The sequence below is a fragment of the Streptomyces sp. CS113 genome (genome assembly GCF_002188365.1).
In the GTDB taxonomy this organism is placed as follows: domain Bacteria; phylum Actinomycetota; class Actinomycetes; order Streptomycetales; family Streptomycetaceae; genus Streptomyces; species Streptomyces tendae.
This window is the reverse complement of sequence record NZ_KZ195574.1, coordinates 1-57,671: the sequence shown is the minus strand read 5'-3', so window position 1 is coordinate 57,671 and position 57,671 is coordinate 1. Positions and strand designations below refer to the sequence as shown.

At 71.5% G+C, this 57,671-nt stretch carries 19 protein-coding genes and 1 pseudogene (1 of these 20 running past the window's edge); 19 read left to right on the top strand and 1 reads right to left on the bottom strand.

What is annotated here, in order from left to right:
• The 9 genes from B9W62_RS00100 to B9W62_RS00060 all read left to right on the top strand — a co-directional run.
• Positions 1 to 447, top strand: the 3' portion of a protein-coding gene (locus tag B9W62_RS00100) for an LmbU family transcriptional regulator (protein ID WP_256976125.1). The gene continues 192 nt to the left of window position 1, outside the view; 447 of the gene's 639 nt are visible here — the last part of the coding sequence; its start codon lies off the left edge, out of view; the stop codon is at positions 445 to 447.
• 119 nt (positions 448 to 566) lie between these two features.
• Complete coding sequence (locus B9W62_RS00095) at positions 567 to 1,754, top strand: NAD(P)/FAD-dependent oxidoreductase (RefSeq protein WP_087803947.1); 1,188 nt, start codon at positions 567 to 569, stop codon at positions 1,752 to 1,754.
• A gap of 42 nt (positions 1,755 to 1,796) precedes the next feature.
• Positions 1,797 to 10,463 (top strand): non-ribosomal peptide synthetase, encoded by an 8,667-nt coding sequence (locus B9W62_RS00090; RefSeq protein ID WP_087803945.1) that lies wholly within the window; start codon positions 1,797 to 1,799, stop codon positions 10,461 to 10,463.
• Positions 10,464 to 10,471: 8 nt separating this feature from the next.
• Positions 10,472 to 18,181, top strand: a complete 7,710-nt coding sequence (locus B9W62_RS00085) for a non-ribosomal peptide synthetase (RefSeq protein ID WP_087803944.1) — start codon at positions 10,472 to 10,474, stop codon at positions 18,179 to 18,181.
• Between the two features lie 4 nt (positions 18,182 to 18,185).
• The gene (locus B9W62_RS00080; protein ID WP_087803941.1) at positions 18,186 to 21,986 is read left to right on the top strand and encodes a non-ribosomal peptide synthetase; all 3,801 of its coding nucleotides are present in this window, start codon (positions 18,186 to 18,188) and stop codon (positions 21,984 to 21,986) included.
• Positions 21,987 to 22,005: 19 nt separating this feature from the next.
• Positions 22,006 to 23,313 (top strand): lysine N(6)-hydroxylase/L-ornithine N(5)-oxygenase family protein, encoded by a 1,308-nt coding sequence (locus B9W62_RS00075; protein WP_087803939.1) that lies wholly within the window; start codon positions 22,006 to 22,008, stop codon positions 23,311 to 23,313.
• Between the two features lie 15 nt (positions 23,314 to 23,328).
• Positions 23,329 to 24,093, top strand: a complete 765-nt coding sequence (locus B9W62_RS00070; RefSeq protein WP_256976124.1) for a thioesterase II family protein — start codon at positions 23,329 to 23,331, stop codon at positions 24,091 to 24,093.
• A gap of 37 nt (positions 24,094 to 24,130) precedes the next feature.
• Positions 24,131 to 25,102 (top strand): ABC transporter ATP-binding protein, encoded by a 972-nt coding sequence (locus tag B9W62_RS00065; RefSeq protein WP_087803937.1) that lies wholly within the window; start codon positions 24,131 to 24,133, stop codon positions 25,100 to 25,102.
• Positions 25,099 to 26,754 (top strand): ABC transporter permease, encoded by a 1,656-nt coding sequence (locus B9W62_RS00060; RefSeq protein ID WP_218781977.1) that lies wholly within the window; start codon positions 25,099 to 25,101, stop codon positions 26,752 to 26,754. The genes B9W62_RS00065 and B9W62_RS00060 overlap by 4 nt, the downstream gene beginning before the upstream one ends.
• 14 nt (positions 26,755 to 26,768) lie before the next feature.
• On the opposite strand, the gene B9W62_RS00055 is transcribed toward B9W62_RS00060, so the two are convergent.
• Positions 26,769 to 29,912, bottom strand: a complete 3,144-nt coding sequence (locus B9W62_RS00055; RefSeq protein ID WP_087803935.1) for an ATP-binding protein — start codon at positions 29,910 to 29,912, stop codon at positions 26,769 to 26,771.
• 517 nt (positions 29,913 to 30,429) lie between these two features.
• Between B9W62_RS00055 and B9W62_RS00050 the strand changes: the two genes are divergently transcribed.
• The 10 genes and pseudogenes from B9W62_RS00050 to B9W62_RS00005 all read left to right on the top strand — a co-directional run.
• Positions 30,430 to 33,540 carry a type I polyketide synthase gene (locus tag B9W62_RS00050; protein ID WP_256976123.1) on the top strand — a complete coding sequence of 1,037 codons (3,111 nt, stop codon included), beginning with the start codon at positions 30,430 to 30,432 and terminating at the stop codon, positions 33,538 to 33,540.
• A 159-nt stretch (positions 33,541 to 33,699) separates the two neighbouring features.
• Positions 33,700 to 39,201: pseudogene (locus tag B9W62_RS00045) on the top strand (type I polyketide synthase); the annotation flags it as partial.
• 9 nt (positions 39,202 to 39,210) lie between these two features.
• Positions 39,211 to 45,780, top strand: a complete 6,570-nt coding sequence (locus B9W62_RS00040; RefSeq protein ID WP_087803931.1) for a type I polyketide synthase — start codon at positions 39,211 to 39,213, stop codon at positions 45,778 to 45,780.
• A 1-nt stretch (position 45,781) separates the two neighbouring features.
• Positions 45,782 to 48,910 carry a type I polyketide synthase gene (locus B9W62_RS00035; protein ID WP_373433656.1) on the top strand — a complete coding sequence of 1,043 codons (3,129 nt, stop codon included), beginning with the start codon at positions 45,782 to 45,784 and terminating at the stop codon, positions 48,908 to 48,910.
• Positions 48,911 to 49,090: 180 nt separating this feature from the next.
• Positions 49,091 to 50,644 carry an FAD-dependent monooxygenase gene (locus tag B9W62_RS00030; RefSeq protein WP_256976121.1) on the top strand — a complete coding sequence of 518 codons (1,554 nt, stop codon included), beginning with the start codon at positions 49,091 to 49,093 and terminating at the stop codon, positions 50,642 to 50,644.
• A gap of 40 nt (positions 50,645 to 50,684) precedes the next feature.
• Positions 50,685 to 53,945, top strand: coding sequence for a non-ribosomal peptide synthetase (locus B9W62_RS00025; protein WP_087803925.1), 3,261 nt, complete (start codon positions 50,685 to 50,687; stop codon positions 53,943 to 53,945).
• 124 nt (positions 53,946 to 54,069) lie between these two features.
• On the top strand, positions 54,070 to 54,855 hold the full coding sequence (locus tag B9W62_RS00020) for a thioesterase II family protein (protein ID WP_087803923.1): 786 nt from the start codon (positions 54,070 to 54,072) through the stop codon (positions 54,853 to 54,855).
• Between the two features lie 179 nt (positions 54,856 to 55,034).
• The gene (locus B9W62_RS00015) at positions 55,035 to 55,835 is read left to right on the top strand and encodes a dimethylarginine dimethylaminohydrolase family protein (protein ID WP_087803921.1); all 801 of its coding nucleotides are present in this window, start codon (positions 55,035 to 55,037) and stop codon (positions 55,833 to 55,835) included.
• Positions 55,836 to 55,961: 126 nt separating this feature from the next.
• A complete protein-coding gene (locus B9W62_RS00010) occupies positions 55,962 to 56,606 on the top strand; it encodes an FMN-binding negative transcriptional regulator (protein ID WP_087803920.1) in 645 nt (214 codons plus the stop codon).
• Between the two features lie 206 nt (positions 56,607 to 56,812).
• Positions 56,813 to 57,671 (top strand): AMP-binding protein (locus B9W62_RS00005; protein WP_256976120.1); only part of this gene is annotated, 859 nt, incomplete at its 3' end.

Here is a 57,671-nt window from a genome sequence, read left to right as displayed (position 1 = left end):
ATCGACCGGACCGGGCTCGACTACCAGACCCTGCGCAACTACGCCTGGGTGGCCCGACGCTTCGAGTACCACCGTCGCCGGGCCGATCTCAGCTTCGCGCACCACGCCGAGGTGGCCCGGCTGTCGCCGCCGGAGCAGGACTACTGGCTGCGGAAGGCGCAGCAGCACAAATGGTCGCGCAACGAACTCCGCAGGGCGGTCCGCGCAAGCCTGGCCGAACAACGCGAAACGCCCGATGCCGCGACGGCCCGTTCCGGCGAGCGGCGAGCCGGCCGGATGGCCGAGCCGGCGGGCGCCGACTCACGTCAGGAAAAGGTCGCCACGCTCACCATCGAGCTGTCCACCGGCCAGCTCGACAAGTACTCGAAGGTCGCCGCCGCGCACGGCCTCCCGCTGGAGAAGTGGGTCACCCAGATCCTCGACTCCGCGGACCGGCGCGTTTCCTGAAGCTCCTGCCGCCCGCGCCCATGCCACCGGTCGGCACGGTGCCGCGATCAACGCAATCACCATGACCTTCCGGCTTCGGCCGGGCTCGAGCCAACAGGTAACCGCGCAGGAGGAACGCCATGTACGACGCGATTGTCATCGGTGCCCGTTGTGCGGGTTCACCGACGGCCATGTTGCTGGCCCGGCAGGGTTATCGCGTCCTGCTCCTCGAGAAGGCGCAATTCCCACGGGACAAGCTTTCCTCGCACTACATCCATCAGCCGGGCGTGGCACTGCTCGGCCGGTGGGGGATCCTCGACGACCTCGTCGAAGCCGGCTGCCCCGGGATCAACCGGGAGAGTTACCGGGGCCCCGACGTCCGGCTGGACGGCTTCTCCCTGGCGGTCGACGGCTACCGGACGACCTATGCGCCGCGGCGGTTCGTGCTGGACCCGATCCTCGCGCGTGCCGCTGTGGCGGCCGGCGTGGAGTTCCGGGAGTCCTGCACCGTCACCGGCCTGGTCTTCGAGAACGACCGGGTCGTCGGTGTGCGGTACCGGACGCCCGCCGGCGCCGAGACGACGGACCGGGCGCGGCTGGTCGTCGGCGCGGACGGCATGCGGTCCCTGGTGGCTCGCGAGGTCGGTGCGCGCAACGTCATCGAGGACCCGCGGATGACGTGCACCTACTACAGCTACTGGTCCGGTGTCCCCGCGCACTTCGAGCTGTTCGACCGCCCGGGTCGCTGGGTCGCCGCCGTTCCCACCAACGACGACCTGACGCTGATCATGACCTACTTCCCGCAGCGCGAGTACGCGGGCGTCCGCACCGCGGTGGAACCCGCCTACTTGGAGGCCGTCCGCAGCACGGCGCCCGAGCTGTACGAACGCATGTCGGCGGGCACGCGGGAGGAGCAGCTGTACGGCACGGGGCACCAGGAGAACTTCTTCCGCGAGGCCCACGGGCCCGGTTGGGTGCTGGTCGGTGACGCGGTGCACCACAAGGACTCCATCACGGCGCGCGGCATCACCGACGCCTTCGAGCAGGCGCAGTCGCTCGTCGAGTACATCGGGGACGGACTGCACGACGAGGCCGCGCTCAGGGTGGCGCTGAAGCGTTACGAGAGTGGGCTGAACGCCGGTTTCCTCAACCTGTACAAGGGCGTGCTCAACGTGGCCGAGCTGAAACCGGAGGGGCGCACGGAGATGCTGCGGCACCTGGTCGGCCACCAGGAACTGATCGACCGGTACTTCTCGACGGTGTCCGGCGCGTGCTCCTTCGACGACTTCTACAACGCCGAACTTCTGGCCGTACTCGACCAGGTCTGAGTATCGCCGCATTCCTGATGGTTCTGCCGATTTGGAGACAGCATGATCCCGTTGTCGTTCGCGCAGCGTCGGCTCTGGTTCGTGGACCGGTTCGAGGGCCCGTCACCGACCTACAACGGCGCGCTCGGTCTGCGGCTGACCGGTGAGCTGAGCGTGAGCGCGCTGGAGTCCGCGCTGTGCGACGTCGTCGACCGGCACGAGGTACTCCGTACGGTGATCATCGAGGACGGCGACGGTGTCCCCTACCAGCAGGTGCGGTCGTCCGCCATCGAACCGTTCAGGCTGTCGGTCGTCGACACCTCGCCGCAGCGGCGGGCGGCGGAGATCGACAAGGCCGCCACCGCGGTCTTCGACCTGGCCACCGACGCGCCGATCCGCGCGACGCTGATCGGGTCCGGGCCGGGCGAGTACACCCTGGTGCTGGTCGTGCACCACATCGCCCTGGACGGCGAGTCCTTCGGGCCGCTCCTGCGCGACCTCACCACGGCCTACGCGGCGCGTCGGCAGGGCAGCGCACCGCATTGGGAGCCGCTGCCGGTGCAGTACGCGGACTACACCCTCTGGCAGCGGGACGTCCTCGGCGACGACTCCGACCCGGACAGCCTGGCGGCCAGGCAGCTGGCGTACTGGCGCGAGGCGCTGGCGGACACGGTGCAGCCGATGGCCCTGCCGACGGACCGCCCGCGGCCGAGGGCGATGAGCCCACGTGGCGGCCTGGTCGAGTTCTCCGTCGGCCGCGACCTGCTCGCCGCCGTGGAGAAGCTGGCGGCGGAGCACGACACCACGGTGTCGATGGCGATGCACGCGGCGCTGGCGGTGCTCCTGCACCACCTCGGGTGCGGCGACGACGTGCCGATCGGCGCACCGATCGCGGGCCGCACCGACGAGGGACTGCGCGACCTCGTCGGCTTCTTCGTCAACACCTGGGTGCTGCGCGTCGACCTGTCCGGCAACCCCACCTACGCCGAGTTGCTCGGGCGTGTACGGGAACGCGCGCTCGGCGCCTACGACAACCAGGACATTCCCTTCGAGCGTCTGGTCGAACTGCTCAATCCGGACCGGTCCACCGCCTACCACCCGTTCTTCCAGGTCATGTTCGCCTGGCAGGAGGCCCCGGGCCGGCTGGACTTCGCCGGGGTCGAGGTGGAGTACCTGACGCTGGAGACCGGGACGGCCAAGTTCGACCTGTTCTTCAACATGGTCCCGGACGGCGCCGGCGGGGCGGGTTGCCGGGTGGAGTACAGCACCGACCTGTTCGACCGGGAGACGGTCGAGGGCATCGCGAGCCGGTTCGTCCGGGTGCTGGCACAGCTCGTGGCCGGCCCGGGCCGCCGGATCGGCGGCGTCGACGTTCTCGATGCGGCCGAACGGGCGCGCCTGCTCGCTCCGTTGGACATCACCGCCACAACGGTGTCCGAGCTGACCATCCCGGAGATGTTCGAGAACCAGGTGGCCAGGACCCCGGACGCGCCGGCGGTCGTGTGCGACGACCGGACCCTGACCTACCGGGAACTCGCCGACCGGGCCGACGGCATCGCCCGGGAGCTGATCCGGCGCGGTGCGGGACCGGAGGACCTGGTGGCCCTGGCGTTGCCCCGCACCGAGGACCTGGTCGCCGCACTGCTCGGAATCCTGAAGTCGGGTGCCGCCTATCTGCCGCTGGACCCGCAGTACCTCGGTGCTCGGGCGGAACGGGTGCTGTCGCAGGCGACCGTGCGGTTCGCGGTCACCGACGGGGCGACCCGGCGGGTCCTGGCGGGGCACGACGAGATCACGGTCGTCGACCTCGACGACCGCGCCGAATGGGGCTCGCCCGACGGGGCGCCGGGCGCCACGGACCCGATCCCTCGCCCGGCCCCGGACAACCTGGCGTACGTGATGTACACCTCCGGTTCCACCGGCGCGCCGAAGGGCGCGGCGATCACCCACCGCAACGTCGTCAACGGGGTGCTCGAACTGGTGCGTGGCATCGACGCTCCGCCCGGCTGGAAGATGCTGGCCGGCACCTCCGTCAACTTCGACGTCTCGGTCTTCGAGCTGCTGTCCACCCTGTTCAACGGCGGCACCGTCGAGCTGGTGCCGAACGCGCTGGCGCTCGCCGAGCGCGGCGCCTGGGACGGCCACGTGATCAGCGGCGTCCCGTCGGTGCTCGGCGAACTCGTCGATCACCTGGACACGTCGCCCCACGTGCACACGGTGGTCTTCGCGGGTGACGTGCTGTCGGCCGGGCAGGTGCGCCAGACGCGGCAGTGCCTGCCCGCGGCGCGGATCGTCAACTCCTACGGACAGAGCGAGAGCTTCTACGCCACCATGTTCTCCCTGCCGGCGACCGAGGAGTGGGGCGAGGGAGACGTCGCGCCGATCGGCACCCCCCTGGGGAACATGCGTGCCTACGTGCTGGGCCCCGAGCTGGCCCCGGTGCCGCGGGGCGTGGTGGGCGAGCTTTACGTGGTGGGCACCTGCCTGGGGCGCGGATACCACGACCGTGCGGCGATGACCGCCCAGCGGTACGTCGCGAGCCCGTTCGGTCCGCCCGGCGAGCGGATGTACCGCACCGGTGACCTGGCCCGGTGGAACAAGCAGGGTCAGCTGGAGTGCGTCGGCCGGGCCGACGCGCAGACCAAGATCCGCGGCTTCCGCATCGAACCGGCCGAGGTCGAGGCGGTGTGCGAGCTGCATCCCGGGATCTCCCAGGCCGTGGTGGTCGCCAGGCAGGAGCCGAACGGAGTGCGGCGGCTCGTCGCGTACGTGGTGCAGATCGGCGAGGGAGCCGTCGGTGACGACGGCGCCGGCGGCATCGGCGCCGTGGACCTGCAATTCGGTGTGTCGGCCGCCGAGCTGCGCACGTTCGTCGCGGCGCGACTGCCCGACTACATGGTGCCGTCCGCGTTCGTCGTCCTCGGCCGACTGCCGCTGGGACCGACCGGCAAGGTGGACCGCTCCGCGCTGCCGGAACCGGAGTTCGTGGGCGAGGCATACCGGGCGCCGTCCACGGAGAACGAGACGATCGTCGCGACGGCGTACGCCGACGTCCTCGGGGTGGAACGGGTCGGCGTCGACGACGACTTCTTCGCGGTTGGCGGAGACAGCCTCCGGTCGATTCAGGTGGTGGCCCGGGCGCGGGCCCGTGGCCTGGTCGTCACCACACGGGAGATATTCGAGCACCGGACGGCGGCCCGGCTGGCCGAGGTGGCCGCGGCCCGCGGTGACCAGCCGCCCGCGCTCGCGGAGGACGAGGCCGGCGGCATCGGCCCGATGCCGCTTCCGCCGGTGGCACGACAGGTGTTCGAGCGCGGCGGCGTGACCAGTCGCTACGCCATGTCGATGGTGCTGGAGCTACCGTCCGGCATCCACAGCGGCACACTGGCCGCCACGCTGGACGCGGTGCTCGACCGGCACGACCTCCTGCGGGCGCGGCTGGCCGGCGGCGACGAGCCGTCCCTCGTGGTGTCCGCGCCGGGCAGCGTCCGCGCCGAGGAACTGATCCGTCGGGTGCCCTGCGACGGGCGGTGGGAGGAGCCGGCCACCCTGGCCGCGGCGAAGGCGGCGCTCGACGACGCGACCGGACGGCTCGACCCGGAAGCCGGGATCATGGCCGCCTTCGTCTGGTTCGCGCCGAAGGCGGGTGCCGGCCGCCTGCTTGTGGTGCTGCACCACCTGGTCGTGGACGGTGTCTCCTGGCGCATCCTCATGTCCGACCTCGCCGAGGCATGGCAGCAGGTCGGCTCCGGCCGGACGCCGGAACTGCCCGCGGTGGGCACTTCGGCCCGCCGATGGGCGTCGGCGCTGCGCAGCAGAGCCCTCGGCCCCGAGGCGGCGGCGGAGCTGCCGTTCTGGCACGGCCTGCTCGCCGAGCCGGAACCCGCGCTGGGCGCCCGGGCGTTCGACCCGGAGGTGGACCTGATGTCCACGGTCGACAGCATCCCGGTGGAACTGCCCGCCGAGGTCACGGAAGCGGTGCTGACCAAGCTCCCCGCGGCCTTCCACGGCACCGGGACCGATGTGCTGCTCGCGGCTCTCGCCGTGGCCCTGGAGCGCTGGCACGGCCGGGACCGCCCGACCCTGGTCCGGTTGGAGGGCCACGGACGTGAGGAGGACAGCGTCCCCGGGGCGGACCTCTCACGGACCGTCGGGTGGTTCACCAGCATGTATCCGGCCCGGGTCGACGTGCGCGGGGTGGACCTGGCCGACGCGTTCGCCGGCGGCCCCTCGGCCGGGAAGGCGATCAAGCTCGTCAAGGAGCAACTGCGCGCCATCCCCGACAAGGGCATGGGGTTCGGGCTGCTGCGCTACCTGAACCCCGAGACGGCGGCCCCGCTCGCGGAGCACCGGCCGCCCCAGCTCGGCTTCAACTACCTCGGCCGGATCTCGGACACCGACGTGCCGGAACACCTGCGAGCCGCGGGATGGGGGCCGTCGCCGGCATGGTCCGCGGCGCTGGTCCCGCAACCGGACCCGGACCTGCCCGTGCTGTCCGCGCTCGAAGTCAACGCCGTCGCCACGGACGGTCCCGACGGCACCCGGCTCCAGGCGGTTTTCGCCTTCCCCACCGGGGTGCTGACCCGTGAGCGGACCGCGGAGCTGGCCGAGCTGTGGGTCCGGGCGCTGTCCGGGATGGCGGCCTACGCCGCCGGCCCTGACATCGGCGGGCTGACCCCGTCGGACACCCCGCTGGTCACGGTGGGGCAGGACGAGATCGAGAGCTGGGAAACCCGGTACGGAAAGCTGACCGAGGTCTGGCCGGTCACCCCGGCACAAGCCGGAATCCAGTTCCAGGCGGCGGTTGCCGAGGGCAGCTTCGACGTCTACCACATGCAGTTCGTCATGCAACTGTCCGGGCCCGTGGAACCGGCGCGGATGCGCAGGGCGGGGCAGGCACTGCTCGACCGGTACCCGAACCTGCGCTCGGCGTTCGTCACCGCCGCGAGCGGCGATCCCGTGCAGGTCGTCGCCGAACACGTCGACCTGCCGTGGCGGCACATCGACGCGTCCGGCCACGGCGGGGCCGAACGGGAGGAACTGCTGCGTCGGCTGCTCGCCGAGGACCGCACCGACCAGTTCGACCCCGCCCGGCCGCCGCTGATGCGCCTGGCACTGATCACCCAGGGGCCCGAGCGTTCCACACTCGTCGTCACGGCGCACCACACGCTGTTCGATGGCTGGTCGTCTCCGCTGGTCATCGCGGAACTGAGCCGGCTGTACACCGGGTCGAGCGGTCTGCGCCCCGTCCCCAGCTACGCCGGATACCTGAGCTGGCTGCGCGCACAGGACCGGGAGGCGACGGCCGCCCGGTGGACGGCGGAGCTGGCCGGCTTCGACGAACCGACCCTGGTCGCCCCGACAACACCGGCCGAGGGCACTACGGCCGGCCTCGGCCGGGTCGCGGTACCGCTCTCCATCGACAAGGGACGCGGGCTCGCCGCACGCGCCGCGGAGCTGGGCGTCACGCTGAACACGCTGCTGCAAGGCGCGTGGGCGGTGGTCCTCTCGACGCTTACCGGGCAGCAGGACGTGGCATTCGGCGCGGCCGTCAACGGCCGTCCCGCGGACGTGCCGGGCTCGGACGAGATGATCGGCCTGTTCATCAACAGCCTGCCGATCAGGGTGTCCTGCCGACCGGAGCAGAGCGTCGCCGACATGATCACCGAGTTGCAGGCCCGGCAGACCGCGCTGCTCGACCACCACTACTACGGTCTGGCCGACATCCAGCGCGACACCGGGATGCCCGCCCTGTTCGACACGATCATCGCGTTCGAGAACTACCCGATCGACCACGCGGGCATCACGGAGGCGAACTCCGCGGCGGGCTTCACCATCGACAGCATCCAGCCGTTCGCGGGCTCGCACTATCCGCTCAGCCTCAACGCGGCGGACCCCTACCTGCGCCTGTCCATCGACCATCAGAAGAACCTGTACGACCGCGAGGCGGCCGAGGCCGTCGCCACCCGGCTGAGCCGCGTGCTCGAGCAACTGCTCGCCGACCCGACGACACCCGTCGGCGCCATCGACGTCCTCGCGGACCACGAGCGCGCATGGCTGACGCGGCGGGGCGAGGGCAGAGTCACGGCGGTCACGGCCGACGCCTCGCCGGCCACCCTGTCCGACGCGTTCGCGGCCCAGGCCGGGCGGACCCCCGACCGCCCGGCGGTGGTCGGGGAGACCGAGACCCTGACCTACCGGGAGCTGGACCGGCGGGCCAATCGGCTGGCGCACTGGCTGATCGAACACGGCGCGGGGCCCGAGGCGGTGGTCGCGGTACGGGTTCCCCGCTCCGTCGACCTGGTGGTGGCACTTCACGCGGTGGTCAAGGCGGGCGCGGCGTACCTGCCGGTCGGCACCGACCTGCCCGAGGACCGGGTGCGGCACATGTACGAAGCAGCGCCACCCCTGCTGGTGATCGACCGGACACTCCCGGACGTGTCCGGCTACTCGGAGGCGGACCCGGGTCGCGCGCTGTCGCCGGACAACGCCGCCTACGTGATTCACACCTCAGGATCGACCGGCGGCCCCAAGGGCGTGCGGACATCACATCGGTCGATCATGAACCGGCTGCGCTGGATGCAGGACGAGTACGGGCTCACCGGCGACGACCGGGTGCTGCAGAAGACACCGGCGTCCTTCGACGTCTCGGTGTGGGAGTTCTTCTGGCCGTTGCAGCAGGGCGCGGCGCTGGTGGTCGCGGCCCCCGACGGACACCGGGACCCGGCCTACCTGGCGCGGCTGATCAGCGAACAGCACGTGACCACCTGCCACTTCGTACCGTCGATGCTGCAGGCGTTCCTGGCCGAGCCTGCGGCCGCACAGTGCGCCGGCGAGCTGCGCCGGGTGTTCGCCAGCGGTGAGGCCCTGCCGCGGGAGACGGCGAACGCCTTCGCCCGCACGCTGCCTGGCGTCGAGCTGCACAACCTGTACGGGCCGACGGAGGCGGCCGTGGACGTCACCCACCACGCATGCGTCCCCGACGCCCCCGGTCCGGTGCCGATCGGGGAGCCGATCCACAACACCGCGGTGTATGTGCTCGACCCGGCGCTGCGCATGGTCCCGCCGGGAGTGGCGGGCGAGCTGTACCTCGCGGGCGCCGGGCTCGCCCGGGACTACGCAGGCCGGACCGCGTTGACCGCGAGCCGGTTCGTGGCGTGTCCGCACGGCGCGCCGGGCGCCCGGATGTACCGCACGGGTGACCTCGTGCGGTGGAACCGGGACGGCGCGCTCGAATACCTGGGCCGCAACGACCTCCAGGTGAAGATCCGCGGCTTCCGCATCGAGCTGGGCGAGATCGAGAACACCCTGTCCCGCCATCCCGCCGTCTCCCAGGCCGTGGTGGCCGCCCGCCAGGACACCACCGGTGACCAGCAGTTGGTCGGCTACGTGGTGGTGGACCCGGAGGCGGCGCCTGCGGTGGTGCGGCTGCGCGAGCTGGCCGCCACCGGACGGCTGACCGGGGTGGAGCTGCACGAGCTGCCGAACGGGATGACGGTGGGAGGCCGCAACAAGTCGAACATCTCCTACCTGTACGACGAGATCTTCGAGCACCGCGAGTACGCGCGCGGTGGCGTGAGCGTCGACGACGGCGCGTGCATCGTCGATGTCGGCGGGCACGTGGGGATGTTCGGTCTGTGGGCCGGATCCGTGGCGCGTGACGTGAAGCTGTACGCGTGTGAGCCGATCCCGGAGACGGCCGACTTCTACCGCCTCAACGCCGACCTGCACGGCCTTGCGGCCGTCGTGACGACGTGCGGGATCTCGGATGCCCCGGGCCACGCCCGGTTCACGTACTACCCCGAGATGTCCATGATGTCCGGGCGCTACGCGGACGAGGCGGCGGAGCAGGAGACGCTGCGCCGGGTACTCGCCAACGACGGCACCACACCGGCCGTCGAGGACGACCAGCTGACCGACATGCTGTCCGACCGGCTGGCGAGCACCCAGGTCGACGTGGAACTGCGCACCGTGTCGCAGGTGATCCGGGACAACGGGCTCACCCGCGTGGACCTGCTGAAGATCGACGCGGAGAAGAGCGAGCTGGCGGTCCTGCACGGCATCGAGCCCGGACACTGGCCGATCATCCGTCAGGTCGTGGCGGAAGTGCACGACGTCGAGGACCGGGTCGCGGTCATCAGGCAGATGCTGGAGACCAGGGGCTTCAGGGTCGTCGTGGAGACCCCCGAGGGACTCGAAGGCACCGGGATGAGCCAGGTGTACGCCACCCGGCCGGACGATACCGAGCGGTCGGCCGGGGCGTCGCCGGCCCGCACGGGCGCCCGGTGGCACAGCCCGGACCAGCTCGTCCGCGACCTGCGCGCGGACCTGGAACAGCGGCTGCCCGAGTACATGGTCCCCGGGCACCTGGTGATCCTCGACGAGCTTCCGCTGACCTCGAGCGGCAAGGCCGACCGCAAGGCGCTGCCCGCGCCCGACCGGGCCGGCGCGGCGACCGGGCAGACGCCGCGCAATCACAACGAGGAAGTCCTGTGCGGGCTGTTCGCCGAGCTGCTCGGGATGGAGGAGATCGGCACCGACGTCGACTTCTTCGAAAGCGGCGGGCATTCGCTGCTCGCCACCCGGCTGATCGGCCGCATCCGTCGGGAGTTCAACGTCGACATGAAGGTCACGACGGTGTTCCGCTGCCCGACCGTGGCCCAGTTGGCGGTCCTGATCGATGAGATGGCCACCTCGAAGCGCCCTCAGCTGCGACCGATGAACGCGTAGGAGCGTCGATGATCCCGTTGTCCTTCGCCCAGCGCCGGCTGTGGTTCCTCAACCACCTGGAGGGCTCTTCCGCTACCTACAACGTCCCGTTCGTGCTGCGGCTGGAGGGGCCGCTGGACACCGCGGCCCTCGACGCGGCGGTGCGCGACGTCGTCACCCGGCACGAGAGTCTGCGGACCCTGATCGTGGAGGACTCGGGCGGCACACCCGCGCAGCGGGTCCTCGGCCCGCAGGAGGCGGCCGTCCCCTTCCGGGTGATCGACATCGCCGCGTCCGCGGTGGACGCCGCGATGCACGAGGCCGCGTGCGCGGGATTCGACCTGAGCGCGGAGCTTCCGCTGCGGACGACGGTCTTCCGCACCGCCCCGCAGGAGCACGTGCTGATGTTCGTGTTCCATCACATCGCCGCCGACGGATCGTCCATAGCCCCCTTCCTCGACAACCTGGCGTCCGCCTACGCGGCCCGCTGCGAGGGGGTCGCGCCGGTGTGGGAACCGCTGCCGGTGCAGTACAAGGACTACACGCTGTGGCAGCAGCAACTGCTCGGTGACGAGAACGACCCGGAGAGCGTCGCCGCACCGCAGCTCGCCTACTGGCGGCAGGAACTGGCCGGGGTGCCCCAGCCGATCGCCCTGCCGCTGGACCGGCCCCGGCCGACGCACGCCGACCACCGCGGCGGCCACGTGTCCTTCGAGCTGGCACCGGAGCTGCTCGCCCGGCTGGGCAAGGTGGCCGCCGACCGGGGCGCCACGGCACCCATGATCGCCCAGGCCGCGCTGGCGGTGTTGTTGCAGAAGCTGGGCGGCGGCGACGACGTGACCGTCGGCAGCCCGATCGAGGGGCGGACCGACGAGGCACTCGCCGACCTGATCGGGTTCTTCGTCAATACGTGGGTGCTGCGCGCGGACCTGTCGGGGACCCCGTCGTTCGACGCGCTGCTGGACCAGGTACGCGACAAATCCCTCGCCGCGTACGACAACCAGGACATCCCCTTCGAACGGCTCGTGGAACTGCTGGAGGTGGAGCGCTCGACCTCGTACCCGCCGCTGTTCCAGGTGATGCTGGCCTGGCAGTTCGTGTGGTCGCGGTTCGAGCTGCCGGGCCTGCGGGTGACTCCCGTCCCGGTCGGCACCGACACCGCGAAGCTCGACCTCTACTTCAACATCATCCCGGACGCGACCGGGCGTGCGCACGGCCGGCTCGAGTACGCGACGGAACTGTTCGACCACGCCACGGCCGTCAAGATCGTCGAGCGGTTCGTGCGCATCCTGAAGCAGGTCGCGCGGGACCCGGAAGTCTCCTTGGCGGACCTCGACGTGCTCGGCCCGCAGGAGCGGGAGCGGCTGTTGGTGGAGGTGAACGACACCGCCGAGCCGACGCTGGACGGGGGGTTGGTGGCGGCGGTGGCGCGGCAGGTGCGTGCGACGCCGGACGCGCTCGCCGTCGTCGCGGAGGAGGATTCGCTCACCTACCGGGAGCTGGACGCGCGGTCGAACCGGCTGGCCCACTGGCTGATCGACCGCGGGGCGCGGCCGGAGTCGCTGGTGGCCGTCACCCTGCCCCGGACCGTGGATCTCGTGGTCGCGCTGCTCGCGGTGCTGAAGTCGGGGGCGGCGTACGTCCCGGTCGATCCGGACCACCCGCAGGCCCGGATCGACCACATCCTCTCGGACGCCCGCCCCGTCCTCGTGCTGGACACCGCCCTCCTGGCCGAGGCGGTCACCACCGGGCACGTGGAGTCGGCGCCCGCCGTCCGCGTCGCGCCGGACAGCATCGCGTACGTCATCTACACGTCGGGTTCGACGGGCACGCCCAAGGGGGTCGCCGTCTCCCACGCCGCACTGGCGAACTTCCTGGCCGCGGCGGGCCGGCGGATTCCGCTGTCGCCGGGGGACCGGTGGCTCGCGGTCACCACGGTGTCGTTCGACATCGCCGCCCTCGAGCTGTATCTGCCGTTGGTGTGTGGTGCGGCGGTGGTGGTGGCGAGGCGGGAGGTGGTGGTTGATCCGGGGGCGGTGGTGGCGTTGTTGCGTCGTCATGGGGTGTCGGTGGTGCAGGCGACTCCGGCTTTCTGGCAGATGTTGTTGGCGTACGAGCCGGGTGCGGTGCGGGGTTTGCGGGTGGTGGTGGGGGGTGAGGCGTTGCCGGTGCGGTTGGCGGATGTGCTGGCGGGTGAGGCGTTGGAGGTGGGTAACTGGTACGGGCCGACGGAGACGACGGTGTGGTCGACGACGGCTGCGGTGGTGGTGGGGGGTGGGGTGTCGATCGGGGTTCCGATCGGGAATACGCGGGTGTTCGTGTTGGATGAGCGGTTGCGTCCTGTGCCGTGGGGTGTGCAGGGGGAGTTGTACATCGCGGGTGCGGGGTTGGCTCGGGGGTATCAGGGGCGGCCGGGGTTGACGGCTGGGCGGTTTGTGGCGTGTCCGTTCGGTGGTGGGCGGATGTATCGCACGGGTGATGTGGTGCGGTGGGGTCGGGGTGGTGGGCTGGAGTATGTGCGGCGGTCCGATTTCCAGGTGAAGGTGCGGGGTTTTCGGATCGAGCTGGGTGAGATCGAGCATGTGCTGGCGGGTCATCCGGGGGTGGCTCAGGCGGTGGTCGTCGTGCGGGAGGACGAGCCGGGGGACAAGCGTCTGGTGGGCTATGTGGTGCCCGAGGAGACCGGCGATGCGGCGACGGAGCCCCTTGTCGCGGAACTCGCCGAACACCTTGCCCGGCAGCTCCCCGACTACATGGTTCCGGCGGCGCTGGTCCCGCTGCGGGAGATCCCGCTGACCCCGAACGGGAAGGTCGACCGACGGGCACTGCCGGCGCCCGACTACGCCCGGCGGTCCACGGGGCGGGCACCGAGCAACCCGGCCGAGGAGACCTTCTGCGCGCTGTTCGCCGAAGTGCTCGGCCTGGACCGGGTCGGCGTCGACGACGACTACTTCGCTCTCGGCGGGGACAGCGTTCGCTCCGTCCAGGTCGTCGCCCGGGCGAAGACCCGCGGCCTCGCGGTCGGCGTCCGGGACATCTTCGAGCACCGCACGGTCGCCCGGCTCGCAAAGCTGGTGGCCGCCCGCGACGAGGAGGAACCGGCCCTCGGCGAGCTGCCGGGCGGCGGCACCGGCTGGGCACCGCTGCCCCCGACCGCGGCGCACACCCGCCCGCTCCACGGCGGTGCCGAGCGGGCCTGCGCCTCCCGGTTGCTGACCCTGCCCGCGGACATCGACCGCGCGGAGCTGGTCAGGGCCATACAGGCGGTGCTGGACCAACACGACGCACTGCGGGCGCGCTTCGACCGGACGCGGCCGGGACTGCTGATCGAGCCCCCGGGCAGCGTGTCGGCCGACGCGCTGTTGCGGCACGTCCGCTGGGCCGCCGACGACGACCCCCTCCCCGCCGAGCTGGACGCCGCCGCGGGCCGCCTCGCCCCGGACGCCGGCGTGACGTCGCAGTTCGTGTGGCTCGACTCGGCCACCCGCGGTCACCGGCTGTTGGCCGTCGTGCACCGGTTGGTCATGGACGACACGTCGTGGCGCATCCTGGTCGCGGACCTGGTACGTGCCGGCCGGCAGGCGCGCGGGAACGGGACCCCGGCGCCGGCCCGGGCCGGCACCTCGTTGCGACGGTGGATGCACGCGCTCGCAGACGACGCGGCCACCGCACCGCGACGGGCCGAACTGCCCGCATGGCGTGCGGTGCTGGGCGAGAAGGGGGCTGCGCTCGACGAGCCCGAGCCGGGCAACGGCGCCCCCACAGGCCCGGACAGCGTACGGGTCCGGGTGCCGGCGAACGTCACCGAGGCCGTACTGACGGTGCTGCCCGCGGTGTTCCGCGCCGGTGTCGACGACGGGCTGCTCACCGGACTCGCCCTGGCGCTGGCCCGCTGGCGCCCGGCGACCGGGCAGCAGGGTCCTTCGGCCCTGGTCCGCCTGACCGCACGGGCCCGAGACGAGCACGTCGTACCCGGCGCCGACCTGTCCCGCACGATCGGCCCGCTCACCGCGGTGTTCCCGGCCCGGCTGGACCTGACCGGGATCGACGTGGCCGATGCCTTCGCAGGCGGACCGGCCGCCGGGCGGGCGGTCAAGGCCGTCAAGGAACAGCTGCGGTCCCTGCCGCACGCGGGCTTCGGCTACGGCCTGCTGCGGCACCTGGACCCGGACACCGCCGCCGAGTTCACCGATGCCCCCGAACCGCGCATCGGCTTCACCCATCACAGTGACCCCGCCGGCCCTCCCGGCGGCGCTCGGGGCGAGGGGTGGCGGCCGGACACGGCGTACCAGGACCCGCACGGCGCGCTGGACGCGACCCGGCTGTTCCGGTCCGCGCTGGAGATCGGCACGACGACCACCGTCACCCCGGAAGGGCCCGAGCTGACCGCCTGCTTCGCCTTCCCGGCCGACGCGTTCTCCCGCGCCGAGGTGGGCGAGCTGGCCGCGCTGTGGGCCGAGGCCCTGACCGCGCTGGCCCGGCACGCCACGACACCCGACGCCGGTGGGCCGACTCCGACGGATGTGCCCCTGGTCGACGTGGAGCAGGACGAGATCGACGCCTGGCAGGACCGCTACGGCAGGCTGACGACCGTGTGGCCGGTCACCCCCGCGCAGTCCGGGATCCTGTTCCACAAAACACTCGGCGGGGCGTCGTTCGACCCGTACCACGTCCAGCTCGCGCTCCGGCTCTCCACCGCGGTCGACCCGGAACGGATGCGCCGGGCCGGCCAGGCACTGCTGGCCCGCCATCCCAGCCTGCGAGCCGCGTTCGTCGACCGGTCCGAGGGCGATGTCGTGCAGGTGGTGCCCGAGACGGTGACACTGCCGTTCCAGTACCTCGACCTGACGGGCGGCGCCGCGCCGGACCGGACCGAGGCGTTCGAACGGTTCCTCGTGCGGGACCGGGCCACCTACTTCGACGTGGCCGCCCCACCACTGATCAGGCTGGCACTGGTCATGGTCGAACCGGACCGCCCCCAATTCGTGCTGACCGCCCACCATTCGCTGATCGACGGCTGGTCCCTGCCGCTGCTGATGCGAGACCTGCTGCTCCTCTACGCCGCCGACGGCGATCCGGCCGCCCTGCCCGCGGCCCACGACTACGGTGACTTCCTCTCCTGGCTGGTAGCGCAGGACCGGGACGAGGCGGCGCGGGCCTGGGCGGCGGCGCTGGAGGGAATCGAGGGGCCGACACTCCTGGCGTCCGACCCCACGGGCGACGGCCGGCGCGCGGCCGAGCCGGGAACGGGGCGGGGGCAGCTCGACTTCGCGTTCCCGCCCGACGAGGCGCGGGCCCTCAACCGCCGGGCCGCCCAGCTGGGCGTCACGGTCAACACCGTGGTCCAGGGCGCCTGGGCACTGCTGCTCGGCCGGCTCACCGGCCGCGAGGACGTGGTCTTCGGCGCGACCGTCGCGGGCCGCCCGCCCGCGGTGACCGGCGTGGAGTCGCTGGTTGGAATGTTCATCAACACCGTTCCCGTCCGCGTCGGTTACGCGCCGGGCGACACCCTCGCCGAGGTCCTGGTCCGGCTTCAGGAGCGGCAGGTCGACCTCATGGAGCACCAGCACCACGCGCTCTCCGAGATCCAGCAGTCGGCCGGCCTGCACACCCTGTTCGACACGTTGGTCGTCTTCGAGTCCTACCCGATCGACTGGGACGGGCTCAGCGCGGCGGGCGCGGCCGCGGACGGCATCACCTTCGGAGACTTCCGCCCGTCCACCGGAACCCACTATCCGCTGACCCTGATGGCCGCCGCCGATCCCCACCTGCGCTTCACGCTCCAGTACAAGGAAGGTGAGATCGACCGGGACACGGCGCAGGCGTGCGCGGCCCGTCTGGTCCGCGTCCTGCGGCAGCTCGCTGCCGACCCCGGCATGACGGTCGCGCAGATCGAGGTGCTGGAGCCGGCCGAACGGGACCGGCTGCTCGTCGAGCTGAACGACACCGCCGCCGAGGTGCCGGCCGCCATGATCCCCGAGCTCTTCGAGACACAGGCCGCGCGGACCCCGGACGAGATCGCCGTGATCGACGGCGGCACGCGGCTCACCTACCGCCGGCTGAGCGCCAGGGCCGGCCGGCTGGCGCGTGTGCTGGCCGACCGTGGCGTGGGCGCCGAATCGCTGGTCGCGGTGTCGTTGCCGCGCTCGGCCGACCTGGTGGTGGCACTGCTCGCAGTCCTGAAGGCGGGCGGCGCCTACCTGCCGGTCGACCCCGAGTACCCCAGGAAGCGCATCGAGGCCGTCCTCGACCAGGCCGGGCCGCACCTGGTGCTGACGGACTCGGCGACCCTGGCCGCGCTGCCGGACCACGACGCCCCGAACGTCCTGCTCGACACCCTCGACCTTGGCGACGACGACACCCTCCCGCCCCCACGGCCGCCGCTCCGGCAGCAACTGGCATACGTCATGTACACCTCCGGATCAACGGGCACGCCCAAGGGCGTCGCCATCACCCACGACAATGTGGTCAACGGCGTACTGCGGCTGGCCTCCCGGGTCGGCATGGGGCCGGGCAAGCGGCTGCTGGCCGGCACCTCGGTCAACTTCGACGTGTCGGCGTTCGAGATCTTCACGACGTTGGCGACCGGCGGCATCGTCGAGGTGGTCCGGGACGTCCTGGTGCTGGGCGAGGGCGACGGCTGGAGCGGCAGCGTCGTCTCCACCGTTCCGTCCGCCTTCGCCGAACTGCTCGACCAGATCGCCGGCCGCACCAGCGTGGAGACGGTCGTCTTCGCCGGTGAGGCGCTGCCGTCGTCCCTCGCGGAGAGGATACGGGCGGCCTTCCCCGGCGTACGGGTCGTCAACGCCTACGGCCAGAGCGAGTCGTTCTACGCCACCACCCACACCGTCCGCGAAGGCACCGGGGACGGGCGGGGCAGCGTGCCGATCGGCACCCCGCTGGGCAACATGCGGGCCTACGTGCTGGGCCCGGGGCTGTCCGTGACGCCGCCGGGAACGGTCGGTGAGCTGTACGTCGGCGGCAGTGTGGGCCGCGGCTACCACGGGCGCGCCGATCTGACGGCCGAGCGCTTCGTCGCCGACCCGTTCGGTCCGGCTGGCTCCCGGATGTACCGCACCGGTGACCTGGCCCGCTGGAACGACGAGGACCAGCTCGAGTACCTGGGCCGGGCCGACGAACAGGTCAAGGTGCGCGGTTTCCGGGTCGAACCGGCCGAGACCGAGGCCGCGCTGGTCGCGCACCCCGGGCTCGCGCAGGCCGTCGTCGTCGCCCGTGCCGGGCGCGGCGGGAGAACGGACAAACACCTCGTCGCGTACGTCGTGCCGGCCGCCGGCGAAGGCCCGGTGCCCGAGCCCAAGGAGCTGCGCGCGTTCGTCTCGGCGCGGCTGCCGGAGTTCATGGTGCCGTCCGCCTTCGTGGTCCTGGAGCGGCTTCCGCTCGCGCCGAACGGCAAGTTGGACCGGGCCGCGCTGCCCGATCCCGACTACACGGGCACCACGTACCGTGCGCCGCGCACCCCCCGCGAGGAGATCCTGGCGGCGCTGTTCGCCGAGGTGCTCGGCCTGGACCGGGTCGGCGTCGACGACAGCTTCTTCGAGCTGGGCGGGCACTCCCTGCTCGCCACCCGGCTGATCGCCAGGCTCCGCGCCGAGTTGGGGGTGGAGCTGCCCATCCGCAAGATCTTCGACATGCCGACGGTGGCCGCGCTCGCACAGTGGTCGCAAGCACCGGGCTCATCCAGCCGTCCCCGCCTGCGCAAGATGACCGTAGAGGAGTAGGGCCATGATCCCGCTGTCCTTCGCGCAACGTCGCTATTGGTTCATGCACCAGCTCGAGGGCGGTGAGACGTGGAACATGTCGGCGGCCTTCCGGCTGGAAGGGTCGTTGGACCCTGCCGCGCTCACCGCGGCGTTGCGAGACGTGGTCGAGCGGCACGAGATACTGCGCACCACCTATCTTTCCGACGGCGGCGAACTCCACCAGCACATCCTGCCCCTGGAGCAGGCATGGGACCAGGTGCGGCTGCCGGTGGTCGACGCGGCGCCGCAGGACGTCGCCGGCGCGGTCGAGGGCGCGGTCGCCCACGCGTTCGACCTCGCCACCGAGATCCCCTTGCGGGCGACCCTGGTCCGCACCTCGCCCCGGGTGCACACGCTGGTCCTGGTCGTCCACCACATCGCGACGGACGGCAGTTCCGGCGCGCCGCTGGCCAAGGACCTGGCCACGGCCTACACCGCCAGGCTGGCCGGGCGGGCACCGGACTGGGATCCGCTGCCGGTGCAGTACAAGGACTTCACGCTGTGGCAGCGCGAGGTGCTGGGCGAGGTGAGCGACCCCGGCAGTCTCGCCGCCAGGCAACTCGCCTACTGGCGCGAAGAACTGACCGGGATACCTCAGCCGCTGACCCTGCCGCTCGACCGCCCGCGGTCCGCGGAGGTCCGCACGGGCGGCGGCGTGGTCGGTTTCGCCGTGTCTCCCAAGGTGACGGCCGGTCTCGAGAAGCTGTCCGCGGGGCAAGGAACGTCCATGGCGATGGTCCTGCACGCCGCGCTTGCGGTGCTGCTGGGCAAGCTCGGCAGTGGGCAGGACATCCCGATCGCCACCCCGATCGCCGGGCGGACGGACGAGGCGATGGCCGATCTCGTCGGGTGCTTCGTGAACAACCTCGTGCTGCGGGTGGATCTCTCCGGTGACCCGTCGTTCACCGATGTCCTCGCCCGGGTGCGGGACAAAGCGCTGGCGGCCTACGAGCACCAGGACCTGCCGTTCGACGTGCTGGTCGAGTCGATCAACCCGGACCGCTCCATCGCACACCGCCCCCTCTTCCAAGTGATGTGCGGCTGGCAGAACTACGAGAAGCCGCCGCTGAGCCTGCCGGGGCTGGAGGTGGAGTTCCAGCAGGCCCTCACGGCCAGGACCATGGTGGACCTGTACGTCAGCATGGCCATGGACGAGTCGGGGCGGCTGCACGGCGACATCCAGTACGGAACCGACCTCTTCGACCACGGCACTGTCGAGGCCATGGCCGAGCGGTTCAAGCGTGTCCTCGAGCAGGTGGTCGCCGATCCGGGCATCTGTGTCGGCGACTTCGACGTGCTCGACCCGGGGGAGCGGGAGCGGCTGTTGGTGGAGGTGAACGACACCGCCGAGCCGACGCTGGACGGGGGGTTGGTGGCGGCGGTGGCGCGGCAGGTGCGTGCGACGCCGGACGCGCTCGCCGTCGTCGCGGAGGAGGATTCGCTCACCTACCGGGAGCTGGACGCGCGGTCGAACCGGCTGGCCCACTGGCTGATCGACCGCGGCGTACGGCCGGAGTCGCTGGTCGCCCTGTGCCTGCCGAGGTCCGTGGACCTGATGGTGGCGCTGTGGGCGGTGCTGAAGTCGGGGGCGGCGTACGTCCCGATCGACCCGGACCATCCACAGGCCCGGATCGACTACGTACTCGGACATTCGTCCCCGGTCCTGGTGCTCGACCCCGACACGTTGGCCGGCGCCGAACTGTCAAAGTTCCCGGACACCTCGCCCGAGGTGGTTGTGCGGCCGGAGAACACGCAGTACGTGATCTACACGTCGGGTTCGACGGGCACCCCGAAGGGGGTGTCGGTCTCTCGTGGGGCGTTGGCGAACTTCGTGGCCGCGGTCCGACGGCGGTTCCCGCTGTCGCCGGGGGAGCGGATGCTCCTCGCCACCACCGTGTCGTTCGACATGGCCAACACCGAGCTGTATCTGCCGTTGGTGTGTGGTGCGGCGGTGGTGGTGGCGAGGCGGGAGGTGGTGGTTGATCCGGGGGCGGTGGTGGCGTTGTTGCGTCGTCATGGGGTGTCGGTGGTGCAGGCGACTCCGGCTTTCTGGCAGATGTTGTTGGCGTACGAGCCGGGTGCGGTGCGGGGTTTGCGGGTGGTGGTGGGGGGTGAGGCGTTGCCGGTGCGGTTGGCGGATGTGCTGGCGGGTGAGGCGTTGGAGGTGGGTAACTGGTACGGGCCGACGGAGACGACGGTGTGGTCGACGACGGCTGCGGTGGTGGTGGGGGGTGGGGTGTCGATCGGGGTTCCGATCGGGAATACGCGGGTGTTCGTGTTGGATGAGCGGTTGCGTCCTGTGCCGTGGGGTGTGCAGGGGGAGTTGTACATCGCGGGTGCGGGGTTGGCTCGGGGGTATCAGGGGCGGCCGGGGTTGACGGCTGGGCGGTTTGTGGCGTGTCCGTTCGGTGGTGGGCGGATGTATCGCACGGGTGATGTGGTGCGGTGGGGTCGGGGTGGTGGGCTGGAGTATGTGCGGCGGTCCGATTTCCAGGTGAAGGTGCGGGGTTTTCGGATCGAGCTGGGTGAGATCGAGCATGTGCTGGCGGGTCATCCGGGGGTGGCTCAGGCGGTGGTCGTCGTGCGGGAGGACGAGCCGGGGGACAAGCGTCTGGTGGGCTATGTGGTGCCCGAGGAGACCGCCGATGCGGCGACGGAGCCCCTTGTCGCGGAACTCGCCGAACACCTTGCCCGGCAGCTCCCCGACTACATGAGGCTCGCCGCGGTGATCCCGCTCCGAGAGATGCCCCTGACAGCGAACGGGAAGGTCGACCGACGGGCACTGCCGGCGGAACGCGCGGACGTCGTGGTGGTGGGTCAGGGGCCGCGCAACGCCCACGAGGAGAAGTTGTGCGCCCTCTTCGGCGAGCTGCTCCACCGGGAACAGGTCGGCATCCACGAGGACTTCTTCGCGCTCGGCGGCCACTCGCTCATGGCCACCAGGCTCAGCTCCCGCATCCGCAAGCACTTCGGTGTGCTCATGCCCATGAGTACGATCATCAAGTACCCCACGGTGGCCGAACTGGCCTCGCTGGTGCTGGTGGGCGGCATTCCCACCGACGACGCCGACCCGTTCGCGGTCGTGCTGCCGTTGAACAGCGATCCCGGCACGGACAAGCCGCCGATGTGGTTCTTCCACCCGGCGGGCGGACTGGGCTGGCCGTACTTCAGCTTCGTCTCGCACGTCCCGGACCGGCGGGCCTACGCGCTTCAGTCCCGCGGCTCCAACGGCATCGACGCGCTCGCGGGGTCGGTGGAGGAGATGGTCGACGACTACGTCACCGAGATGCTGAAGATTCAGCCGGAGGGTCCGTTCTGCCTCATCGGCTGGTCCTACGGGGGCACGATCGTGCCGGCCGTTGCGGAGGAGCTGTGCCGACGCGGGCACGAGATCGAGCTGACCGCGGTCCTGGACGCCCAGCCGGGCGGGCAGGGGTGGACGGAGATCCACGCAGGCAAGACGGTCGCCGACTACCGGGCGGAACTCGAGGACTTCTTCGGCCAGTACATCGGTACCGACAACCAGCAGAACGTCCTGGACCGCATGGCGAGAGTGCTGGCCAACAACACGACCACCATGATGGCCTTCGATTCCCCGGTCTACCGGGGGGACCTGCTGTTCTTCAACGCCACACGCAAGGACGAACGCTACGCGCACCTGTGGCGGCCGTATGTCGCCGGGTCCATCGAGGAACACGACGTGGACGCCACACATGACGAAATGGTCATGCCGGCAGCCGTGGCCGAGTTCTTCGAAGTGATCAATCGGAAGCTTTCGGAATGACGGAGGAGAAGGCGTGGGAATGACTACTGCTGGAGTGCCGGTCTACGACGTGGTCGGTATCGGTTTCGGTCCCTCGAACCTGTCGCTCGCCGTCGCGCTGGACGATTTCGAAGGCGCCGGTTCCCGCCCGCTGGAGGCCGCGTTCTTCGAGAGCCAGCCATCGTTCGGCTGGCATCGGAACATGCTGCTGCCGTCGTCCAAGATGCAGGTCTCCTTCCTCAAGGACCTGGCGACGTTCCGCAATCCCGTGTCGCGGTTCAGCTTCGTGTCGTACCTTCACTCGAACGGACGCCTGGCGCAGTTCGTCAACAACTGCGACTTCTTTCCGACGCGCGCGGAATTCCACGGCTACCTGGAGTGGGTGGCGGCGAACTTCACCGACCGCGTGGAGTACGGATCGAGGATCACCTCGGTGACACCGGTACGGGGGCCGGGCCCCGACGATCCGGTCGAGCGGCTCCGCATACACGTGTCCTCGGCCTCCGGGCCGAGGTGCGTCGAGGCGCGCAACATCGTCATGGCGACCGGACTCGTGCCCAAGATGCCCGACGGCGTCGTCAGGGACGAACATGTGTGGCACAGCTCGGAGTTCCTCGGGAAGTTCCGGCAGTCCGCGGCCTCGGAGCTGAAGCACGTGGTCGTGGTCGGGGCCGGGCAGAGCGCCGCGGAAATCGTCCGCTTCTGCCACGACGAGGCGCCGAACGCGAAGGTCACCGCGGTCGTTCCGTCGTACGGCTACAGCATCGCCGACAACACCCCCTTTGCCAACGAGGTCTTCGACCCGGGAGCGGTGGACGACTACTACCAGAGCGAGCAGTACGCGAAGGACAAGCTCTGGGGCTACCACCGCAACACCAACTACTCGGTGGTCGACGGCGATGTGATCCGCAGTCTCTACCAGCGCAAGTACGACGACGACGTGCAGGGCGTGGACCGGCTGCGGTTCATGGAGCTGTCGAGGATCAGCGCGGTCAAGCGCGACGGCGACGACACCTGGGTCACCGTCCAGTCGCTGGCGACGGGGCGGTCCGACGATCTCGACGTCGATGTCGTCGTGTGTGCCACCGGGTACGAGCCGATGGCGGTCGGGCGGCTGCTCGGCGACGTCGACCGGTTCTGCCGCCGTGACGGCCAGGGGCGCCACCTCGTCGGGCGCGACTACCGGCTGGCCACGACGGGGGACCTGCGGGCCGGCATCTACGTGCAGGGCGGCACCGAGCACACGCACGGCCTGTCGTCGTCCCTGCTGTCGAACCTGGCGGTGCGCAGTGGGGAGATCGTGGAATCGGTCTCCCGCAACCGGCTCGCCGAGCCCTCGGACCAGTGATCGGAGTTGACCGGGGTGAACCGTTCCATCGATTCCGCCGAGCACCGCGGCACACCCACGCTGCTGTGTGTGCCGTTCGCGGGCGCGGGCGCTTCGTACTTCCATCCGTGGCGGGCGCTGACCGCCGGCCGGTGGCGGCTGGTCGCGGTCGAGCTGCCCGGCAGGGAGCGACGCATCATGGAGGACCCGTTCTCCAGCGTTGTCGAGACGGCCGAGGACCTGATCGACGACGTCGCCGCGGCGGCCGGCGAGGGGGAGCGGACCGTGCTGTTCGGACACAGCCTGGGCGCGGTGGTCGCGTACGAGCTGACGCACCTGCTCACCGCCCGCGGCATTCCCGTCGAGCGGTTGGTCGTCAGCGGTGCGTCGGGGCCGTGGACCCAGCGCGAGGTGCGGGCGACAGGGCTCCCGGACGAGGAGTTCCTGGCGCGCATCGAGGACTTCTCGGGCTTCCGGCACGAGGCCCTCGACCACCCGGAGATGCGCGAGCTGATCCTGCCCGTGCTGCGGGCCGACTGCGAGATGCACGAGAACTACGTGCCGAGCACCGACGAACCGGTGCCGGTGCCGATCACCTCCGTGCGGGGCAGCTCCGACGCCCTGGTCACCGCGGACCAGGCCCGGCAGTGGCAGCGGGCCACTACGGGCGGGTTCGGCTACACCGAGCTGCCGGGCGACCACATGTACCTGGTCGACCGCGCCCCGGAGCTGCTGGACCTCATCGGGAACGCGGCCCTGCACGAGGGCGCGACAGGGCGGCGGGTCGCGTCAGAGCCGTGACAGCCGGGTGACAGAGCCGGCCGCGCATGGTGGTGCCATGGGAAGTCCTGAGAAGAGCGACACGACGGGAAACCCCGTCGAGGTCGTCGACCTGCACAAGTCCTTCGGCTCGTTCACGGCGCTGTCCGGCCTGAACCTGACTGTCCGTCGGGGCGAGGTCGCCGGTTTCCTCGGTCCCAACGGCGCCGGCAAGTCGACCACCATCCGCGTGCTGCTCGGGCTGCAGCGCTTCGACTCCGGCACCGCCCGGATCTTCGGCCGCGACGCGTGGCGGGACGCGGTGGAGCTGCACCGCAGGCTCGCCTACGTGCCCGGCGACGTGAGCCTGTGGCGCAACCTCACCGGCGGCGAGGCGATCGACTACCTCACCAGGCTGCGCGGCCCCTCCTCCCAGGGGGAGGCCCGGCAGGCCCGCAAGCGCGAACTCCTCGAACACTTCGACCTCGACCCCACGAAGAAGGCCCGCACCTACTCGAAGGGCAACCGGCAGAAGGTGGCGCTGGTCGCCGCGTTCCTGACCGATCCCGAGCTGTACATCTTCGACGAGCCGACCTCGGGCCTCGACCCCCTGATGGAGGCGGCTTTCACCGAGCGGGTCGTCCAGGCCAAGGCCGCCGGAAGGACGGTCCTGCTGTCGTCGCACATCCTCAGCGAGGTCGAGAAGGTGTGCGACACCGTCACCATCATCCGGGGCGGTCGCACGGTGGAGTCCGGCAGCATCCGGGAGCTGGGCCACCTGACCAGCACCACGGTGGACGCGGTCGTCACCCAGCCGGTCGACCTGACCATGTTTCCCGGTGTCCGCGACTTCACCACCTCCACAGACCGTGCGGGCATCCGCGTGGGGTTCTCGGTCGACAACTCCAAGATCGGCCCTGTCCTGGCCGCACTGCACGCGTTCGACGTGCGCAGCCTCACCGCCGCGCCACCCTCGCTTGAGGACCTGTTCATGCGTCACTACGGCGGCGCATCCGGCGCCGACCGGAGCGCCGCGGCGGTGACCCGGTGACCGCGCAGACCGTACGGGCCGACGTACCGGTCGCCCCGTCGTCCCCGTCGGCGCTGGCGGGCACCGGCTCCCTGCTGCGCTTCATGCTGCGCCGCGACCGGGTCAGGCTGCTGGTGCCGGTCGTGTCCCTGCTCGTGTTCTGCGTGTACTACGTGACCGCGACCGCGTCGCTCTACCCGACCGCCGCGGACCGGCTGAACCGGGCCGCGTCGATCTCGAACGCGGGCGGCGTGCTGCTCAGCGGCCCCGGCTACGGCCTCGACGACTACACCCCCGGCGCCATGTTCGCCAACGAGATGTCGCTGTGGATCATGGTGTTCCTCGCGATGTCCAACATCTTCCACATCACCCGCAACACCCGGGCGGAGGAGGAGACCGGACGCGCGGAACTCGTCCGGTCGCTGCCCGTGGGACGGCACGCGGCGACCGTGGCGGCATGGCTCGTCGTACTGATCGTCGACGCCGTGTTCGGTGTGCTCGCCTGCGTCCTCATCTCCACGGTCGGCGGCCTGGCCGTCGTCGACACGTGCGTGCTGGTGGCCGGTATGGTGCTGACGGGGCTGGTCTTCGCCGCAGTCGGGACGGTGACCTGCCAGCTGACCGTGTACGGTCGCGGCGCCTCTGGCATGGCGTGCGCCCTGGTCGGCGCGGCGGTGCTGATCCGCGGCCTCGGAGACATCCAGCAGCCCCGGGGCAGTTGGGTGTCGTGGCTGTCGCCGATCGCGTGGACCCAGCAGTCGAGGGCGTACTTCGACCTCCGGCTGTGGCCCCTGGGGCTGAGCGTGGCCGCCGTCGTCGTCCTGGCAGCCGTCGCGGCCCTGCTGGCAGGACGCCGGGACTTCGGCGAGGGCCTGGTGGGCGAACGGGCCGGCCGCGCCGACGCCGCGCCGGGGCTCGCCAAGCCGTTCCGCTTCGCCTTCCGGCAGCTTCGCACCGCGCTGCTGAGCTGGATGGCGGGATGTGTGGTGATGTTCGTCCTGTGCGGGGCCTTCCTCGGGGAGAACGTCGGTGAGATCGCCGACTCGCTGGCCTCGCAGAACTCGCTCACTGAGAAGATCTTCGCCGGTGACGCGCTGGGCGCGTTCCTGCGGATCTTCCTCCTGCACTGCGCACTGGCGGTGGCCGGTTTCTCAATCGCCGCGATCCTGCGGATGAAGGGCGAGGAGGAAGAGGGACGTCTCGGGCTTGAACTCTCCCGTCCGGCGTCCAGAACAAGCCTGCTGATGTCCCGGCTGGCGGTGGTCGTGCTCGGGATGCTCGTCCTGCTCCTGGTCGGCGGCGGAGTGGCACTGTGGGCGGGCTCCCTGCTGTCGCACGGGCAGATCGGTCTCGGCGAACTGACGGGCTGCGCCGCCACCTTCGCCCCCGGCATCGCGGTGCTGATCGCCTTCGCCACCGCGTGCTACGCGTGGTTCCCCAGGGCCACCCCACTGGCCTGGGTGCTGTTCGCGATCGTCGTCCTGGAGAGCTTCTTCGGCCGGCTGCTGGACCTGCCCCACGCCCTCAGCGCGCTGTCGCCCTTCTGGTGGGTCGGCGACTACCCGGTCAGCCCCGTCGAGCCGTCCCACATGGCCGGACTCTGCCTGGTGGCCGCGGTGCTCGTCGCGCTGGCGGTCGTGGGGTTCCGTCGCAGGGACCTCCTCACGGGCTGATCACGCCCACCGCGTCACGACGCCAGCGTGGCAGCCGCCAGGAGCGACCAACTCGTCCGCGCACCCTCCCGAGTGGCCTCGGCGAACCGTGCCTCGCCGAGGCCCCCGCGTGCCGCCTGCTCGATCCGGGCCGCGTCGGGATGCGCGCGGTCCGGCAGCCCCCGGACGGCGGCGCTCGCCGCGAGCAGCCGTGCGGCCTGCTCGTGCTCACCGCGGCGCAGCGCCAGGTCCGCGACGCCGACCAGCACATTCGCGATCGTCGAGGGGTGACCCGCCTCCGTCGCCGCCTGGTAGGCCGCGGCACGGTGGGTCCGCGCCTCGTCCAGTTCGTCGGCGAGATAGCCGAGCAGGTCCTGGGTCACGGCCCGGATGCCCGCCAGATCGGCCTCGTCGCCGAGCGTGGTCGTCGCGGCGCGCAGGTGGTGGCGGGCCGCCGCGGCATCGCCGCTCCACCGCGCCAGCTCCGCCTTCGCCAGCCCCAGCAAGGCCAACGCGTCCGGCCAGGTGACCCGTTCGGCGCACCGTTGCGCCTCCGCCATCGCCTCCGTGCTGGCCTCCTCGTCACCGGTCATCCAGTACAGCTGGGCCTGGCGTGACCGCATGCGGATGGCGTCCTCGAACGAACCGAGCTCGGTGACGACCTCGACCGCCTGCTCGTAGTACGCACAGGCGCGGGCGAGTTCGCCCCGGGTGGCGATCCGGTCCGCCAGCTCGGTCAGCGCGAACGAGATCCCGAACCGTTCGCCGAGTCCCCGGAACTCGGCGAGGGCCGTCTCCAGAAAGGCGTCGGCGTCCCGCCCGCCCTGGCCGAGGACGATCCGCATCTTGCCCAGGTGCAGGCGGGTCAGCGCGCGCACCCACGGGTCCTCGTTGTCGAGCAGCGGTTCGAACGCCGGCAGGAACGCGTCCGGTGCCTGGAGCATCTGCTCCATCGGGACGACCAGACCCAGCAGCGGGTTGCGGGACCGGCTGCGCTCGCGGAAGCGGTACGCCTTGTGAATCCACTCCGCCGCCTGGTGCTCGTCACCGAGCCCGGAACTCGCGTACAGCACGACCAGCGCGTACACGATGGCGCGGATCTCGTCGCTCACCTCGCCGGGCGTGTCAGTGGCCGCCGTGATCAGCTCGATGCCCTCGGCCTTGTGTCCGCTGAGCCACCAGTACCAGCCCGTCGCCGCCGCGAGCCGCATGGCCGGGTGCGCCTCTCCCGCGGCCAGCGCGCCGCGCAGCGCGGAGCCGATGTTGTCGTGTTCGGCCCCCAGCCTGGCGAGCCATTCCAACTGCTCGGCCCGGCGAAGGTACGGGTCCGCGGTCTCGGCGAACTCGGTGAAGTAGGCGAGATGCGCCCGACGCGCCAGATCGGCTTCCCCCGCTTCCGCCAGCCGGTGTCCGGCGTACTCCTGGATCGTGCCGAGCATCCGGTACCGCAGCGCACCGTTGTCCTCGATACGCAGCAGGGACTTCTCGACCAGCGCGGTGAGCAGCCCGAACACCTGCTCGGGCTCGACCCCGTCGCCGGTGCAGACCCGCTCGGCCGCCTCCAGGCTCGCGCCGCCCGCGAACACCGAGAGCCTGCGCAGCACCATCCGTTCGGCGCCGGTGAGCAGCTCCCAGCTCCAGTCGACCATCGCGCGCAGCGTCTTGTGGTGCGGCAGCGCGGTACGGCTGCCCGCGGTCAACAGCCGGAACCGGTCGTCGAGGCGGCGGGCCAACTGCTCGATGGGCACGGTGCGCAACCGCGCCGCGGCCAGCTCGATCGCCAGCGGAATCCCGTCCAGTGCCCGGCAGACCCGCGCCATCGTCGCCAGCGTGCCCGGGTCGACAGGGGTGTCCCCGCGTGCCGTGCCCGCTCTGTCACGCAACAACCGGACGGCCGCCGAGCCCTCGATCTCGGCCGGATCGGTGTCTCGCTCCGGCACGGCGAGGGGGTCGACGCGCCACAGCGCCTCGCCGGTGATGCCGAGCGGTTCCCTGCTCGTGGCCAGGATGCGCAGCCGCGGACACTCCCCGAGCACGCGGTGGGCGAACGCCGCCGCGGACTCGATCACGTGCTCGCAGTTGTCCAGGATCAGCAGTTCCTCCCGTTCGCGGAGCGCGGCGATGAAGCGATCCGTGGGCTCCGCGTTCGGTCTCCCGCCGAGCAGCGCGTCGCGCAGCTCGAATCCGGCGAGCGCCGCCTGCGCGACGTCACCGTCGGCGCCGACGGCGGCCAGTTCCACCAGCCGGGCCCCGGCGGGCAGTTCGTCCAGCAGCGTGCGCGTGGTCTCCTTGGCCAGCCTGGTCTTGCCCGCGCCGCCCGGTCCGATCAAGGTGGTCAGCCGATGGTTCGCGATGAGCCGGCGGACCGAGGCGACGTCGTTCTCCCTGCCGACGAAACTGGTGAGTTCGGCACGGAGGTTGGTCTTGCGCTCCTGCTTGCGCGGGGCCAGTTCCCCCCGCAGCAGCGCGACGTGCAGCGCGGAGAGTTCCGGTGCGGGGTCGACGCCCAGCACCTCGGCGAGCGCCTCTCTGGTGCGCTGGTACAGCATCACCGCCTCGTTGTCGCGCCCGGCCGCGGCCAGGGCGCGCATCAATACGGCGACGAGTCGCTCCCGCAGCGGATGCGCCGTCACCAGGTCGGTCAGCTCCGTGATCAGGCCGGCGCCGCGCCCGAGGCCGACCTCGGCGTCGTACCGCTCCTCCATGGCGGTCAGGCGCAGCTCCGCCAGCCGGGCGACCGCGGCGTCGAAGGCCGGGCCGACCTGCATACCGACGTCCTGCATGGCCGCGCCCCGCCACAGGTCGAGGGCCTCACGCAGCAGGCTCACCCGCCGGGAACGGTCCTCGGTGCAGGCCCGGCCGGCGGCGACCAGGTGCTCGAACCGTACGGCGTCGACGTCATGCGGTCCGACCGTGAGGCGGTAGCCGTCGACCTGTCCCTCGATCACCCCCGGGGGCAGCGTCTTGCGCAACCGGGAGACGAGGCGGTGCAGGGAGTTCGTCGCATCGGCCGGCGGGTGCTGCCCCCAGATCCAGTCGACGAGGGATGCCTTGGAGGCGGGGCGGCCCGCGGTGAGCGCGAGGGCGACGAGCAGCCCGCGCAGTCGCGCACCCTTCACTTCGAGGACGCCGCCGTCGTCCGTGTGGATCTCGAACGGGCCGAGGATACCGATGCGCACCGGCTGATTCTCCTACTCCGCCGACGCCTGCCACGGCGCGGCGTGCTATCACTGGACTCCGACGGAAGCCCCGACGATCCGGCCGCGGGCGTGGGTCCCGGGGCGCCCGGACGATATCTGCGCGATAGCGAACACAAATACCCCTTTACTAGTGAAGGTTGACATAAGCATCGTGCTGTGTCAAATGAACGACAGCTGGCCACCGTCCATTTGACGGGTAGTCAGCTTTCGTCGCTCTCGTCGGCACGGGCTGTGCGGAGCCGGACCGCGGCTCCCTCGGCGGGCCCCGACCCGGTCCTGTCCCGCCGGCGGGACAGGGGCGCCGGTCCTGGACGGTCGTGCCGCGGCCCGTTCCGCAACGGTGTCGGTGTGCGTCGTGCGGTGGACGCGGAGGCCTTCTGCGGGCGGCCCGGGCGTGATGTGGTCGAAGGGACGTCCGTCACCTCCGGTGACGCGAAATCCTGGGACTGATTCTTGCCAGGAAGCGATCGGCGTTGCCCCGGCCGGAAGGATTCGCATGCGTAGTGAGGACGTCGGTGTCGCCGTCATCGGCATGTCGTGCCGCTTTCCGGGCGTGGCCGACCTGGGCGCGTTCTGGCGCCTGCTGCTCGCCGGGGACTCGACGGTCGGGCGGTTTCCGGAACAGCGTGCGGTCATCCCGGACGATGCCTCGCACCCGGACGCCGACACCGTGAGGTCCGGCTCGTTCTTCGAGCGGATCGACGGGTTCGACGCGGAGTTCTTCGGCATGGGCGCGGCGGAGGCGGCCGCCACGGACCCCGTGCAGCGGTTGGGTCTCGAACTGGCCTGGGAAGCCGTCGAGGACGCCCGGATGCCGGCGAGCAAGCTGGCCGGTCGCCAGATCGACGTACTGGTCTCGGCCGCACCCTCCGGGTACGACCTGCTGCGCAGACTGTCCGGCAGCGACCGGGACGACCACTACGCCGCGCTCGGCGCGAGCGGGGGACTGATCGCGAACCGCGTCTCCGCAATGTTCGACCTGCGCGGCATGAGCCTGTGCGCGGACTCGGGCCAGTCGTCCTCGCTCGTGTCGCTGGCACTGGCCTGCGACCGGATTCGCAGCGGCGCCGTCGACATGGCGCTCGTGGGCGGCGTGAACCTGATCGTCGACCCGGAAGCGGGAATCGGTCTGGCGAACTTGGGCGCGCTCTCTCCCGACGGCCGTTGCTTCACCTTCGACGAACGGGCGAGCGGCTTCGTCCGGGGGGAGGGCGGGGCGTTCGTGCTGCTGAAGCGGCACGACCTGGCCGTCGCCGACGGGGACCGCAGCTATGCGGTGGTCCGTGGCTGGGGCGTCGGCAGCGGCGGCGCGTCCTCCCGGATGCCGGACCCCAGTCCGGCCGGGCAGGCGGCGACCGTGCTCGCCGCGCTGGCCCGGGCGGACCTGCCGTTCGACGGCGTCGACTACGTCGAGGCCCACGGCACCGGCACCCGGGTCGGGGATCCGGCCGAGATCGCCGGTCTCCGCGAGGTGTTCCTGGAGACCGGTCGGCGTCGGCCGCTGCTGATCGGTTCGGTCAAGACGAACGTCGGGCACCTGGAACCGGCCGCCGGGATCGTCGGCTTCGTGAAGACCGCGCTCTGCGTGGACCGCGCCCAACTGGTGCCGAGCCTGAACTACCGGGCACCGAATCCCGCGATCCGGGACTTCGAGGAGGACTTCGAGGTGCCCACCGCCGTACGACCCTGGCCGGGTGCCGGTCACCGGCCGCGCCGGGCCGGTGTGTCGGCGTTCGGCCTCGGCGGCACGAATGCGCACGTCATATTCGAACAGGCGGCCGAGGTGGTGGTGCCGTCGAGTGCGGCAGCCGCCGGTCCGGCCCCCGGAGGCGCCGACGGGGTGGTGCCATGGGTCCTGACGGCGCGGACGGAACCGGCGCTGCGGAACCAGGCGGCGCGGCTGCGCGCTCGCGTGGGCGCGGACGTGTCGCTCCCGAGGCGGGACGTGGGGCACTCGCTCCTGGCCACCCGGGAACCGTTCGCGCACCGCGCGGTCGTCCTGGGCGGCGATCGTGCGCAGGCGCTGGCAGGTCTGGACGCGGTTGCGGCCGGCGCGGACTCGCCGCACGTGGTTCGCGGGGTGGCCGGCCGGCAAGCGGGCCCGGTGGTCTTCGTGTTCCCGGGGCACGGGGCCCAGTGGGCGGGCATGGGGCGGCAGCTCTACGCGGAGTCCGAGGTCTTCGCACACGGGATGGAGGAGTGCGCGCGGGCGCTGGCGCCATGGGTCGACTGGTCGTTGACCGACGTGCTGACCGGGGCGGACCCCGCTGTGCCGTTGGACCGGACAGACGTGGTCCAGCCGGTGATGTTCGCGGTGATGGTGTCGTTGGCGCGGGTCTGGCGCTCGCTGGGCATCGTCCCCGATGCCGTGGTGGGGCACTCGCTGGGCGAGATCGCCGCCGCCTGTGTGGCGGGTGCGCTCCCGGTCGAGGACGCGGCGCGGATCGTTGCCCTGCGCGGCCTGGCCCTGACCGAGCTGGCCGGGCTGGGCGGGATGAGCGCGGTGGCCGCGTCGCTCGAACGGGTCCGGGCCATGCTGGAGCGGTGGCCCGGGCGGCTCTGCGTGGGAGCGGTCAACGGCCCGGCCTCCGTGGTCGTCTCCGGAGACATCGGAGCACTGGACGAGTTCGACGCACTGGCCGCGGAGGAAGGCATCCGGGTCCGGCGCGTCAGGATCGACTACGCCTCCCACTCCCACCAGATCGAGCGCGTCCGGAACGCCATGCTCAAGGCGGCGGAGGGTCTCTCGCCGAGGGAGTCCGACGTGACGTTCCATTCCACGGTCACCGCGGGCCCCCTCGGCACACACCTCCTCGGTGGCTCCTACTGGTACGACAACCTGCGCTCGACGGTGCGCTTCGGCGAGGTCGTCGAACAGCTGATGCGCTCGCCCGGGAGCGTGTTCGTGGAGGTCAGCGCGCACCCCGCGCTCGGCATGGCACTGGCCGAGACCGCCGACGCGCTCGCCGCGTCGCCCCTCGTGACCGGCACCCTGCACCGGGACGACGGAAGCATCCGGAAGGTCCTGTCGTCCCTCGCCGAACTGCATGTGGGGGGCGTCGCGGTGGACTGGAGCACCACGTTCGGCGCACGGCCGCGCCGGATCGACCTGCCGACCTACGGGTTCGACCGGCAGCCGTACTGGCTCGCGGCTTCCGACGGGGCCGAGGGCACGATCACGAGCGGTGGGCCCGCCTCGACCGCGGCCGGCCGGCAGCCGCTTCCCGCGGACACCGAAGTACCACGACCACTTTCGGAGTCCGCGGTCCTCGCGCTCGTGTGTGCCGAGACGGCGGCGGTGCTGAGCGGGGGAGGCGAGGCCACGACGAGTACCGGCCTCGCCGCGCCCCCGAACGCGCCGTTCAAGGAACTGGGGATCGACTCCTCGAAGGCTGTGCTGCTGCGCAACCGGCTCGCCGCGGCGGCCGGAGTCCGGCTCCCGGCCACCGTCGCGTTCTCCCACCCCACGCCCGAGGCCCTCGGCCGGCACATCTTCTCGCTCCTCGCGCCACCGTCGTCCGAAGCGCCTCCAACGGCAGCCGGAACCGGTCCGGACGACCGCGGCGACGACGATCTGTACGCATTGATCGACTCCGGCTACCAGTAGCCCAGCTGCTCGTCCGGCAAGTCGGGAGGCCATCGTGTTCGACAACTGGGGGACGCCATCGTGAAGGACGTCGACAAGCTCAGGTCCTATCTGCGACGCGCCGTCGGCGACGCACAGGCACTGCGTGAACGGGTCCGGGTGCTCGAGGAATCCGGACGCGACCCCGTGGCCGTGGTGGGTGTGGGGTGTCGCTTCCCGGGCGGGGTGGCCTCGCCCGAACAGCTGTGGGACCTGGTGTCGGAGGGCGTGGACGCGATCGGTGACTTCCCGCAGGATCGCGGGTGGGACGTCGAGGCCCTGTACGACCCGGACCCCGAGGCGCAGGGGAAGACCTACACGCGCAAGGGCGGGTTCCTCACCGATGTCGCGGACTTCGACGCGGAGTTCTTCGGGATCAGCCCGCGCGAGGCGTTGGCGATGGACCCGCAGCAGCGGCTGATGCTGGAGACCTCCTGGGAGGCGCTGGAACGGGCCGGGATCGACCCGGCCGGGCTGCGCGGGTCGGCGACCGGGGTGTTCACCGGGATCTACGGGGTCGACTACGGTCCCCGGCTGGGCGGCGGGGCGGCCGGGGAGGTCGAGGGGTTCGGGGTCACGGGAACCTACACCAGCGTCGCGTCGGGCCGGGTGGCGTACGTGTTGGGGCTCGAAGGCCCCGCGGTGTCGGTGGACACGGCGTGTTCGTCGTCGCTCGTGGCCGTGCACCAGGCGGTGCGCTCGCTGCGGTCCTCGGAGTGCGAACTGGCGCTGGCCGGCGGGGTGTCCGTCATGCCGACCCCTGGGATGTTCGTGGAGGTCGCCCGGCAGCGGGGTCTGTCGGCGGACGGCCGGTGCAAGTCGTTCGCGGACGCGGCGGACGGCACCGGCTGGGGCGAGGGTGTCGGGGTCCTGGTGTTGGAGCGGTTGTCGGACGCGTTGCGTCATGGGCGTCGTGTGTGGGGGGTGATCCGGGGTTCGGCGGTGAATCAGGATGGTGCGTCGAATGGGTTGACGGCGCCGAGTGGTCCGGCGCAGCAGGGGGTGATTCGGGCGGCGTTGGCGGATGCGGGGTTGGGGCCGTCGGATGTGGATGTGGTGGAGGCGCATGGGACGGGGACGAGGTTGGGTGATCCGATCGAGGCGGAGGCGTTGCTTGCGACGTATGGGCGGGAGCGGGTGGGTGGTCGTGCGTTGTGGTTGGGGTCGTTGAAGTCGAACATCGGTCATGCTCAGGCGGCTGCGGGTGTGGGTGGTGTGATCAAGATGGTGATGGCGATGCGGCACGGGTTTGTGCCGGGGTCGTTGCATGTGGATCGGCCGTCGCGGCATGTGGACTGGTCGTCGGGTGGGGTGGAGTTGTTGGTGGAGGGGCGGGAGTGGGTGCGTTCGGGGGGTCCTCGTCGGGCGGGTGTGTCGTCGTTCGGGGTGAGTGGCACGAATGCGCATGTGATTTTGGAGGAGGCGCCGGTTCACTCTCCGGCTGTGGCTTCGGGGGAGCCGGGGTCGGGGTTGGGGTCGGTGGTGGGTGGGGTGGTGCCGTGGGTGGTGTCGGGGCGGTCGCAGGCGGCGTTGCGCGCACAGGCACTGCGTCTGCGGGACGAGGTGGCCGCGAACCCGGACGTCCCCGCCGCCGCGTTCGCGAGCTCCCTGGTGGCCACCCGGTCGCTGTTCGAACACCGCTCGGTGGTCCTCGGCGCGGACCGGGACGGGCTGCTCGCCGGTCTGACCGCCGTGGCCGCAGGGGACGACGACAGTCCTGCCGCCGTCGTCCGCGGGGTCGCGACCCCGTTGAAGGGGACGGTGTTCGTGTTCCCGGGCCACGGCTCGCAGTGGCTGGGAATGGGGCGGGAACTGTACGACTCCTCCCCGGTGTTCGCCGACCGGATGCGCGAGTGCGCGGACGCGCTCGCGCCGTGGGTGACCTGGTCACTGATCGACACCATCCGCGGCGGTCCGGACGCGGCGGACCTGGACCGGGCCGATGTCACCCCGCCGGTGCTGTTCGCGATGATGGTGTCGCTGGCCGCAGTATGGCGTTCGTTCGGAGTGACGCCCGACGCGGTGATCGGCCACTCCCAGGGCGAGATCGCGGCGGCCTGCGTCGCCGGTGCCCTGACACTGGAGGACGCGGCCAAGATCGTGGCCCTGCGCTACCGGATGCTCGCCGAGGCCGGCGACACGGGCGGCGGCATGGCCGGAATCGTGGCGCCCGAGGACCGGGTCCGGGAACTGCTCGCACCGTTGGAGCCCCGCGTCGCGGTCGCCGCGGTCAACGGGCCGTACTCGACGACGGTCTCCGGTGAGGCCTCGGCGGTCGGGGAACTGCTTGCCCTCTGCGAGTCCGAGGGCGTTCGCGCCCGGTGGATTCCGTCGGAGGGGATCGCGGGACACTCGCCGATGATGGACCGGTTCGAGGACCGGGTCCGCCACGAGCTGGCCGGGACCACCCCGCTGTCCGCCCCGGTGGCGTTCTGCTCGACGGTGACCGGTGAACTGGTCGACACCGCACGGCTGGACGCCGGCTACTGGTTCCGGAACCTGCGGGAGACGGTCCGGTTCGACGCCGGCATGCGGCGTCTGCTCGACGCGGGCAACAGCGCGTTCATCGAAGTCAGCCCCCGCCCCCTGCTCACGATGAACGTCCAGCAGATGATCGACACCACCCCCGGTCCCCCCAGGGTGGTCGTGTCCACACTGCGGCGCGACGACGGGGCACCGGCCCGGTTCCTCCGCTCGGTGGCCGAGGCGTTCGTCGCGGGCGTCGAGGTGTCGTGGGACCCGGTGCTGCCCGGACTCGACGGCGCATGGACCGATCTGCCCACGTACGCCTTCCAACGGCGGCGCTACTGGCTGGACACGCCGAAGGAGACCGACGCCGAGAACACGTCGGACCACCCGCTGCTCGATGCCGTGATCGATCTGCCCGACGACGAGGGACGCGCCACCGTGGTGGGCGGTGGTCGTCTGTCGCTGAGGCGCCAGCCGTGGCTCGCCGACCACGTGGTCCACGGCGCGGTGCTGGTACCGGGCACGGTGATGATGGAGATGGCCCTGTGGGCGGCGGAGAAGGTGGGGTGCGACGCTGTCGAGGAGCTGACGCTGGACGTCCCACTGGTGCTGTCCCGGACCGGTGACCGCGAGATCCGCGTCATGGTCGACGGCGACCGGGTACTGAGCGTGCACTCGCGGGACGCCGGCGAGCCGCAATGGATGCGCAACGCCGTCGGGCTCGTCGGGCTCGCCCCGGAAGGCCCACCGGTGGAGAACGGCCTGCGGCCGTGGCCGCCGGAGGGCGCGGTCGAGGTGCCGTACGACGACGCGTACACCAGGCTCTCCGCGCTCGGGCACGACCACGGGCCCGCGCTGCGCGGTCTGACGGCGCTGTGGCGGCACGACGGCGCGCTCTTCGCCGAGGTGGAACTGCCCGCGCTCGACCACCCGGGCCGGGGCCGATTCCGTATCCACCCGGCGCTGCTGCACGCTGCGTTGCTCCCGGCCGGCGTCGGTGACACGGCCGACGGCTCCCGGACCGAGGGCCGGCTGCCGTTCCGGTGCACGGGAATCCGGATGCCCAAGGCCGCGCCGCAGGCGCTGCGTGTCCGGCTCGCGCTCGCCGGGGAGAACGCGCTGTCGGTGGCCGTCGCGGACCGGACCGGGACACCCGTCGGCGGCGTGTCCGAGCTGCACCTGCGGCCCGCCGACACCGAGAAGCTGTCCGAGCTGGGCTTCGACCGCCAGGACTCGCTGTTCCGGGTGGAATGGGAACCCCTGACGGTCCCGCCCGACGCGGCCACGGGCCCGTTCGGCCTACTGGGAGACCCCGACACGCTCGACCCTGCCGTGCGGCAGCAGGTGGTGGCCGTCGCGGACCTGGACGAGCTCGCCGCCTCGGGCCGGCCGGTGCCCCCCGTCGTCGTCGCCGGCCTCGACGCCCGCAAGGAGGGTGACGACGACACCCCTGCCGCCGTCGAGCGGAACCTGCACCGGGTGCTGCGGCTGACGCGGCGCTGGCTCGCGGACGACCGGTTCGCCGGCTCGCGCCTCGTCGTGGTGACCCGGAGAGCGATCCAGGACGAGCGGGTTCCCGCTCCCGACCCGGCGGCCACCGCCGTCTGGGGGTTCGTCCGCAGCGCGCAGACCGAGAATCCGGACCGGCTCACCCTCGCGGACACCGACGACCGGCCCGAGTCGTGGCTGTGTCTCCGGGCGGCGGTTGCGACCGGAGAGCCCCAGCTGAAGATCCGGGCCGGGCGCGTGACGACCCCGAGGCTGGCGCACGTCCACGGTGCACCGGCCGGCCGGGAGCCCTTCGAGGGGGCCGCCGGATCCCGGACCGTGCTGATCACCGGGGGCACCGGACGCCTGGGGGCCGTCGTGGCCCGGCACCTCGTCGCCCGGCACGGGGTGCGCCGGCTGATGCTGACCGGCAGACGAGGAGGCGCGGCGCCGGGGGTGGCACGGCTGCGCGACGAGCTGACCGCCGCGGGGGCGCACGTCGAGGTCGTGGCGTGCGACGTCACGAGCCGACGGTCCGTCGCCGAGCTGATCGCCGCGGTGCCGGAGGAATACCCGCTGACCGCGGTGATCCACTGCGCGGGCGTACTGGACGACGGGGTCGTCGAGGGGCTGACGGAGGACCGGGTGGAATCGGTGCTGGCGCCGAAGGCGCACGGCGCCTGGCACCTGCACACGCTGACCCGGCATCTGGACCTCTCCGCGTTCGTGCTGTTCTCCTCGGTCGCGAGCATGCTCGGGACGGCGGGGCAGGCCGGCTACGCGGCGGCCAACGCCTTCCTCAACGGGCTGGCGGAGGCCCGGCGGAGCGCCGGCCTGCCCGCAGGCTCGCTCTGCTGGGGCCTGTGGGCGGAAGAGGGCGAGTCGCGCCTTGACATCGGGGAAGCGGACGTCGTACGCCTGCGACGCCAAGGCGTGCGGGCGTTGTCGACGAGCCAGGGGCTCGCGCTCCTGGACACGGCGGTCACACGGGACGAAGCGGTTCTGGTGCCCGCACGGCTGGACGCCGCGGCACCCGGGGCGGCGGGCGCGGGCCCCTCGGGATCACCCCTGCTGCGCGGACTGGTCCGCGCACCCGCCGGAGACCCCGGCCCCCGGCACCAGGACGGGACCGGCACCGAACTGGCCCGGCGGCTGCGGTCGCTGCCGCCCCAGGAGGCGGAGGCGGTGCTGCTCGAGTCCGTCGTGGCGCAGACCGCGATCGTCCTCGGCCATGCCGACACCGCACAGGTCGGTCCCGCCGTGGCCTTCCGCGAGCTGGGTGTCGACTCGCTGATGGCGTTGGAGCTGCGGAACAACCTGAGCGCGGTGACCGGCATGAAGCTGCCGGCCACGCTCGCCTTCGACCACCCGAACCCGCGCGCGGTCGCCGGGTTCATGACCGCGGCCATCGAGCCGGACCCCGGTGCTGCCGCGCAGTCCCCCGCCGATGTCCTGACCACGGAGATCGAGCGACTGGGCGCCCGGCTGGTGGCGTCGTTCGGAGACCTCGCGGCCGACGACCAGGACGCGGTCTCCGCGCTGCTGCGCGAACTGCCGGGCCTGGTGCGTACGACACGGACGACGCGTCCGGCGGAGGACGACACGTCACCGGTCGACATCGCCGACCGGATCGGTTCGGCGTCGGCCGGAGAGCTGCTTTCGCTACTGGACGAAGAGCTTGGTTAGGGGAGAGCGATGACGAACGACGACAACCCCGATCTTCTCGACTATCTGAAGCGGACCTCACTGGAGCTGATCGAGACCCGGCGACGGCTGCGGGAAGTGGAGGCCGCCGCGACCGAGCCTGTCGCGATCGTGGGTGTCGCGTGCCGCTTTCCGGGCGGGGTGACTTCCCCCGAACAGCTGTGGGACCTGGTGCGGACCGGCGGGGACGCGGTGTCGGACCTCCCGCGGGACCGGTACTGGGACCTCGAAGCGCTCTACGACCCGGACCCGGACCGGCCCAACACCTGCTACACACGCTCCGGCGGATTCCTGTACGACGCGGGGGACTTCGACGCCGAGTTCTTCGGCATCAGCCCGCGGGAGGCACTGGCCGCCGATCCGCAGCACCGGCTCATGCTGGAGGTCTCCTGGGAGTCCCTGGAACGGGCCGGCATCGACCCGCAGACCCTGCACGGCAGCAACACGGGGGTCTTCACGGGCCTGGCGTACTTCGGGTACGGGAATCACTTCTTCACCCCCGAAACCATCTCCGGCTACGGACAGACCGGTTCGCTGCTGAGCGTGGCGTCCGGCCGGGTGGCGTACGCACTGGGGCTCGAAGGCCCCGCGGTGTCGGTGGACACGGCGTGTTCGTCGTCGCTCGTGGCCGTGCACCAGGCGGTGCGCTCGCTGCGGTCCTCGGAGTGCGAACTGGCGCTGGCCGGCGGGGTCACGGTGATGGGGACGAGCCAGGTGCTCCGGGAGGGTGCCCGGCAGCGGGGTCTGTCGCCGGACGGCCGGTGCAAGTCGTTCGCGGACGCGGCGGACGGCACCGGCATGGCCGAGGGTGTCGGGGTCCTGGTGCTGGAGCGGTTGTCGGACGCGTTGCGTCATGGGCGTCGTGTGTGGGGGGTGATCCGGGGTTCGGCGGTGAATCAGGATGGTGCGTCGAATGGGTTGACGGCGCCGAGTGGTCCGGCGCAGCAGGGGGTGATTCGGGCGGCGTTGGCGGATGCGGGGTTGGGGCCGTCGGATGTGGATGTGGTGGAGGCGCATGGGACGGGGACGAGGTTGGGTGATCCGATCGAGGCGGAGGCGTTGCTTGCGACGTATGGGCGGGAGCGGGTGGGTGGTCGTGCGTTGTGGTTGGGGTCGTTGAAGTCGAACATCGGTCATGCTCAGGCGGCTGCGGGTGTGGGTGGTGTGATCAAGATGGTGATGGCGATGCGGCATGGGTTTGTGCCGGGGTCGTTGCATGTGGATCGGCCGTCGCGGCATGTGGACTGGTCGTCGGGTGGGGTGGAGTTGTTGGTGGAGGGGCGGGAGTGGGTGCGTTCGGGGGGTCCTCGTCGGGCGGGTGTGTCGTCGTTCGGGGTGAGTGGCACGAATGCGCATGTGATTGTGGAGGAGGCGCCGGTTCGGTCTCCGGCTGTGGTTTCGGGGGAGTCGGGGTCGGGGTTGGGGTCGGTGGTGGGTGGGGTGGTGCCGTGGGTGGTGTCGGGGCGGTCGCAGGCGGCGTTGCGTGCGCAGGCGGAGAGGCTGCGTGTGCGGGTGGCGGGTGATGCGGGTGTCGATGTGGCTGATGTGGGGTGGTCGTTGGTGTCGGGGCGGTCGTGTTTCGAGCATCGGGCGGTGGTGCTGGGGCGTGGGCGGGAGGAACTGCTCGACGGTCTGGAAGCCCTGGCCGCCGGTACGGAATCGGCGCGCGTGGTGCGCGGAGCGGCAGGCGGCCTCGGCAGCACAGCACTCGTGTTTCCGGGCCAAGGGCCCCGATGGATCGGGATGGGCCGGGAGCTCTACGAGACCTTCCCCGTCTTCGCGCACAGCATCGACGAGACCTGCGCACGCCTCGATCCGCTGCTCCCGTTCGAGCTGAAGCCCCTGCTGCTCGCCGACGACAACGCGGAAAGTCCGGCCGACCGGACCGACATGGCGCAGCCGGCGCTGTTCGCGCTCCAGGTGGCCCAGTACCGGCTGATGGCGCGGTACTGCCCGCCACCGAACCACCTGATCGGTCACTCCGTCGGCGAGATCGCCGCCGCGCACGTGTCGGGAGCGATCGACCTGGACGGTGCGGTGATGCTCGTGGCCGCTCGCGGACGTGCCATGCAGAAGGTCACCGAGCGAGGCGCCATGCTGGCCGTGCGCGCCGCCGAGGACACCGTGCGAGGGCTGCTCCACCCGTACGAACACGTCGACGTCGCCGCGGTCAACGGTCCGGAGTCGGTCGTCGTCTCGGGCGCCCGCGGCGAGGTGTACGAACTCCGGGACCAGCTGGTCGCCCTCGGCACCCCCGTGAAACTGCTCAAGGTCGACCACGCGTTCCACTCGCCTCTGACGCAACCGATCCTGGACGAGTTCGCCGACACGCTCGGTCCGCTCCAGGCAGGCGAGATGGTGATACCCGTCATCTCCACCAGAACGGGCCGCCCTGCCACGATCGAGGAGCTGACCTCCGTCGAGCACTGGGTGCGCCACGTCCGCGAACCCGTCCGGTTCCACGACGCGGTGGAGTGCGCCCGTACCGCGGGCGCGACCGTCTTCGTCGACGCCGGGCCGGGATCGGCACTCGCGAGCACCACCGAGGACGCTCTCACCGCCGCGGGCGTGGACGGCGCGCTGGTCCTCTCGCCCGCCCGGCAGGGCCGAGGCCCGGTGCGGGCGCTGCTCGGCGCACTGGCGCGGCTGCACGTCCGGAGCGGGACCGTGGACTGGGGAGCCCTGATCGGGGCGCGGCAGCAGGTGGACCTCCCGACCTACGCCTTCCAGCGGGAGCGGTACTGGCTGGACTTCCTCGCCGGGACGGACGCCGGGACCGTGACCTCGGTGGGGTTGTCGGCCCCGGGACACCCGCTGCTCGGCGCCGCGGTGGACCACCCGAGCACCGGCGAGGTGGTGTTCACCGGCCGGTGGTCCCTGCACACCCACGACTGGCTGGCCGATCACCTGGTGTTCGGCTCGGCCGTCCTGCCGGCGACGGCCCACCTGGACATGGCGCTGTCCGTCGGCGCCGCGGTCGGATGCGCCGCCGTCGAGGAGCTCACCCTGGAGGTCCCCCTGGTCGTTCCGGACTCCGGCGGCGTGCGGGTACGGGTGGTCGTCGGCGCGGCGGACGAGGGGAGCCACCGCTCCGTCGACGTGTACTCACGTCCCGACGAGGTCGAGGGGACGGCGGACGGCTGGACCAGGCACGCGACCGGGACCCTGATGCCGCGGACGGCCGGGAGGACCGACCGGACACCCGCGCTCGCCGAGTGGCCGCCGGCCGGGGCCGAGCGGCTCGGCATCGGCGATCTCTATGAACGCTTCGCAGACCTCGGCTTCGAGTACGGTCCCGCCTTCCGCGGGCTGAGGGACGTGTGGCGCCGCGGCGGCGACCTCTTCGCCCTGGCCGCGCTGCCCCCCGCCGCCGACGGCGCGGCCGGCGGCCGATTCGCCCTGCATCCGGCACTGATCGACGCCGCACTGCACGCGGTGGTGGCCGGTGGCGGCCTCGATGTGGCCGCGGGACAGAGCTGGCTGCCCTTCTCGTGGTCCGAGGTGGACCTGGTCGGGGAGTGCGGTCCGAGCGTGCGACTGCGGATCTCGCCCGCCGGTGACGACGGCGTCGTGTCCGTGACGATCGCCGACGAGCAGGGCCACGACGTCGCCCGCGTCGGCGCCCTGGCGTTCCGGCCGGTGAGCTCCGAGCACCTGCGCACGGTGCGCGGCGGGCCTGAGCGATCGCTGTTCGAGCTGGCGTGGCGCCCGCTCCGGGCGAGCGGGCGGGAGACCGACCGCCGCCCGTGCCGCGTTCTCGGCGAGGAGCGGGGCGCCGCCTCGCGCCTGGCCGACGTCTTCGACGGCATCGTGTTCCACCCGTCCGTCGAAGACGTCCTGCGGCAAGAACCACCCCGTGACCTCGTGCTGTGCCTGGACGACCTCGTGAACACCAACACCGGTCTGCTCACCGCGGTACAGGGCACCGGCGCCCGCGTCCTGGACCAGGTGCAGCGGTTCCTCGGCGAGGAGCGGCTGGCGGACACCACGCTGGTGGTGCTCACCCGTCGGGCCGTCGACACCGACGGGGAAGGCGTCGACAGCCTCCCCGGCGCCTCGGTGTGGGGCCTGATCCGGTCCGCGCAGAGCGAGCACCCCGGCAGGTTCCGGCTGCTGGACATCGACGACGAGGAGTCGTCCTGGGCCCGCCTGCCGGACGCCCTCGTCGCAGACGAGAGTCAACTCGCCCTACGTAAAGGGGCGTTGCTCGCCCCCCGGATGGTGCAGAGCGGTCCCGCGTCCCACCGCATCGATCCGCCGGCGGCGGGTGCGCACCGGCTGGGCATCCCCGTCCGCGGGACGCTGGAGAACGTGACGTGGGTGGCCTGCCCGGAGGTGGCAGCACCCTTGCGGAGCGGCCAGGTACGCGTCGCCGTGCACGCCGCGGGTCTCAACTTCCGGGACGTCACGATCGCCCTGGGGCTGGTGGAGCGCACGGCCATCGACGACGGGCTCGGCAGTGAGGGCGCCGGAACGGTGACGGAGGTCGCCCCCGACGTGACGCGGTTCGCGCCGGGCGACCGGGTGATGGGCAGCTTCTCCGGCGCCTTCGGTCCTGTGGCCGTGGCGGATCAGCGCATGCTCATGCCCGTTCCCGACGGGTGGAGCTACGCCGAGGCCGCCTCCGTACCCGGTGCCTACATCACCGCCCACTACGCGCTCTTCCACCTGGCGAAGCTGGAGAAGGGCCAACGGATACTCATCCACGCCGCCGCGGGAGGCGTCGGCATGGCCGCCGTGCACCTCGCCCGGCACATCGGCGCCGAGGTCTACGCCACCGCGAGTCCGGCCAAGTGGCCGACCCTGCGCGCGCTGGGTCTCGACGACGAGCACCTGGCATCGTCCCGCGACCTGGAATTCGCCGATAAGTTCCTGGACACGTCGGACGGCTGCGGTGTCGACGTCGTGCTGAACTCCCTCACGCACGAGTTCGTCGACGCCTCGATGACGCTGTTGCCGTCGGGCGGCGACTTCATCGAGATGGGCAAGACCGACATCCGCGACCCCCAGCAGGTCGCCGCGAGCCACCCGGGAGTGGTCTACCAGGCATTCGACCTCTACGAGGCAGGCCTCGACGCGCTCCACGAGATCTTCCTGGCCGTCATGGAGCTGTTCGCCGACGGGCGGGTGTCGCGCCTCCCGATCACCCTGTGGAACATCCGCGACGCGCGCAAGGCGTTCCGCGAGATGAGCCAGGGGCGGCACACCGGGAAGCTGGTCCTTGAGATGGGCGACGGCTTCGGCGGCGGGACGGTACTGGTCACCGGCGGCACGGGGGGCGTCGGCTCGCTCGTCGCACGGCACCTCGTCACCGAGCATGGTGTACGAAGCCTGGTGCTGGCGAGCCGCCGGGGAGCGGCGGCCCCCGGTGCCGCCGGTCTCGTCGCCGAGCTGACCCGGGCGGGTGCGCTCGTCAGGGCCGTGGCCTGCGACGTCGCGGACCGGGCGGCGCTGGCGGACGTGCTCGCGGACATGCCCCCCGAGTACCCGCTGACGGCGGTCGTGCACGCGGCGGGCGGACTCGATGACGGCACCGTCGAGTCGCTGACCGGGGAGAGCCTCGAACGGGTGCTGCGCGCCAAGGCCGGCGGTGCGATCAACCTGCACGAACTGACCCGGGGCCACAACCTCTCCGCGTTCGTCCTGTTCTCCGCGCTCGCCGGCACGCTGGGCACCGCAGGACAGGCCAACTACGCCGCTGCCAACGCGTTCCTGGACGGCCTGGCGGCGCAGCGCCGGGCGGCCGGCCAGGTGGGTGCCTCACTGTGCTGGGGCTGGTGGGAGCAGCGCACCGGCATGACCGAGGACCTGAACAGCGCCGACGTCTCCCGGGCCCGCCGACTGGGCATCGCCGAGATGCCGACCGACGAAGCGCTGGCCCTCTTCGACGCCGCACGCGCGGCCGGCAAGCCGGTACTCCTTCCGGCCCGCATGGACATCCCCGCGCTGCGCGCCAGGACGGGTGACGAACTGCCGGCGCTGCTGCGCGATCTCGTCGACGGCGGTCGTCCGCGCCGCGACGCGGCCGGCGCGCACACCGGTGGCCCGCTCGGCCTGTCCGCCGGGCTGACCGAGCTGTCCGGCGAGGAGGCCGAGACGGCCGTACTCGCCCTGCTTCGCGAACAGGTGACCGTCGTGCTCGGACACCCGGCGGGTGCGGCCGTCGACATGGACCAGGCATTCACGCACCTCGGCTTCGACTCGCTCACCGCCGTCGAACTGTGCAACCGGCTTGCCTCGGCCACCGGGCTGCGCCTGCCGTCCACCCTGGTCTTCAACCACCCGACACCACGTGAGATGGCGCAGTACCTGCTGGAGCAGCTCCGTCCGGCCACGGGTCCCGGTGACACGGACGACGAGGAGATACGTGCGGTACTGCGCAGCGTCCCGATCGACAGGCTGCGCGGCGCGGGACTGCTGGACCTGATCCTGGCGTGTGCCGACCCGTCCCGACCCGCCGCCGACGACCGGGCCCCGGACGCGGCCGGAGACACGGTCGAACTGACCGCCCTGGACCTGGACGCACTGGTCGACCTGGCTCTGAACGAGAGGGATGAGTGACATGAGTGATGCCACCAATCGTGCCGCGGACCGGGTCGAGCGGGCGCTGCGCGTGGTTCTGGCGGAGCGCGACCGGCTCAGGCAGGAGAATGAGGCCCTGAAGGCGGAGCGCTCCGAGCCGATCGCCGTGGTGGCCATGGCGTGCCGCTACCCCGGCGGTGTGACATCGCCCGAACAACTGTGGGAGATGGTGCGCGCGGGAGTGGACGCGGTGGGCGAGTTCCCGCAGGACCGCGGGTGGCGCGACGTGTACGACCCCGATCCGGAGGCCATCGGCGGCTCGTATGTGCGGCACGGCGGGTTCCTGACCGACGCGGACGCCTTCGACCCGGAGTTCTTCGGCATCGGTCCCCGGGAGGCGCTCGCGATGGACCCGCAGCAGCGCCTGCTGCTCGAGACGTCGTGGGAGGTCTTCGAACGGGCCGGCGTCGTCCCCGCCGACGTGCAGGGTTCCAAGATCGGCGTATTCACCGGAATGAGTTCGTCCGAATACGGGGCGCGGTTCCTGGAGGGCGAGAAGAACGAGCTTGAGGGCTACCTGATGCAGGGCAGCGCGTTGAGCGTGGCCTCCGGCCGGGTGGCCTACCATCTCGGGCTCACCGGACCGGCGATGTCGGTGGACACCGCGTGCTCGTCGTCGCTGGTCGCCCTGCACCTGGCCGTACGGTCACTGCGGGCGGGGGAGTCCTCGCTCGCGCTGGCCGGCGGCGCGTTGGTGATGGCGACGAACGAGATCTTCGTGGAGTTCTCCCGGCAGCGCGCGTTGTCCGCGGACGGCCGGTGCAAGTCCTTCGCGGACGGAGCCGACGGGACCGGCTGGGCCGAAGGGGTGGGTGTGCTGCTGCTGGAGCGGCTCGGCGACGCCCACCGCAACGGGCACCCGGTGCTCGCCGTCGTCCGGGGTTCGGCGGTGAATCAGGATGGTGCGTCGAATGGGTTGACGGCGCCGAGTGGTCCGGCGCAGCAGGGGGTGATTCGGGCGGCGTTGGCGGATGCGGGGTTGGGGCCGTCGGATGTGGATGTGGTGGAGGCGCATGGGACGGGGACGAGGTTGGGTGATCCGATCGAGGCGGAGGCGTTGCTTGCGACGTATGGGCGGGAGCGGGTGGGTGGTCGTGCGTTGTGGTTGGGGTCGTTGAAGTCGAACATCGGTCATGCTCAGGCGGCTGCGGGTGTGGGTGGTGTGATCAAGATGGTGATGGCGATGCGGCATGGGTTTGTGCCGGGGTCGTTGCATGTGGATCGGCCGTCGCGGCATGTGGACTGGTCGTCGGGTGGGGTGGAGTTGTTGGTGGAGGGGCGGGAGTGGGTGCGTTCGGGGGGTCCTCGTCGGGCGGGTGTGTCGTCGTTCGGGGTGAGTGGCACGAATGCGCATGTGATTGTGGAGGAGGCGCCGGTTCGGTCTCCGGCTGTGGTTTCGGGGGAGTCGGGGTCGGGGTTGGGGTCGGTGGTGGGTGGGGTGGTGCCGTGGGTGGTGTCGGGGCGGTCGCAGGCGGCGTTGCGCGCACAGGCGGAGAGGCTGCGTGTGCGGGTGGCGGGTGATGCGGGTGTCGATGTGGCTGATGTGGGGTGGTCGTTGGTGTCGGGGCGGTCGTGTTTCGAGCATCGGGCGGTGGTGCTGGGGCGTGGCCGCAAGGAACTGCTCGACGGTCTGGAAGCCCTGGCCGCCGGTACGGAATCGGCGCGCGTGGTGCGCGGAGCGGCAAGCGATCCGGGGGGCGTGGTCTTCGTGTTTCCCGGCCAGGGCTCGCAGTGGGCGGGGATGGGCCGGGAGCTCTACGAGACCTTCCCCGTCTTCGCGCACAGCATCGACGAGTGCGCGGCCGCGCTGCGTGAATGGACCGACTGGCCGCTGCTCGACGTCGTGTGCGGCGTCGAAGGAGCTCCCGCGCTGGACCGGGTGGACGTGGTCCAGCCCGCGCTGTTCTCCGTGATGGTCTCGCTCGCCGCGTTGTGGCGGTCCTGGGGTGTGGAACCGGCCGCTGTGACGGGCCACAGTCAGGGCGAGATAGCCGCCGCATACGTGTGCGGGGCACTGTCGTTGCGTGACGCGACGCGGGTCGTGGCGCTGCGCAGCAAAGCACTGGTGGACCTGATCGGGCACGGCGGGATGGCGTCCGTCGCTCAGCCCGTGGACCTCGTCGAGGCCGGTATCGCCCCCTGGAAGGACCGATTGAGCGTCGCCGTCGTCAACGGGCCCGGATCGGTGGTGATCTCCGGAGAACCGGAGGCACTCGACGAGTTCGTCGAGAAGGCGCGGGCCGAAGGCGCCCAGGCCCGGCGGATATCGGTGTCGTACGCCTCTCATTCGCACCAGGTGAGCCGGGTCCGCGACCAGGTGATCCGCCCACTGGCCGATGTCCGTCCGAGAACGTCGGACCTGCCCCTGTACTCGACTCTGACCGGCGAACCCATCGACACCGCCGGCATGGACGGCACCTACTGGTACGAAAACCTGCGCCGGCAGGTCCTGTTCGCCCCCTCCGTGCGGCGCCTGCTCGACGACGGCTTCCGGGTCTTCATCGAAATGAGCCCGCACCCCGTGCTGACCCACCCGGTGCAGGAGACGGTCGAGGGCGAGGACATCGACGACGCACTCGTCCTGTCGTCGTCGCGGCGGGACCGTGGCGCGGTCGAGTCCGTCGTCGGATCGCTGGCGCAGCTGCACGTGCGGGGCGGGGCCGTCGACTGGCACGCCCTCTCCGGGGAGCGTCGGCGAGTGGATCTCCCCACGTACGCGTTCCAGCGGCAGCGGTACTGGCTGAACTCCTCGCACACGGCGGCGGCGGTCGAGACGCCCCCGGCGGAGCCGGACGAGGGCGCACCCGATGCCGTCACCCTCGCGGCCGAGCTGCCCACCCTCTCCGCCGAGGCCGCCGAGGCACGGGTGCTGGCGTACGTGCGCGAGGTCGTCGCCGTCGTACTCGGCCACCCGTCCGGCGAGATCATCGACCCCGACCAGGTGTTCGCCGAGATCGGGTTCAACTCGCTGGCGTCGCTGGAGCTGAGTAAGCGCCTGAACGACACGACCGGACTCGGACTCCGGGCCAACGTGGCGTTGCTGCACCCGTCCCCCAGGCAGCTCGCCCGGCACGTCCTCGCCGCCATGAGCGACGGCGCCCCGAGCTAAATCCGGCACGTCCCCGGCCTCCTGGCCACCCGCGACGCCGGGCAGCTGTCCCGCCGGCGGGACATGCGCAACCCCGAACGCACGCCGCCTGCCGCGGTGTTCGGTTGTCTTGAACCGCTCGGCCCGCTGCGTGAACGTGGGAGTGAGAGGTCCGTCGGCGCAGGGGAATGGGGAAGCGACGTGGGACGCAGCGGCATGGACACGGACGTGGTGATCGCGGGCGCCGGGCCCACCGGCATGATGCTCGCCTGCGAGCTGCGGCTGGCAGGTGTCGACGTGGTCGTCGTCGACCGGCTCGCACACCGGGCGGACGAGTCGCGGGCCGGCGGCCTGCACGCCCGCACACTGGAGGTGCTGGACCAGCGCGGCGTCCTGGACCGCTTCCTGGCGCTCGGCGAACTCCACGCGGTGGGCCACTTCTCCGGGCTGTGGCTCGACTTCGACGAGCCCGAGTCGCGCCACCCCAGACCGCTGATGATCGTGCAGTCCGTCGTCGAGCGACTGCTGGAGGAGTGGGCCGCCGAACTCGGCGTACGGGTGCGCTGGTCCTCCGAGGTGACCGGGCTGCGCCAGGACGAGACCGGAGTGACGGTCGAGCTGAGCACGGGCGAGGCGGAAACCACCACGCTGACCGCCCCCTACCTTGTGGGGTGCGACGGCGGACGCAGCGCGGTGCGCAAGCTGTCGGGGATCACCTTCCCCGGCACTCCGGCGACCATGACGGCGCTGCTCGGCGACGTCGAGTTCACCTCCCTGGAGGAGGACTACATCTTCGGCCGCCGCTGTCCCGGCGGCCACTTCTCGGTGCTGCCGCTCGAACCCGGCTTCTTCCGGGTGATGACCTCCGAGTACCACTATGTCGCGGGCCGCGACGCCCCCGTGACGTTCGAGCAGCTCAGGGAATCACTGATCAGGCTCGCCGGCACGGACTGGGGCATGCACAGCCCACGCTGGGTCTCCCGGTTCGGCGACGCCGCGCGGCAGGCTTCCCGCTACCGCGACGGCCGGGTGATGCTCGCGGGCGACGCGGCGCACATCCACTTCCCAGCCGGCGGACAAGGGCTGAACGTGGGCGTCCAGGACGCGGTCAACCTGGGCTGGAAGCTCGCCTCGGTGCTGCGCGGCGAGGCGGACGAGGACCTCCTGGACACGTACCACACCGAGCGTCACCCGGTCGGCGAGCGGCTGCTGCACAACACGCGGGCGCAGTCGGCGCTGGCTCGTCCCGGCGCCGACATCGACGCGCTGCGCGACGTGTTCGGCTCCCTCATCGTGATCGACGAGGTCAACCGGCGGCTGATCGGCATGATCACCGGGCTGGACATCCGGTACCCGGTCGGCGGCGACCACCCGCTGACCGGCAGGCGGGTCCCCGACGCCGACCTCAAGACGCCGGCCGGCGCCACACACGTGTACGAACTGCTGCATCGGGCCCGCCCGGTGCTGCTCGATCTGCGAGGCGGTCCCGAGGCGGCGGCCGTCGCCGACGGCTGGGCCGATCGCGTCGACGTTGTCGCGGCTCGCGCCGAGGACGAGACGTGGCTCGTGCGGGACGCCGGGGAAGTCCCGGTGCCCGACGCGCTTCTCATCCGGCCCGACGGCCACGTCGCCTGGGTGGCCCCCGTGGGCGGGGCGCCGGACGTCGCCGCGCTCAGGACCGCTCTGACGACCTGGTTCGGCGCCGCCCGGCGGGATGGCCGGGCGGGCGCCGTGCCTCCAACAGCACTGACCTGAGCCGCGAGTTCGTCCGGTTCTCCGATCTTTAGCCGAAGGGATGATCCGCGTGCGGATGTTCGACGCGTCGTCTGCGCACAGGGGATTGTGGCTGGCCCAGAAAATGGTCCCCGCAACGCTGAACCACGCGATGTTCATGTGGGATGTGGGCGGCCGACTGGACACGGCCGTCATGGCCGACACGTTCCGGTACGTGCTGGACGAGGCGGAGGTGCTCCGGGTCACCTTCACCGACGGTGACGACGACGGACTGCGCCTCGCCGTCCGCGAACTGGGTGACTGGAGTCCGTTCTTCCTGGACGTCAGCGACGCGGCCGACAGCGAGCGGGCGGCGCTCGACGAGCTGGGCAGGATGGTGGGCAAGCCGTTCGACCTCGAGCACGACCTGCTCCTTCGGATGGGAGTGGTCACACTCGCGCCGGACCGCTGTCTCGTAGTGGTCATCTACCACCACCTCGTCTCCGACGGCTACGGGGCGGGCGGCATGCTGTCGCGCCGCCTGGCCGAGGTCTACACCGCCCTGACGGCGGGTTCGCCGGTGCCGCCCCTGCCGCAGCCGTGGGCTGTCGAGCCGTTCACGGCCGACGCCGTGCGGTACCGCGGCTCCGCGGAGTTCGCCGCCGACGCGGAGTTCTGGCGCACCTACCTGGCGAAGGCGCCCACGCCCGCGCAGATCCCCCGTGTCACGATGTCCGACGCGACGCGGTCCGCGCTCAGCGAACCGGTCGGTCCCGCCGATCGCTGGTCGCGGCTCGCCGAGTCCATCGGCATGGTGAGCCGGACGCTGACCGTCGCGCACGACGAGGCGCGGCAATGGACCGAGTCCGCGAAATCCATGGGCGTGTGGATGTCGTCGTTCGTGGCCGCGGCGGCGGCGGTGTACTTCCGCCACCGCTGCGACCGCCCCGACTTCCTCTTCTCGCTCGTCGCCGCCAACCGGTCGGGGACGTCGAGCACGGTCCCGGGGCTCGCGGTGAACGTGGTGCCGGTGCGGATGCGGGTCCCGCTCGGCGCGACCTTCGCCGAGATCGCCGACGCGGTGGTGGACGAGACGTACCGCATCTTCGGCCACACCGCCTGCCACTACTCCGACATCGTCGAGGTGAGCGAGTCCGAGCTGAGCGAGCGCAGCAGTTTCGGTGCCGCCATCAACATCATCGAAGGCATGGAGGAACTCGACTTCGCCGGGCTCAGGGCCCACCACATCGGCGCGACGACCGGCGCGTTCAACGATCTCCAGATCGGCGTCTACACCGACGGGCGTGCCGACAGCGACCTGTTCATCCGGTTCGAGGCGCCCCCGGACCTGTACTCGGCCGCCGAGCTGCGGATCATCGGCACCGAACTGATCTCGTTCATCCGCGCGGCGGTCGCCGGGGGACCGCAGCTGCCCGTCGGCGCCCTGGACATCGTGAGCGGCGCCGAACGCGACCGGCTCCTGACCCCGCCGCACCACGTCGAAACGCCGCAGGCGGACGCGACACTCGACGAGCTGTTCACCCAACAGGCGCAGCGGACCCCCGACGCCGACGCCGTGGTCTGCGGGGACTCGGCGGTCTCCTACCAGGCACTGGACGAGCGATCGAGCCGGCTGGCCGAGGCGCTGCGGCGCCGGGGCGTCGGACCCGAGGGCGTCGTGGCCGTAGCCCTGCCGCGATCGGCCGACCTGGTCGTCGCCCTGCTGGCCGTCATGAAGGCCGGCGGGGCCTACCTGGCGGTCGACGCCGCCCTCCCGGCGGAGCGCACCGGCTCCGTGATGCGCGACAGTGCGGTACGCCTGTGGCTCACCGACGCGGCCACGGCCAAGGCACGCGCCCCAGAACCGGACGTTCCGCTGTTCCTCCTCGACGAGATCCCGTCGGACGGCGCGGACGAGGACGCCGCCGAGCCACGGAGTGCGGACAGCCTGGCGGCCGTGATGTACGGCAGCGAACCGGGTCTCCCGGTCACCGGAGTCGCCGTGACCCACCGCAACCTGCGTCGGTTGGTCACCGACCGCCGCTGGCAGGCCGGTGCCCGCGGTGCCGTGCTGTGGCACACACCGCACACCCATGACGTCCTCCCTCTCGAACTGTGGGCACCCCTGCTGGCCGGCGGCACGGTCGTCGTGGCCCCCCAGGGAGAGCTGGACATCGACACGTTGAACGAGGCCCGGGACACGCATGCGGTCTCCACGGTGTGGCTGCCACCGGGACTGTTCTCGACGATCGCCTCGGAACACCCGGAAGCAGTGGCCGGCCTGCGCGAGGTGTGGACCGGCGGCGAGCGGGTGTCGGCGGCCGCGGTGCGACGGTTGCGGCTGGCCCGCCCCGAGCTGACGATCGTCGTGGGCCACGGTCCGACGGAGACGACGGTGCTCGCCGCAGGCGACCGGCTGGCCTCGGACGAGCCTGCCCACTACACGGAGGCACTCGGCCGACCGGTGGACAACACCACCCTGTTCGTGCTCGGCCCCGGACTGGCACCGGTCTCCACCCCCGGCGGGGTCGGCGAACTGTACGTGGCCGGGCCCGGCGTCGCACGCGGATACCGCGGCCGTCCCGGAAGCACCGCGCAGCGCTTCGTCCCCTGCCCGTTCGGGCCCGGCGGGTCACTCATGTACCGGACCGGCGACCGGGTCCGGTGGGGCACCGACGGCCGGATCGAGTACGTGGGCAGGGTCGGCACCGAGATGCGGGTACGCGACTCCTGGACCGACCCGGCCGCGGCCGAGGAGGTGCTGTCCGAACACCCCGGACTCGCGCAGTCGGTGGTGGTCGTCAGGGAGGACGACGCCGGACAGCAACGCCTGGTGGCGTACGTGGTCCCGGTGGGCGGCCGGGTCGTCGGCGGCGACGGCGCGCGCGACCACCGGGCCGGCCTCTCCGAGGGCGAGCTGCGCCGGTTCACGGCGGGCCGGTTGCCCGAATCCGCGGTGCCTTCGGTGTTCGTCGTGCTGGAGCGGCTGCCGGTGACTCCCGGCGGGCGGGTGGACCGGGCGGCACTGCCGAAGCCCGAGTTCGGGGACGGCCCCTACCGGGCCCCGCGCAACGACACCGAGCGCATCCTCACCGAGGCGTTCGCCGAGGTGCTGGAGCTGGAACGGGTGGGCATCGACGACGACTTCTTCGACCTCGGCGGGAACTCACTGCGGGCGATCAGACTGGTCGGCCTGATCCGTACGCAACTGAACCTCGAAGTGTCCATCCGCACGCTCTTCGCGGCGCGCACGGTCACCGGTCTGTCGGACATGTGGGACGACCTCTCCCGGTCCAGCAGGCCCGCCCTGCGCAGGAGAACGAAGGGCGGGCAGGCCCTGTGAACCACATGGCCCCCGCCCGGGCGGCCGACGCGCCCCCGCGTCTCGCCGGCGGGACAGCCCACCACGGCACCCGGCGGGCCGGCCCCGCCGCGGTCGCCCGACACCGGCGGAGGGGGTGACCCGGATGCGTCTCTACTGCCTTCCCTACGCGGGCGGATCGGCCGAACGGATCTACGCCGGATGGCGGGGCCGCCTGCCGGGCCTGACCCGCGGCCGGGTCGAGATCGTGCCCGTGGAGCTGCCCGGCCGGGGCAGCCGCATGAGTGAGAGCCCCGTTCCGCTGGCCGACGCGCTCGTCGCCGGCGTGGTGCGGCAGATCCTCCCCTGGCGGGAGACCCCGTTCGCGCTGTTCGGCCACAGTCTGGGGGCCATGCTCGCCATGGAGGCCGCCCGCGTCCTGCAACACCGCCACGGTGTGCCGGCGGCCGCGCTGTTCGTGTCGGGCGCCGGTGCCCCCGGCCCCGGTGTGTCGGGTCCCGGTGCGTCGGGTCCGGCGGACTGGCTGCTCCCGGACGCCGAGTTCCGGGCCCGGCTGCGGGGACTCGCCGGAACACCGCCGGCGGTTCTCGAGAACGACGACTTGATGGCTATGTTCATGCCCGTCCTGCGCGCCGACTTCGCGGTCGCCGGACAGCTGTGCCGGCGCGGTGGCCGGCCCGTCTCGGCGCCGATCACCGTACTCGGCGGCGACAGCGACAGCGAGGTGCCGATCTCCCGGCTGGCCGGCTGGAGGGTGTACTCGACCGCGGCCACCGTTGTCCGCGTGCTTCCCGGCGGTCACTTCTTCATCGACGAGTCGCCCGAGCAGGTGATCGCGGAGGTCGTCCGCCGACTACGGGATGTCGAGACCGTTGAGGCCGACCGGTCCATCCCGCACTCCGACTGGGGCGCGGGCCGCCCCGCCCGGTGACCGCGGCGGAACGCCTCGTCGTAGCAGCCGGTCGGGCCGGTACCCGCCGGCCGAAGCGCCGCGCAACCCGGCGCCGTCTGCTCCACCGAGGTCCGCCGGCCGCGTTGTCGCAGCCTCCTGGCCACCACCACCCTTGGCCGGTGCCGCAGTGCACTCGACGCGTCGATCGGAGACATCCCATGAATCGCGACCTGCTGATGTGCGACACCACGTACTTCCGCGTCGACTACGTCATCAACCCGTACATGGACGTCGCCGTCCAGCCCGACCTGATCCGGGCGCGGCGGGAACACGAGGCCATCGCCGAGACCCACCGGACGACCGGTCGCACCGTACGCCGGATTCCGTCGGCGCCCGAGTGCCCGGACATGGTCTACACCGCGAACATGGCGTTCGTCGCCTCCGGCCTCGCGGTGCTCGGGGTGCCGCCCGTCGAGCGGAGCGCGGAAATCCCGTACGTGCGGTCCTGGTTGAAGGACCACCAGTTCGAGGTCCTGGACTGCCCGTACGATTTCAGCGGGCAGGGCGACGCTCTGGTCTGCGGCCGGCACCTGTTTGTGGGCCACGGACAGCGGACCGATCGCCGGGTGCCTGGACTGCTCGGCGAGCTCTACGGGTTTGACGTCGTCCCCCTGCAGGTCAGCAGCGAGCGCTGGTACGACCTCGACCTGGCGGTGGGGGTGATCGGTCCCGACACTGTGGCCTGCTGCCCCGAGGCGCTCGACCGCCCCAGCATGGCCGCGCTGAGATCACTCGATGTGGACATCATCGAGGTCTCCGTCGACGAGGCCGCCCGCTTCGCCCTGAACCTGATCAGCGACGGGCGGACCGTCACGATGACGCGCGGTGCTCCGGACCTGGCCGCCAAGGTGCGCGAACGCGGGATGACCGTCGTCGAACTCGACACCGACGAGCTGCGCAAGGGCGGCGGTGGCGTCCGCTGCACGGCACTGACGCTGGACAACAGCGCCCCGGAATGACCGTGGCGGCGGGGCTGCGCGGTGACGCGCGAAGAGCCCGCGCGAAACGGCGAACGCGGAAAACATTGGGCTGAATCGGCGAACTACCCTTCCGAAAAGGGATTTCCTCGGGAAAGGAACGCTCTCGTGTTCGTTCCACAACAATATCGTGAACCGGACTCGTCGTGGCTGATCGAACTGATCACTCGCAGTCCGCTGGCCTTGCTGACGTCCAACGGGCCGTCGGAGCAGGGCCCGTGGGCCACACATCTGCCCGTGATTCTCGACCCGCACCAGAACGGTGAGAGAACCGACGACCTCTCGGGCACCCTGCTCCTCGGGCACATGAATGTGCAGAACCCCCACTGGGCGGCACTCGAGGACGGGGACCCGGTACTGCTCGTCTTCGTCGGACCGCACGCCTATGTGTCACCGACGGTGTACCGGACGACTCCGGCGGCACCGACGTGGGACTTCACCTCGGTGCATGTGCACGGTGTGCTGGAAAAGATCCCGCCGGAGGAAGAGACGCTGGAAGTGGTGAAGGCGACGGTCCGGGAATTCGAGGGGAGGTTCGGCGCCGAATGGGACATGGCCGAATCCGTTGAATACTTCGAGCGTATTCTGCCGGGCGTGGGGGCATTTCGCGTCACCGTGTCGGATGCCGAGGGCATGTTCAAACTCAGCCAGGAACAGGAGGGCGAAGTCCGTGCCCGGGTGCAACAGTCCTTCGCCGACAGGCCGTGCAGCCGGCATCAGGCGGCAGCGGACCTCATGAGCCGCCTGCCCTGAGCCGACAGGACGGGCGAAGCGCACGGGGCCCCTCCCCGAGCCGCTGGCCCTCGGGCCGTCCCGACCTTTCCGGCCGCGTGAAGCGGTGGACAGCCGAGAACCGGACGCCGGGCCGGCGGCGGATCTCGCTCCGAAGCCGGACCCGCCGTCCACCTCCCGCACTCTCGTGATCTGCCCACGCCAGGAGCCCGACAGGAGTCATGAGTATGGTCAATTTCGGATTCCTTCCGAACTCGGACGAGAAATCCACTTTTGTGGACATGCTGCGATTGCGCGGTGAGAAGCAGCCCGACGAGACCGCCTATGTCTTCCTCCGGAGCGGCGAGGAACCACAGGAGTCGCTGACCTACCAGGGACTCCACGACGCCGCCTGCGTGCGAGCCGGAGCGTTCGCCGCAGCCGGGCTGTCGGGGCGGAACGCCGTGCTGCTGTACCCGTCGGGACTGGAGTTCGTACAAACGCTGCTGGGGGGCATGCTCGGACGCGTCGCCGGCGCTCCGGTACAGGTGCCGCGCAGCCGGGACGACGTGTTGCGACTGCGTCGGATCGCCGATGATGCGAGAACCACGACCGTACTCACCACGTCGGAGGTCGCCCGCGACCTCCAGGAGCGTTTCGGCGACATGCCCGCGCTCAGCGGCCTGTCTCTGCTGCCCACCGACGACCTCGATCTGGCGAACGCCGAGGAGAGCCTTCCGGCCCCGCCCGGGCCCGAGGACGTCGCGCTGCTCCAGTACACGTCCGGTTCGACCGGAGCGCCCAAAGGCGTCATGGTCAGCCATGCCAACTTCCTGGCCAACGTGGCGGAGACGGACGCGTTGTGGCCGTGCGAGCCCGCCGGCACGGTGGTGAACTGGCTGCCCCTCTTCCACGACATGGGCATGCTTTTCGGTGTGGTGCTGCCGTTGTGGGCGGGCATCCCCTCGTACCTCATGGCGCCGGAGGCGTTCATCCGACGGCCGGCGCGATGGCTGGAGGCCATGGCCCGGTTCGGAGGCACCCATGCCGCGGCACCGAGCTTCGCCTACGAACTGTGTGCCCGTGCCGCCGCGGACGGTCAGGCGC

Excerpts from the sequence above, each read along its gene's own strand:
- B9W62_RS00095 (WP_087803947.1), top strand. The coding sequence starts at position 567 with ATGTACGACGCGATTGTCATCGGTGCCCGTTGTGCGGGTTCACCGACG.
- B9W62_RS00090 (WP_087803945.1), top strand. The coding sequence starts at position 1,797 with ATGATCCCGTTGTCGTTCGCGCAGCGTCGGCTCTGGTTCGTGGACCGG.
- B9W62_RS00085 (WP_087803944.1), top strand. The coding sequence starts at position 10,472 with ATGATCCCGTTGTCCTTCGCCCAGCGCCGGCTGTGGTTCCTCAACCAC.
- B9W62_RS00080 (WP_087803941.1), top strand. The coding sequence starts at position 18,186 with ATGATCCCGCTGTCCTTCGCGCAACGTCGCTATTGGTTCATGCACCAG.
- B9W62_RS00075 (WP_087803939.1), top strand. The coding sequence starts at position 22,006 with ATGACTACTGCTGGAGTGCCGGTCTACGACGTGGTCGGTATCGGTTTC.
- B9W62_RS00065 (WP_087803937.1), top strand. The coding sequence starts at position 24,131 with ATGGGAAGTCCTGAGAAGAGCGACACGACGGGAAACCCCGTCGAGGTC.
- B9W62_RS00050 (WP_256976123.1), top strand. The coding sequence starts at position 30,430 with ATGCGTAGTGAGGACGTCGGTGTCGCCGTCATCGGCATGTCGTGCCGC.
- B9W62_RS00040 (WP_087803931.1), top strand. The coding sequence starts at position 39,211 with ATGACGAACGACGACAACCCCGATCTTCTCGACTATCTGAAGCGGACC.
- B9W62_RS00035 (WP_373433656.1), top strand. The coding sequence starts at position 45,782 with ATGAGTGATGCCACCAATCGTGCCGCGGACCGGGTCGAGCGGGCGCTG.
- B9W62_RS00025 (WP_087803925.1), top strand. The coding sequence starts at position 50,685 with ATGATCCGCGTGCGGATGTTCGACGCGTCGTCTGCGCACAGGGGATTG.
- B9W62_RS00020 (WP_087803923.1), top strand. The coding sequence starts at position 54,070 with ATGCGTCTCTACTGCCTTCCCTACGCGGGCGGATCGGCCGAACGGATC.
- B9W62_RS00015 (WP_087803921.1), top strand. The coding sequence starts at position 55,035 with ATGAATCGCGACCTGCTGATGTGCGACACCACGTACTTCCGCGTCGAC.